Consider the following 57671-nt stretch of genomic DNA (forward strand, 5'->3'; position numbering starts at 1 on the left):
CGGCCTTTCGCGAGAAGGTCAACGTGATTTGCAAGCTATACCGCAAGGCGCCGCGAAACGCGGTGGTGCTGAGCATCGACGAGAAGACCGGCATTCAGGCCATCGAGCGCAAGCACCCGGGACGGGCACCCGCCCCAGGACGGCTGCGCCGCCGAGAATTCGAATACATTCGTCACGGCACCCAGGCGTTGATTGCCGCGCTGGCTGTGCATTCCGGCAAGGTACTGGCAGAGTGCCGCGAGCGGCGTACCCAGAACGATCTGGTAGCCTTCATGGAGCGCGTGGCAACCGCGACCCGGGCAAGCAGGTGCACGTGGTGTGGGACAACCTGAACACGCGCCGCGCCCAAGCCGTCTGGCAGGCGTTCAATGTGCGGCATGGCAAGCGGTTTCACTTCCACTTCACCCCATTGCACGCGAGCTGGGTCAATCAGATCGAACTCTGGTTTGCCCGCGACACCCGCCGCGTGCTGCGCCATGCCAGCCACACCAGCACCGCGCACCTGCGCGAGCGCACCGAGCAGTTCGTCGGCGAGCACAATCAGGTCGCCCGCCCCTTCAAATGGAGTTTCCGGGGCTATCCGCCCCCCGCTGCAAGGCGATGCTTCGTAATCGAGAGACGCAGATGCCAGCTTTACCCGCCAAACACCGCGCCGCTGAACTGCAGCGTCAACTGCGCAGTCTGCTCGGCCATGAGCAGATCGTCACGCAAGCCTACGGGCGCCACTTGCTGATCAAACGTCTGGACGATGACGAGCCAACCGTCGTGGCGCGGCTAACTGAACTCGGCCGCAATCGATATGGCGCGGCCTTTCGCAGCCATAGTGGGCGCTGGGAACCGCTGCCGGGCATGGGTTCACTCGACGAAATGGCTGATGTGGTTGTCACGCTCCTGCAGCCATATTTGCAGCCCGATAATTATTAAGCTTATTTGAGGGATGTTGTACTAGGCTGCGGCGAATACCCATCGCCGCAGCGCGATCGGATGGAAATACCGTCTCATCACCCACTTCGGAGGCTTCTTGGGATGGCGTCGCTTCGCCCATTGCCATATTGCGTACCAGATAGGGCTGTCCACCTTGGAGAAGGTTTCCGGTGCAACAATCTATCCATCAGAAGGTCAGAGTTCGCAAATCGCAAGATTATGTCACAAAGATAAACTTCATAAGGTCACTACAAGACTACTCAGGCCCTAAAATCTGGCATGATCCGCTTCATAAACGCATCAAAAAGAGGCACGGTGAACGCGGTGTCACCATAAGTTGGGCTCCAGATCATGCCCTTACCGATTAAGCTGCTCCGAATCGGACCGAGAGATTCGACACGGCGCCCGATCTTCGCGGCAATGTCGCCCGATCGGTGCGGCCCCGCGCCGAGTTCGGCCATCGCGCGAAGATATTGCTTCTCTGCCGGCGTCAGGCGGTCAAAGCGCACGCGGAAGAAGCTTTCGTCCAGGGCGGCAACAGCCAGCCTAGTGGCATTCGTCACATCCTCCAACGATATCGGCGAATTGTCGGCCACGTCCCACGATGTTTTCCCCCATTCCTGCAGAAAATAGGGGTAACCAGCTGTCTCTGCAACGATTCGGGCAACGGCCGCTGGCTCAACCTCGATGCCTTCCTGCTGCGCCGGCACCGTAATCGCACGTTCTGCGTCAGCCGTGGCAAGTGGTCCGATTTCGGCAAAATCAAAAAGGCGCTCGGCGTAGGACTTTGCTTCCCCCATCTGCGCGCGAAGCTGGGGCAATCCCGCACCAACTACCGTAACCGGCAGTTGTTGCTGAGAGCAACGATGGAGCGCCGAGATCAACGCGGCCAATTGCGATTCCTCGACGTACTGGAGTTCGTCAATGAATATGACGACCGTGGTTTGTGCGGCACGCGCGGAGTGCCCAACCTCCTCGAGTAGTGCCGCGAGGTCTGCCTCCAGATCGCCATTGTCAGCCAGGCCAGGCTCGGGCTCGTAGTCCAGCCCGACCTCGATGTCCTTGTACGTCACCTTCAGCTTGCCCACGAACCCGGCCAACGCACGCAAACCCCGGACAGCGGCGTCCCGAGCAGCCTCGATCCGATTGAGTCGGAGCAGGGCCAGTCGGAGCTGCGGTGCCAGCATGGATGGGAGTGACCTCGATTCCGGGGCCTCGATCCGCACCGTGTGTGCACCGTTATGCTCGGCGTCGAGGCGCATCCGGTCTAGCAAGACCGTCTTTCCGACACCGCGCAGACCGATCAGAAGGACGCTCTTCGCGGAACGGCCGCGTCGAAGGCGCTCGATGCAAACCCGGACTTGCTCACGGATGTCGTCCCGTCCAGCCAGTTCAGGTGGCGGGCTACCAGCGCCAGGCGCGTAAGGGTTGATGATCGGGTCCACTGTACTGAGCTTAAATGGTTTATTGAAAATTAATAAACAAATCATAACTCCGTATACATGAAAGTCAAGGCAATGGGTGTCCTCCGGACAAACGATTGAACCCTATTTTTATCTGATTACAAGCCAGCCGCGCCGAGTGAACGGAAAATAGTTTTGCCCCCAATGTCAAAGCCATTCTCAAATGTCGTAGCGCCAGCTAAATAGACGTGTCGTATCTTTCATCGGTTTGGCCGTCACGCAGCGTAGAAGATCAGGGGTGAAGCAGCAGGGCTGCTGGTGCCCGTTCAGATAGGGCTTGTAGACCGACGACCCGGTTTGCGGGGTGGGGGTTGTGCCTGCCTGTGCTCGGCCAGGTTCACGATCACCTGCTCGACGCCGAAGGACGTCCGCCTGCGTGAACTCGCGTGGCTTCTTCGTACCGGGCGGCGTTCAGATTGGCGAACCTCAATGCCTTGATTCGCGCGCGACGGCGAACCGGACGGCGCCGCGGTTCGCCCCGGTCTGTCAAGATGCGCGTCAGCTCAACTGAAGCGCTTGTGGTGAAAACACACTGCGCCTCCCTTGACATGGAAGACTCAGTTCATACCCGATCTACCGCGACCACCGACAAGGCTCTCCAATGACGGGCGGGCTCCTCGGCGCGGCGTGGCGTCAGCGGTTCCGGGCTACGCCCTTCACCGCTGACGCCACGCCAGTACTCTCATCCTGATTGACGCGCTGCTCTCATCTTGTTTGACGCGCGGCAAATCGCTTCAATTTCTTCAACGGCTTAGCTGGAACACCCCATTGAGTCTGGCGCTGGCATCTGGGGCAGTCGGCTCAGTAATAACGCTTGTGTGGCTCTCAGCAAGGGACACCTGGGTGCGCAAGCGTCAGCGACGCGACACTGCGTTGGAACTTGCAGTATTGCTGGAAAGTTACGCTCGAACCTGTCGGACCATGATGCATAAGGCCGCTTGAGCGGCGGCGGTGCTGGTCGGCCCTAAGAGCTATGAAGCAAGCAAGGGGGTGTCCGTCCCCGCCTTTGCCTATCCGGACAAGCTGCACTGGCATGTTCTGAGCCGCAACGCGATCTCCGAGCTGCGCGAGTACCCGGCCACGGTGCACTCGGCCCGCGAGTACGTGGAGGCATTTCGGGAATTCGGTGAACCAATCGACATTTGCGAGCAAGTTGAATACGAATGTGCTAAGGCTGCGAGTTTCGCATTAGCGCTGGCTCGGGCCACGTGCCGCTGGCACGGAGCCGCGACGTGGAAACTTGGTGCCAAAGATTCAGCCACGGAGCGCGAACTATCCGAGTTCATCAAGGCCGCCGAAGAAAATCGCAAAGCGTCGCTCGAGCCACGATCAGATTCCACGGTTGGTCGCCGAGCTGACATACAGCCGTTCAAACAACCGTTAGGGTTGTTCGATCGTTGCATCACGCTGTGAGTCCTTCGTGCGGTACGGCGAGTGACATCGCGAGCTGACTGATGTCTCAGATTGAGGCTGATGGGCTGACGAGTTCGCGGGCGACCGCGACCACCGCGATGTTCTTCTGCTTGCCGCGCGCGACGAGCTTGCGATAGCGCCGGCACAGGCGCACCTGTGCGTCCCACGCCCGGTCCACAATCGGTTTCGGGATGCCTTCGTGGCGGCGCTGGATCTCGGGACTCACGCGTGCCGGGTGCTGGTAGCTCCAGGCCGCCTCGACGAGCAGCTTCCTGGCGTAGCTGTTGCCGTTCTTCGTGATGCTGCCCTGGCGGCGCTTCTCGCCTGACGAGTGTTCCGAGGGCGTCAGGCCCAACCAGGCCATCAGCTGGCGCGGATGGGCGAAGCGTGACAGAGCGCCCAGTTCGGCGAGTACTCCAACGGGCGTGGTGAACTGCACGCCGCGCATCGTCTGCAGGGCCAGCACGACCGGATAGAAGCGCCAGCCGGCAACCGCCTCGCGCAACGCTGCTTCCAGACGCACGCATTGCGCGAGGCGGTCCTCGATCGCGCGCCGCTGCTCCTCGAACGCCAGTTGCTGCCAGGCGCTGCCGAAGGTGTACGAGCTGAGCCAGCGTCGGTGCGACGGGCCCCAGTCGGCGCGGCCGGTATAGCGCGCCCCATGCGAGAGCAGAAAGGCCTTCACCCGTTGCCGGGCACGCTTCAGGTCGTCTTTGGCGCTCACCCACGTGCGTGCCAGATCCCGGAACGCTTCATCGTCCACAGTGGGCACATATACCGATGAGAGGTCACCGGCGCGCAGCGATCGCACCAGCTTGATCGCATCGCGCCGGTCGGTCTTGACCCGCTCGCCCGGTTTCTTCGGAATCAGCGATGGGGCGCACACCATGCACCCGAATCCCTTCTGCACGAGCTGACGGTAAAGCCCGTAGCCGCATGGACCGGCCTCGTAGACAACGCAGACGTGCCGTGCCTTTGACTGCAGGCGCCTGCACCGGCGATCGACATCCGCCTGCGTCGTGCCAGTCTTGCCCAGCAGCTCGACTTCACCCGAACCACGCGCATACGCGACCGTGATCGATTCCTTGTGGACATCGAGACCGACGTACAGCGTAGTGCTATCGTGTTCCATGCTGGCCTCCGTGCCGGAAATCGCCGGGTGCGGCCCTGTCCGCACCGTGCGGCTCTGGCAGCAATGCTAACCCGCGTCTGATTCCTCACGGCAGGCCAGCCTTTGCCTCACGGGAGTCATAGTGTCTAGCACGCGCACGCCGTATCGCACGCGCTGCCGCTGTCGACGCTCAGGTTTCCACATTGCGCTGCGCGTCTCGGCGGCGAACAGCTTGGTAATGTGCGCGATGATTCGCCTGGCCGGCAGGTCTGGCAAACGTGCCACCTTCGGTACGCTCTCTTCCGCCTTGATGAAGCTTCAGCGCACGTGCGCTCAGCACCGGAACAACGGTCAACGGCGTGAGCCGCAGCGAGGTGATCGAGTTGAAACAATTTCGGTTCACGCATCGGGGCGCGAGGCGATCAGACTTCGTCGGCTTCCGGAACGACACGGTGTCGCGAACGATCCGGACAGATAGGTCACCACGCAGGTTCGAGTGACGTCACCTGTCGGGGCGCACGATTTTATACCTATCGATGGAACCCGCATCGACCAGATCACCCGCACACACTCGGCCGACGCAGGAGTGATGATGCGTGAGTCGTTTTGCTCACTGCGACCGCCAATCGCCGCTCTATCGTGATGTCGCGCGTCAGGCCAGGTGACGACGTGGCGCTAGTCGTGAGATCGAAGCGCCGCGACCATAAGTGGCAACCGTGGACAACTACGTAGATAGTGTGGTGACCGCGGGATTCGACACCGCAGAGCAAGACAGCCGGTGCTCATTCATCCGATCAGATGTCGAAGATGCCCGGTCGCTCGGCGCAGCTCGACGCACGCGCCGCGGAACAAAGGTGAGCTGTTACGGGATCCGCTGCATCTGAATGGTGAGCTTCTCCGGGAACCCGATGCGGGATCGGCTGCGGTGAAGTGCCGAGACCGCGAGACACTCACGTTGGCAGCAGAATCGCGTCGAGTCGGTCGGGCTTCAGACGGAGTGGTCCCAGGTTCGCCCGCGGAAGATTGCGACTCGCGAGCAATCTTGCCGAGACATGCGCGAGATGTCGTCGCGAACCGAGCAGGTGCAGGATATGCGTGTGCAATGCACAGGATCTCGAGTATCTGAAAGGTGGAGATTCTCCGGTCGCCATCGTGACGCAAGCGCACAGACCGGAACTCACCTTTTCGATCGCCATCGGTAATTGTTGCCGCAAGAGGGTGCCGGCGTTCATGTTACCCACAGGTTGAACTGTGCCACGCGGTTCCAATGGGGCAATCGGGTCTCCCGAGCGGCTCCCGGACGGACGACACAGATCCGCAAGTCGACAGCCTCAAAGGCCGTTATTGAGTGGCCAACCATGGGTGGATACCTGACGTTGATGGCGCCCGCTGGACTCCCATAACAGGGTACCTATGAGCCGGAATCAGCGTTCTCTGACGGTTTTGCTCCCATAACCTTCTACTTTTCGGCGCTTGTGAGTGTGTACTCACCTTCTCTGCGAGCCTTTAAATCACTGGAGTGCGGCCTGGATGGTGCGCTGCGACCAGCAAAATAGCGTGCAAATGGGGACTTGGAGCAGGCAGAGCGACTGTGGCCACAGCTTTTGGGTAGTGGTTTATGGGGGTTGGTCTTTCCTGGAAGGACACGTGTGTTTACATCTTTAGAAAGCAACGTTTACTACTTTAACTACTTTTAGAAGGCTCACAGGCTTGACTGGCAAGGGTTTGAGCGATGATCGGTACCCATTTATGGGAGCAGAGGTAGAAGGGTCTGGGGTTTCAGGTCTGTGGATTTGGGGCCTTGGGTAGCAGGCTGTGGGGATTCGGGGATGTGGATATGGGGCGAGCGTACCCGTTTATGGGAAATAGGCCAGGAATCTTCATGGGTAGCAGTCTATGGGGACCCGTTGAGGTAACCATTTATGGGATGTCGGCGCGGGATCGCGCGCAAGCCGCTAAGCTCGCGGTGTCCTTGGGTAGCAAGTTATGGGGCACAGGGAAGGTATCCGGTTATGGGGTGATTTCGGCGTTGCTCCAATCGGATGTCGCACGCAGCTCGCACTAGGACTCCCATAAACAGGAACGGTCCACTGGAAAGGTACCTCTTTATGGGGACGACGCAAGGTTGCCATCTATGGGGGCGCTTTTGTCGCTCCACAGCGAAATGAGCGGAATCGGTCGCGTCCGATGGTAACCATCCATGGGAACCCTTCGAGGTAGCAAGTTATGGGAGAGAAACGGCGGCGTGTTGCATGGCACCACATATCTCACCTCCCAAGTCGATTTCAGTCGGTTGCTTCCCATAAAAAGGTACCTTTGACCGGGCCCTGATGACGGTCGACATGCTCGTCCCGGATCAAAGGTAGCTGCTTTTGGGATGGGATTTGGCAGAAAGGTAGATAGTTATGGGGCAGAGCGCACGGCTACCAAACAAAAAAAATCCTTTGTAGTCGCTAGGTTAGCTGCGATAGTGCAAGTGACATGCGAGCAAGGGCGTTGCTCTCGGAAAGGAAAAGGTATAAAGTCAGCCCTTAATAAGGCAACCTTATCCGGACATCACGATGCCGCGAAAGCCCGCAAGCAAAGGCTCCGACAAGCAGGTCTCGCTGTTCCAGACGCCAGAGCCTCCCGACTTGCTGCGCAAGGCGGTCCAGGCGATTCACATCGCCCCCAAGTCGGGAAAGATCGGCCTGCAGCAGCGCAAGATGTTCAGTTCGCTGATCAAGAATGCACTCCGGCAGGAGGCGTTCGAGCCGGGTCGCACGAGCTTCTCGATTTCGATTGCGTCGCTGTCGCACGAAAGCGGCCTGAACAGCAACAACACGAAATACGTGAAGGACACGGTGAACTCGCTCATCAGCACCGTCGTCAACTGGGACTATCTTGCCGCGGATCGTTCGACGGTCTGGAAGGCGTCGGGTTTGCTGGCCGGTGCGGAACTCGAGCAATCGGTACTAAAGTACAGCTTCTCGGATCAGATTCGCAGCGAACTGCTCAATCCCGAGATCTATGCGCTCATCGATATGCGGATCGCGCGCGAATTCCGGCGCTCGCACTCGCTCGCGTTGTGGGAGAACACGGTGCGCTACGAAGGAATCGGCATCACCGCGAAGATTCCGCTGCCGAAGTTCCGCGACCTGATCCTCGGCCAGGACAAGGCGTCGCAGTCTTACAAGGAATACAAGCTGTTCAAGAGCAAGGTTCTGGTGCCCTGCATTCAGGAGGTAAACGAAGTATCGGACCATACGCTCGAGCTGATCGAACACAAGTCCGGCCGTAGCGTGGAAGCGGTGCAGTTCAAGGTGACGCGCAAGCAGAGCGTGGATACGGTCGAGGAAGGCGACGTCAAGAACGAAGCGCTCGTCGAAGAGGTCGCGAAGTTCGGCATTCCGCGATCGGAGGCGCGCCGTCTGATTACGCAGTATGGCGTACAGCGCATCAAGGCCGCGATCGCGTACACGCTCAATCGGACCACGAAGAAGAATGCGGCGCCGATCGACAATGTGGGCGCATACTTCCGCAAGGCGCTGACGCACGGCTATACGTTGTCCGATGGACAGTCGACGGACACTGCCGCGCCCGTGAAGGAGACTCAGCAGAGCAAGCAGGAGCAGATCCGCGACAAGTATCTCGCGGCCAAGATCGACGAGGCCGGAGCATACTTCCGCGAGCTCGAAATCGATGACCAGACCAAGCTCATCGACCGCTATAACGAAACGGTGGCCGGCTCGAAGGATCTGACGCTGTCGCCGAAGAAGAAAGCGAGCAAGCTCGCGCAGACGAGCTTCTTCAGATGGCTCGCGCTGGACACCTGGGGCGAACCGACTTCGGACGACCTGCTGGAGTTCCTGCTGCGAAGCAGTCTCGCCGGAAACTGAAAAAGGACCTCGCAGATGCGAGGTCTCTTTATTTGGGCACCTTACTGTTGCGTACCGGCGAGCTCGGTGACGTATGCGTCGATTACTGCCTTGAGCTTGTCGGCGAGCGCTTCCTGATGCGCGGCGTCGACGCCCTTGAGCTGCAGATCGAGTCGGCCATCGGGGTAGGTCTTCAACTGGCCGATCGCCCGCGAATCGAGTGCGAAGTCGTGGCGAACGCTGTAGCGTGTCCGTCCTGCCTTCTTGTTCGCGTCGCTCTGCGTACGCAGGAAGTTCTCGAGATCGCGAACGGACTTCTTGCGGTCGATCACGGCTGACAGCAGCCGGTCAGCCGTCGGTTCGCCGAGCCGCTCGAAGATCAGCTTGAGGAAATACGCGGCCTGCAGGCCCACGACGTCGTTCGCGCCGGCCATCCGCTCGAGGAGCGTACCGGGCAGCGCATTGAGCGAGAGCGTCTTGCTGATTGACGCCTTGTCCTTGCCGATCTTCTCTGCAAGCGTGTTCTGATCGGGGAACACCTTTTCGTCGAGGAGACGTTTCCACGCGACCGCATCGTCGAAGATCGTCTGACGCTCGTGATCGTGGTTCGCGCGGTAGGCGATCGTATAGAGCTGCTCCGGCGTGTGATCCGACCGGAACGTCGCGTTGATGTATTCGTCGCCGTTGATGCTCGTGGCGCGCAACCGGCGCTGTCCGTCGATCACGACGAGCTTGCCGGGAAACTCCGGCAGACGCGTCACCTTGATCGGCTCGATCTGCCCTTCCCGTTTCAACGTCAGCGCAAGTTCGTGCAGGCTCGATTCCGAATAGAAAATCCGGGGGTTGAACGGGTTCGGGATGCAATCCTTTACCGCTACCCTTTGAGGTGCACCGAGATCCGTTGCATCTGCCGGTGCTGCCGTGACCAGCTCGAGCGCCGGCACGCCGTTCGCCACGGCTACGACAGGCGGTGGTTCGGGCAACCTGGTTTCCAGCGCTGCGTTTTCCTGCGCGAGGCCGCGCAGCAGACCGGCCGCGAGGTGGAGGTTGCCCGTTGCCTTTTTCTCTTTCGAAGTGTCTTTAGCCATGAGCGGTTCCGGTAGCTCGCGTCGATGCGATGTATTGGGCCATTTCGGTAACCAGCTTTTCGATCTCCGCACGGGCCTCCTTGAGGCCCTTCAGATACCGATTGTGGTGGTGGATGGTGGTGCCGAGCGCGAACGTCTGGCGATACACCTCGCGTTGGGCGATCTGGCTGTCCAGCAGATGCTCCCCTATTTCTTCAGCCTTTAGAATTTTTAGAATTTCTTCACGCATTTTAGTTTTTCCATTGACGCTATTGAGCATCAATGCGGAAGAGAGGCTGGGGTTACGGACCGCGCGCATGGACTCGATCATGCGGATCATCGCGACGGTGCTGTACAGATCCGCGGGCGATGGCGACAGCGGAACGAGGCAAAAGTCGGCGACTTCGAGTACCGACGCAATGCGCGGATCCTCGAGGTTGCCGGGGCAGTCGACGACGATCACGTCGAAATGCGCGTCCTGTTTCTTGATCTCTCCGCCGATGCCGCGACCTGCGGGCGCCAGCGAGAGGACAGTCATTGGAAGGGTGTTCTCTCCACTTGTGACCCAGCGCACCGATGTGCCCTGGGGGTCGGCGTCGATAAGTGCCACCTTGTTCCCGCCGGCCTCGAAGGCGGCGGCAATGTTGACGGAGATGGTTGTCTTTCCAGTCCCACCTTTTTGATTACTGACGGCGATCTTGAAAGCCATTAAATTCCTCCAAGGAGTTTTGCGTAATATATGCAGTTGTTAGAGAAATGTCCAGACAAGATGATCTTTGCCGCGAAATTCTCTAGCACGATGTTGTTGTCACGTGACAATCGGGCGGATGGCTAACGTTCGATGCGCGTCGACCAGCGCGATGGAAGCGATAGCGCAAAGACAATCCCCATCACTGAAAACCGAATGGAAATTGTTGATTGGTGGATTTGGCCTGACGATGCTATTCGCGGAAAGACAATTGAATGCCAAACAATAGGTCGACACGAACAGGGTGACTCTTATTGTGTCGGAGGGTGGCTGGAGACTGGATGACGCAGAAGCGGTTGTCACGTGACAAAGCGCAAGGCATACGCAAGTTGAAGCCGGCACTGGAGTACTCACACGGCACAAGCAAGTTGCTCAGTTGGGATTGCATTCGCTTCCCGTGAGGTATTGATAGCGCGGCGAACATTCAGTTGTCACGTAACAACCTCGCTCCAGGGTCGCGATGTTCGAAACGGCCAGTGCAGTGTATTGGGCGGAAATTTGATTGCAGTGCTGGCGGCGGAATGGATTTGCAATGATGCGGCGAAAACGGCGTTACTCGGAATCTTTCAGCGTGCGCTGAGTTGTCACGTGACAACCCAGCGCTTGTTCGAAGCTAGACGATTCGACAACATTCCGAATGGCAACAGCCGAGACCAATATGATCTCGCGCGCCGAATATGTCGCCAACTCGCTAACGTCGTCGAGTTCGAATTGCCGGCGTATCGATCGCCTCAATGCTAGCGTCTTCAGGCAACCCTCCGATTGCTGCACGCCTGATAGCTGACCGAGCGTGCTTAACACGCTTTGCGCTGCATACCAAAGACATCTCGACGACAGAATCGCACATTGATATGACCCCATTTATTCGACTACCGGCAACGCTTGGATGCATGTCACTTTCCCAGGCGTAGGCACACTTGTGTTTGTGTTGTCACGGAGAAGCGAATGCAATCTCGCGAAATATGCGTCCAGATTGGCGAGCTTCGCCACGGCCTGCGTCTGGCCAAAGCGCTGTTGAATCGGCCTCCTGAGACGCGGACATGAAGGGGCAGAGGGCCACATCGTGAAACAATCGCGAAAAATGGGGTGTGTGAGTAAACGCTTGTCTGATAAGGGTTTACGGGAAATTCTTCGCGTTGTTTCACGCATTCGCCGCGCTTTTGGCTGGTTGAGGCGGGGGCGAATGCCGGTGAGTCGCTGTTTAGCCCCGCGAGCGAGATTTGGCGTATTGAATGTATCGTTTGATATGTGTTTTGTAGTTAATGATACGCATTTGTCGCGCGATCACCAGTAGTGCCGGTTTGTATGTGCTGAGCCGACGGGAGTTGTCACGTAACAACCGCGTATCGTGCCCGTGTCGTTCGGCGAATATGTGACGTTTCTCGAATGCGCAACCGGTCACAAGACGCCAATGGCGTGTTGTCCGAGCAGCTAGCGATACGTGATGCTTGTTGAAGGCCGACGACAGGCCGACGACAGGCCGACGACAGGCCGACGACAGGCCGACGACAGGCCGTCCAGTTTCGGCACGGCGGCCCGAGCACAATCATCTTTCACCGATTCAGCAATTTGCAGCAATCGATGTGGATGGCAGTTCGACGTTCGAGCGACTGCGAAAATCGTCGATGTCGCGGTGCGGAGAGTTGCCGAACAGGCGACTGCACTTCCGGTCAAACTCGGTCGGACTCCCGTATCCGACACGAAACGACGCTAATGCGGCAGGGAGTCGCTTTGGAAGCATCAGCCGGCGCGCCTCATTCAGACGCATCCGCTTCTGGTGCTGCAACGGGCTCATGCCGGCGAGTTGGCGAAAATGAAGATGGAGCGTCGAACTGCTCGTCGGGACTTGCGCGGCGAGGTTTTCGACACGCAACGGTTTGTCGTAGTGAGCCAACAGCCATTCGATCTGGCGCAGCGGGAGATCGCTCAGTATGTCCTTGCCGCAAGCGGCGGTCTCACAGGGGAAATATCCAGGATCTTGAACACGGCGGCCGGGTTGGCAATTCGCAGGGGCCACGAATCAATCAATCTGGAGCATTTGAGAGATGCCGCTTCCACAAGGATGCGATAACGTGCGTCCCCGGTCTTACGCGCCGGGCCCATTTGAAAATGAGGCATTCGGGAGCTGGTGCGGACGAGTCGCGGGCCGCTGTCGGATGACAGTCTCGGAGTCGAGGGAGGCCGATGGACTCGATTCGCTGCCGGCCTTGATCAATGCAGTATGGATCTGTTCCCGCCGTTGAGCGATACCACGATACACAAAATTGCCGCGTTGGCGTGCCTCGACATTGCCACACTCGACCGAATTCAGACGCCAGAGACCTTGATGACGACGAGACGGCACTTTCCATACTGCTACCGATCCCTCGTGATCAACTCGATGGACGTCAGTGCGCCCTATTGGCGGCGGGCGTGACTTGACCCGGTCATTCGGAACTGCAGCGAGCACGGTATCCCTCTTGAGGCGATTCCACCTTTTGTGTTTCGCAGCACAGGCAGCATGCAAAGTCCGCTCAAAAGGGTGTCACGTTACCGTCGAAACGCGGAGGAACGGCGCCGTCGGCGCCTCTGTTAGCAAAATTAATCGTCCCACTAGCAGAATTAAGCGTCCTCAACAGCCACGCCACGCGGTTGATCATCGAAGCCAAGTTGGTCGACGACGAGAGTGACCCGGCGTCTTGCTCGAGCAGATAAAAGACTTCGTTAGGTGTAGCGATGGGGCGCGCGGTAGATCGTTCAAAGCCCGAAGCACGGTAGAGCGGTCACGCAATCTGACTAGCGAGATTTCAGGATCCGGACACTGTCGTGGAGCAGAAGGTCGACCATAATTGGCTCTGAATGATCGATTTGATTGACCCACACAGACGTGTCGACGAGGATTATTCAACCTCCTGCCTGCGGCGCGGCGCAGCAGTGATACCCGGTTGACTGCCGCCCAAGGCGGCGAGCCTGCGCGCGGCTTCGCGCTCGATAAGCGCTTTCAACGCTTCGCGCACAAGAGCAGACTTCTCGCTCAATCCGGTATAGTCCTGGGCCCGAGCAACCAAGTCATCGTCCAAAGCGATTGTGGTTCGCATAATTCCCCCATGATTCGAGGCACGGTTATAGCATCATTTGATGCGAAATCGTGTGCCTGGCAACCGAGGACACGTTGCAAAGGTTTTTCCAGAATGTCGTCACGGGCGCAACAGATCGTCGAGTGCCGCGAGCAACCTGTTCAATGCTGCGTACGAAGGTACGGTCACGTCGCCGATGAAAAGGTTGCGGCCGGCTGGTTGATCCTTGTGATTCGGCTCGACCTGACCTAACCATCAGATCGGCCATGACCCGCAAGTCGAGTTTCAGTGCGGAACCACGATGGGGCTTTTCGTGGCTCGCGTCGAGCACTTGGGTCGACACGCCATAGCCCGTCGACGAAGCGTCGTTGTTGGCGTCCGTGGTCCCGGCGGCCGCACGCAGCCGGTGCCACAGGCCGCCAGACCCAAGCCGAAACACCTATTTGGCAGCACGCGACGCACAAACCACCGGCCAAAGCGACTTCGACGTACTCGCCTTCTCGGCGACATGGCGCCACCAGCGCTCGCCGCGATGCGGCGCGGTCAGATCCACCCTTTCGCCCATACGCGGCGTCGAGAGCTCGACACCGCGTGCGACGGTCAGCGCCGTCACGCGCTCGAACGGCTCGTGCCAGCGGTGCATGGCCAGGTCGAACGTGCCGTTGTGAATCGGCACGAGCCAGCGCCCGCGCAGATCGATATGGGCCTGTACGGTTTCTTCAGGCTGCATATGAACGTATGGCCACTGCGGATCGTAGGCACCTGTTTCGATCAGCGTCACGTCGAATGGACCGAGGCGTTCGCCGATCGCCCTGAATCCGTCGAAGTAGCCCGTATCCCCACTGAAGAACACGCGCAGATCGTCATCGACAATCACCCACGACGCCCACAGCGTGCTGTTGCCGTCGAACAGGCTGCGGCCCGAGAAATGCTGCGCGGGTGTCGCGGTCAGCGTCAGTCCGTCGATCTCCGCGTTTTGCCACCAGTCGAGCTGGCGCACTTTCGTTGCGTCGATGCCCCAGTCGATCAGCCGGTCGCCGACACCGAGCGGTGTCACGAACACGCCGGTCGTTGCCGCGAGCGCCAGCACGGTGTCGCGGTCCAGGTGGTCGTAGTGATCGTGCGACAGGATCACGCCACGCAGCGGCGGCAGATCGGCGAGAGCGATCGGCGGCGCATGGAAGCGCTTGGGGCCGAGGCGGCGGAACGGCGACGCGCGCTCCGCGAATACGGGATCGGTCAGCCAGAATTCGCCGCGCAGCTTGACGAGCAGCGTCGAGTGCCCGAGCCGGTACAGGCTTCGATCAGGTGCTGTCTCGAGTTGTTCGCGGGTCAGGGAATCGACCGGCAGGGTGCCCGACGGCACGGCTTCTCGCGGCTTGTTGAACAACATGTTCCACATGATGCGCATCATTTTGCCGACACCTTCAACGGGCCGCGGCGCGACATTACGGAAACGTTCGCCGTCGTGTTGTGGCGAAGTTGTGGACAGCGCACGGCTGCGCTCCGCAGCGGTATAGCCCAGCGTACGATGAACGAAATCGGGGAGCGATGCCATGGGAATCCATCCGGAGTGAAAGTACACCGATCAGTGTAGTTTGTTTTCGAGAAAAGTAAACTGCCGGGTGTAAAATTTGACGATGGATACGAATGCCACTCATCAACGTCTGACCGATCGAAAGCGCGCGGCCATTGTCAGCGCTGCGATCGAGGAGTTTCTCGCGGCAGGCTACGACGCGACCAGCATGGACCGGATCGCCGCCCGCGCGGATGTGTCGAAGCGCACCGTCTACAACCATTTCCCGAGCAAGGAAGCGCTGTTCGCCGCGATCCTGCACAAGCTGTGGGATGCGAGCCACACGGGCATCGCGCCGGTCTTTCGCGGCGACGCGCCGCTGCGCGAGCAACTGCTCGAATTGCTGGAGCGCAAACTGCGCCTGCTCAACGACGACGCGTTTCTTGCGCTCGCGCGGGTCGCGATCGCGGCGGGCATCCATTCGCCGGAGCGTGCGCGGGACATGGTGGAGCGCATGGGCGAGCGCGAAGAGGACGTGACGGTCTGGATCCGCGCGGCGGCGGCGGCCGGCCGGCTCGCGGTTCCGGATCCGGCATTCGCTTCACAGCAATTGCAGGGCTTGGTGAAGGCTTTCGCGTTCTGGCCTCAAGTGACGATGGGGCAGCCGCCGCTTGGTGAAAACGCACAGAGGCAAGTTGCCGAATCGGCTGCCGACATGTTCCTCGCATACTACGAGCGGAACCCGAGCGAAGGCGGGTAGCACAGGTAGCGCGCATTGGGCGGAAAAGGCAGACGCTGAAGGAGCGCTATCCCGCGCGAACCGTAACGCGTCGCCCACATCACTTGCGCGACTTCGGCATCCGGGCGTTTGGCCTACATTGGAAGTAACGCGCGGTCATCACGATGAGCGTCGCGCGATTACGCCACGCTTTGGCGCAGCGTGGCGCATCGCGAATATATCGACAACACGCCGATGCCGGCACGACTCGAAAGGGCTGACAGTGAGTCACCACGAATGAAGACGCTGTTGATCATCTATCACACGATGACCGGAGGCACGCAGCAGATGGCCGAAGCGGCCGCCGACGCGGCGCGCGAGCAGTCTGGCGTGTCGGTTCGGCTGCAACGCGCGGACGAGACGAGCCCGGGCGACGTACTCGCGGCCGATGCCTATCTGTTCGCGACGCCGGAAAATCTTGCCGCGATGTCGGGGTTGATGAAGGACTTTTTCGATCGCTGTTATTACGCGGCGCTCGATCGCGTCAACGGCCGCCCGTATGCGGCGATGATCTGCGCAGGCAGCGACGGGCAGAACGCATTGCGCCAGATCGATCGCATCGCGACCGGATGGCGGCTCAAGAGTGTCGCGCCAGGCCTGATCGTCTGCACCCACGCGCAGACACCCGAACGCATCCTCGCGCCCAAGACGATCGACGCCGAGGATCTCGCGCGCTGCGCGGAACTCGGCGCCGGTCTGGCAGCGGGCCTCGCGCTGGGCGTTTTTTGACTGCGGGATCGTGCGACAGCGTCTGTCGCACGGCGTCCAGAGGCCGCCGCCACTTCCCATAAACGGCTACCAAGGGACAACGCTGGCGTGAGCGCGCCTTGAAGTTGCGATTCATACCTTGAAGTGCCACTGCGATCGGCGTCTCGTCGCTACATGGCTACGCGAGCCGGCTGCTACGCGCGCTGCCGTGTCGTCGCAGGTCTCTCGTTCAACCTCCCCAATCCTGCGCGCGGCACCGTCGGTGGTCGAGCGTGCATCAGTCGGCGAGTCATCGCGACCCGATGACGGGAAATTTCCGATCGACCGCGCGCGCTGCACATCCTCTATATTTCGAACTACGGAACTACGGAACTACGGAACTACGGAACTACGGAACTACGGAACTACGGAACTACGGAACTACGGAACAACGGAACAACGGAACAACGGAACAACGGAGTGCGAACGCTTGCGCGAAATCTGCGCCGGACCGCGTAATGCGGGTGCCACGCGCGACCGACTGATGAACCGCTTATCGATGATCGCATTGACCGTCCGGCCGGTCGGATGATCGGTGCAGAAGTGCAAACCTGTTTCCAGTTTTGAAACGCGCTGCAATCAAGCGCACTGTCATTCGCTCGTCAAATCAAGCACATACGCGCAGAGCTCAAGGCTGGCCTGCCGCTTGCTTCAGACGATCCCGTAGCACTTCAGACCGTGACACATCGCGTGGACCGGTTTTGTTCGACGACCGTTGACCATTGCTTACAATGACTCATACCCCCATCCAGTCCATCCTGATTGCGAACCGTTCGGAAATCTCGATTCGCGTGATGCGTGCCGCCGCTGAGCTGAACATCCGCACCGTGGCGATCTACTCCAAGGAAGACCGTCTCGCGCTGCATCGCTTCAAGGCGGACGAGAGCTACCTGATCGGCGAAGGCAGGAAGCCGCTCGCCGCCTATCTCGACATCGACGACATTCTGCGCGTCGCGCGGCTGGCGAAAGTCGACGCGATCCATCCCGGGTATGGCTTCCTGTCCGAGAACCCCGATTTCGCGCAGGCCGTCATCGACGCCGGCATCCGCTGGATCGGCCCCGCACCGGACGTGATGCGCACGCTCGGCAACAAGGTGGCCGCGCGCAATGCGGCGATCGCGGCGGGCGTGCCCGTGATGCCTGCGACGGCGCCGCTGCCGGACGATCTCGACGAATGCAAGCGACTCGCTGCGACGGTCGGCTATCCGCTGATGCTCAAGGCGAGCTGGGGCGGCGGCGGACGCGGGATGCGCGTGCTCGAAAGCGAACGCGATCTCGAGACCTCGCTCGCGGCCGCGCGGCGCGAGGCGCTCGCCGCGTTCGGCAACGACGAGGTCTACGTCGAGAAGCTCGTGCGTAACGCACGCCACGTCGAGGTGCAGGTGCTCGGCGACACGTATGGCACGGTCGTGCATCTGTACGAGCGCGATTGCACGGTGCAGCGGCGCAACCAGAAGGTTGTCGAACGTGCGCCGGCGCCATACCTCGATCACGACGGCCGGCAGGCACTGTGCGAAGCGGCGCTGCGACTGATGCGCGCGGTCGGCTATACGCATGCAGGCACCGTCGAATTCCTGATGGACGCCGATACGGGGCAGTTCTATTTCATCGAAGTGAATCCGCGCATCCAAGTCGAGCATACGGTGACCGAAATGATCACCGGGATCGACATCGTCAAGGCGCAGATCCGCATCACGGAGGGCGGCCGGATCGGCCTCGCCGACGACGAGGCGGACGGCAGCGGCGCAATCGTCAAGCGTGCGGCCGGCGTGCCGGCGCAGCAGGCGATTCCGCTGAACGGCCACGCGCTGCAATGCCGGATCACGACCGAAGATCCGGAGAACGACTTCCTGCCCGACTATGGGCGCCTGACCGCGTACCGCAGCGCGGCAGGCTTCGGTGTGCGGCTCGATGCGGGCACGGCCTACGGCGGCGCGGTCATCACGCCGTACTACGACTCGCTGCTCGTGAAGGTCACGACGTGGGCGCCGACGGCGGCCGAATCGATCCACAGGATGGACCGCGCGCTGCGCGAATTCCGGATTCGCGGCGTGACGTCGAACCTGCAATTCCTTGAAAACGTGATCAACCATCCGGCATTCATTGCGGGCGAGGTGACGACGCGCTTCATCGACCGCACACCGGAACTGCTCGAATTCGCGAAGCGCGGTGATCGCGCGACCAAGCTGTTGCGTTATCTCGGCGAGCTGAACGTGAACGGCAGCAGCGAGATGGACGGTCGCACGCTGCCGGCATTGCCGCTGCCGAAACCGGTGCTCCCAAAGATCGACACCGCAGCAGCGATCCCGGCCGGCACACGCGACCGCTTGCGCGAACTCGGGCCGGCGAAGTTCGCGAACTGGATGCTGGACCAGAAGCAGGTGCTGCTGACCGACACGACGATGCGCGATGCCCATCAGTCGCTGTTCGCGACGCGCATGCGCACGGCCGACATGCTGCCGATCGCGCCGTTCTATGCACGCGAGCTGTCGCAGCTGTTCTCGCTCGAATGCTGGGGCGGTGCGACGTTCGACGTCGCGCTGCGCTTCCTGAAGGAAGATCCGTGGGAGCGTCTAGCGCTGCTGCGCGAGCGCGTGCCGAACATCCTGTTTCAGATGCTGTTGCGCGGCTCGAACGCAGTCGGCTACACGAACTACGCGGACAACGTCGTGCGCTTTTTCGTGAAGCAGGCCGCGAGTGCCGGCGTCGACGTGTTCCGCGTGTTCGACTCGCTGAACTGGGTCCGCAACATGCGGGTTGCAATCGATGCGGTGGGCGAGAGCGGAATGCTATGCGAAGGCGCGATCTGCTACACGGGCGACCTGTTCGATGCATCGCGCTCGAAGTACGACATCAAGTACTACGTAGGGATCGCGCGCGAGCTGCAGCGCGCCGGCGTGCACGTGCTCGGCATCAAGGACATGGCCGGCATTTGCCGGCCGCAGGCGGCCGCGACGCTCGTGAAGGCGCTCAAGGAGGAAACCGGGCTGCCCGTGCATTTCCATACGCACGACACGAGCGGCATCGCCGCGGCGTCGGTGCTCGCGGTGATTGATGCGGGCTGCGACGCGGTCGACGGCGCGCTCGATGCAATGAGCGGCCTCACGTCGCAGCCGAATCTGTCGAGTGTCGCGGCGGCGCTCGCCGGTAGCGAGCGCGATCCGGGGCTCGATCCGGATCGCCTGCACGAGGCGTCGATGTACTGGGAGGGCGTGCGCCGCTTCTATGCGCCGTTCGAATCGGAGATCCGCGCGGGCACGGCCGACGTGTACCGTCACGAGATGCCCGGTGGCCAGTACACGAACCTGCGCGAGCAGGCCCGCTCGCTCGGCATCGATCATCGCTGGACCGAAGTGTCGCGCGCGTATGCGGACGTGAACCGGCTGTTCGGCGATATCGTCAAGGTGACGCCGACGTCGAAGGTGGTCGGCGACATGGCGCTGATGATGGTCGCGAACGATCTCGGCGTCGACGATGTGCGCAATCCGGCCAAGGACATCGCATTCCCCGAGTCCGTGGTATCCCTGTTCAAGGGCGAACTGGGTTTCCCGCCGGACGGCTTTCCGGCAGAGCTGTCGCGCAAGGTGCTCAAGGGCGAGCCGCCGGCGCCGTATCGCCCCGGCGACCAGATGCCCGCGGTCGATCTCGACGCGGCGCGGGCGCAGGCCGAAGCCGCATGCGAGCAAGCGCTCGACGACCGGCAGCTCGCTTCGTACCTGATGTACCCGAAGCAGACCGTCGACTATTACGCGCATGTGCGCGCGTACAGCGACACGTCGGTCGTGCCGACGCCCGCTTTCCTGTACGGCCTGCAGCCGCAGGAAGAGGTGGCGATCGACATCTCGCCGGGCAAGACGCTGCTGATATCGCTGCAGGGGCAGCATGCCGACGCGCAGGACGGCATGGTGAAGGTGCAGTTCGAACTGAACGGTCAATCGCGCACGGCGCTGATCGAACAGCGGACGACCGTGCATGCGGGCAAGGAGCGTCATGGGCTGCAGCGGGCCGATCCGGCCAACCCGCTGCACGTGGCCGCGCCGATGCCGGGCTCGGTGGTGACGGTTGCGGTGCAGCCGGGCCAGCGCGTGACGGCCGGCACGACGCTGATCGCGCTCGAGGCGATGAAGATGGAAACCCACATCGCGGCCGAACGCGATTGCGAGATCGCCGCCGTGCATGTGAAGGTCGGTGAGCGGGTCGCGGCGAAGGATCTGCTGATCGAACTGAAAGGAGCAGGCTGACAGGTGGGATCGTGGCGGCGGTGGGGACGTGTCCGGGAACTCTGCCGCGCTACGTATCCATCGCCGATGATGCGGTGTTTCGCGAGCTGTCGCCAGCGCTCGGGCTGGCGGCGACGAACCGGTTCGGCGGATGCGCGCCTGCCCGGCGCAAATCGAGGCAGATCGGGGCAAATTGGCGCAAATCGGTGCTCGCGAACGGCGCCGCCGGGCGTCGCTCCGCTTTCGCTGCCGATACTGGCTGATGGTGTTCGGGCCATAGTGTCTTCACGAGATCGCGCGACGCACCCTATGCATAACAACTGTCGATCTTGACTGGCTTGCCACTGCTGTCCCGCTGGTCGAGCGACGACGGGCGCACGTCAACCATCGTCTGGAATGCCGCGCTCGCGAACAGTGAATGGCGTTGAAACGGCGACGTGCGGTCGTTTCCTGTATACGTACGGCGCGGAATGCCGGAGACGAGTATGGGGTGCGATCCAGATATGGGACCCTGTGCCCGAAAAGGGTAGCAGGCACGTCGTTCGGCCCTGTTGCATGGCGTGCCTGCGCGGCGCGATGGCCAAGCGAATTGCCCCGCGGACGCGCGAGCAGACGGCGCAATCGGCGCGAACCGGAGCGATCGTTCGCGATTGCGCCATCGTCCCGACATTACGGGTGCGTAAGCACCAGTCAGCCGGCACGCCCGCGTACCGGTATACTTCACTTCTGCGTTGTATCCGGCATCCCGGCCGGGTGCCTGAAACACGGGGTGTGTGCCAGCCGCTCATGCTGTATCTTCCGCGTCGACGGCGCACGCGCAGAATGCGTCCGTGACGTGCTGCTGCTCGATGCCGAGTATTGCGCGGCACGGTTTCGCGCCACGTCGAGACGTGCGCGGGAGCGGAGTCGCCGCGGAAGCCACGCCTTACCTATTCCTGGTGGATTGAATTTATGGGTTTTGAACAACTTGCCGAATTGCGGAACCAGCTCGCGGCCAAGGCCAAGCAGGAACGCAACGCCAAGCGATCGCAGTCTGAAGCGAAGCCGTCTTCCGGTGGCAACGCATCGTCCGGCGCCAGACCGTCTGCCGGCGCAAAGGGGCCGTCTGTCGCCAAGGCGTCTGCCGGCGCAAAGGGATCTTCTGGCGCCAAGGCGTCTGCCGGCGTGAAGGGCTCTTCCGCCGCCAAGGCATCTGCCGGTGCAAAGGGTGCTTCCGGCGCCCGCGCGTCGACGCCGGTCGATCCGGTCGTCGTTGCGATCGGCAAACTGCAAAGGCGCTTCCCGCTCGCGTTTCCGAAGAACCCGGCGCCGAAGGTGCCGCTGAAGGTCGGCATCTGGGCGGATCTCGCCAACGAAGCGCAGGCGGCCGGGCTGAGCGAAGCCGAGCTGCGTGACGCGATGGCGACCTGGTGCCGGGGCAACCGCTACTGGTCGTGCCTGGTCGAGGACGCGGTGCGCGTCGATCTGCAGGGCAACGAAGCCGGACGGGTGTCGAAGGACGACGCCGCGCGCGCCCGACGACTGAAGGCGCGCCGTCCTGGAAAGGGCGCTGCGCAATCGGCGAAGGCCGACGCGAAGCCGGTGCAGGACGAATCGCAGCAGGCGACGGCCGAGCCGCAAGCGGATCACGCCGACGTGCAAGCGGCGCCGGCCGAACCTCAAGCAGCAAAAGCCGAGTAACGCGGCGCCACGACCGCCGGCGATGCCCACGATCGCCGGCGGCGAAAGTGCGCCGGACCTCCCGCCGCACCGAACCCGTCACGTCGTCGCAAGCGGCGCGCACGTCACGCGGCCGGTCCGACCGCCGCAAGGGCCGGCGTTTTGGGCCGGTGTTTCGCCGGCCCGCACCTGACGCACCAGGAAGTCGATCGCCGCACGGTCGAACACGTCGCCGCCGTCACCGGCCAACCTATGGCCGCCTTCCTTCACATTCACGCCGCAATTGCCATCAGCGCAGGTAGTTTCGACACGTCGGGCTGTTCGTCGAGATGCCACAGCCAGTCGACGACGCGACGCGTTTGCTCCGGGTTCCAGTAACCACGCACGCTTTTGCCGAACTTGGTTTCGAAATCGGTGCGCGTCATCGGGTGATGCGGAAAGCCCGGCAGGTCGTCGACTTCCTTCGAGAATCGGCGTCCGTCGTCCGTCACGGCGGTTACGCGATTCGGCGCGTACTGCGGATAGCGTGCCGTTAGTTCAGGGGCTTCGACTACCGTGATCCGCTCGATCAGCGCGCGCAGCTTCGGGTCGCGCAAGGCCGCCGGGGTATAGCTCGCCGTCGTGATGTCGCCATCGAGCATCGCGCGCGCGACGATATACGGCAGGCTGTGGTCGGCGGTCTCGCTCGTTTCGGGCGCCCACTTCTGGCGGTCCTTGCCGGCGGTGACGTAGCCGACGCGCGTCGTCGCAATCTCGATGCTACGGATGCGCGAGACGTCGCCGATGTGTGACGCGACGTCGATTGCCGCGGGAATGGCCGTCTGCGTGAGCCCTTGGGCCGGGTAGTACTTCACGATGCAGTCGTTGATGCGAAAGCGTCCGCCGCGCCCGCCGAACCGGCCGGGGTCGAGTTCGAATGCGCCGGAGATCTGCCGGAAAAATCCTGCGTTGCCTTCGAAGATTGGCGACGGGCCTGTCAAGCCATCGCGCGCGAGGCTCGTCGCGAAGATCGCGTTGCGTGCGGCATCCGCGTCGGCGAGCGCCTTCCAGTTCGACAGTTCCTGGATACGGGTCTGGTTGAGCGCCATGTGTCCGTTGATCGCGAGATTCACGGCCTGCACGAGCTGCGGCTGCGTCAGCCCCATCAGCCTGCCGGTGGCGAGCGCGACTGCCGGCAGGCTGTAGCAGGTGTGATCCCAGCCGCGCGGGCTGATGGCGGCCGCATCCATCAGCCGGCAGTTGATCTCATAGGCGAGCGCGATCGCGAGGATCAGGTCGCGGCCGCTGCTGCGCTGTGCCTCGGCAACCGCGAGACACGGCGCGACGTTGTCGCTCGGATGTCCGGTCTCCTTGCCGGCGTACGCATCGTTCAGGTCGAAATAGCGCAGCGCGGCGCCGTTCGCGAATGCCGCTAGGTCGGGCGTCGTGCGGCGTGTGGTGCCGACGATCGTCGACGTGCCGCCGCCGGCCGCGAGCGCGACCTGTCTTGCGATGCGGACCGGCGCCTCGTCGTGGGCGGCGATCGCACAGCCGAGCGCATCGAGGCAATGCGACTTGACCGTCTCGATGGTCGCTGCGTCGAGATCCGCATAGCGAAGCGAAGCGGCGTAGTCGGCGAGCTGGTGCGCGAGATTGTCGGGCGAGCCGGCGGGCATCGAGGCGGCCGGCGTCGCGGGTGTCGTCTGCGTTTGCGCTTGCGCGAGGCAAGGCACGGCGGCCGCGGCGGCGGCGCCTGCGAACGTCGACAGGAAGTGGCGTCGGTTCATGCTGAAATACTCCGGGAATTGAACGGGAAGACGAGACGAAGGTCGGGCTGCGCTAGAACAGCTTGCGCATGCCGATCGCGACGCCGAGCGAGCCGCCGCGATTGGCGGCGAGCGAATAGTTGAGGAAGTGGTAGTTGTAGTTGTCGAAATCGAGGGCGGCGCGCCATGCATAGCCGCCGGTCACATAGAGTGTGGTCGCCTTCGACATCGCATAGTTGAACTGCAACGTGATCTGCTTCGGATTGTCGGGGTCCGGGTGTGCCTGGTCCTTCGCGGGATTCTGCTTGCCGATGTCCTCGTAATAGAACGCGCCGATGACCTGCAGCGCCGGCGTGATCTGGTAGCGCGTGCCGAGCCAGTAGAAATTGAAGCGCGTGACGACGCCCGGCGTGGTGACATTGCCGTTCGCATGGACGAGCCCTGCGATGAACTGCGCGGTACCCAGCGTGTAGATCGCCGAGGCCGCATAGCGGCGGAAGTGCGTGTAGTCCGCCGGCTGCGTGCCGTTGACGTTGTCGTACGCGGCGGCGATCGACAGGGCCGCGCCGGTGTACTCGAAGCCGAAGCCGGACGCCGCGCCGCTGCGGAACGCCCCCGGCGTGCCGCCGAACGCGTAGTGCGCCTGGAACGCGACCGGCCCGAAGGCGACGCGGTACTTCGCCACGTTGTTTTCGCGGAAGTTCACGCCGACGATCGCGCCGGCAGGCTCGTAGATCGTCGAGTATGCGATGGTCGGCGAGTAGTGCTCCATCACGTCGAACAGTGTCGTGTACTGGCGGCCGAGACGCAGCGTGCCCCAGGTGTCGTGTTGCAGCCCGACCCACGCGGAACGGTCGAAGCCGCCTCCTCCCGAGCCGGTCCCGTTGTTGATGTTGATCGAGCTTTCCAGCCGGAATACGGCCTGCCAGCCGCCGCCGAGATTCTCCGCGCCCTTCAGGCCCCACCGCGAGCCGCTCTTGCCGCCCGAACCCATCCGCACCAGCGGCGCGGAGCCGCCGGGGACGGTGGATTGCTGGTGGGTCAGGTATTCGACGTAGACGTCCGCGACGCCATAGAGCGTCAGGCTGTTCTGTGCGTTCGCGGCGGCGGATGCCATGCCGAGCCCGCACATCGCGAGCAGTTTTCTGTTCATTGCTTGTCTCCTGGCTGCTGATGTTGTTGTGTTAGTTATGCGAATCGATATCCTTGATCGGCACCGCTTCGATGCCGCACCGCACAGCGTGTGCCGTTGCGCCTGTCCGGTCAGTCGCGCGGCAGCAGGCTACGATGCCGGGCCAGCACGCGTCGGGCGCGCTCGACAACGGGCGCGTCGATCATTTTTCCGCCGACCCGCAGCGCGCCGCGTCCGTCGGCGCGCGCGGACTCGTACGCGTCGATCAGCGCCTGCGCCGCCTGCACGTCGTCGGCGGACGGCGCGAATGCGCGGTTCAGGCGTGGCACCTGCGCGGGATGGATGCAGGTCGCGCCCGCGAAACCCATCGCCTTCGAGCGACGGGCCATCTGTTCGAACGCGTCGAGATCGTCGAGCGAATCCGGGGTGCCGGCGAGGCCGAGCGGCAGCACGCCGGCCGCGCGCGCGGCGATAACCAGCAGCTGCTTGGGGAGGTTGAGGACTTCCGGGCTCGCGTCGCTTTCACAGTGCAGCGCGAAATCGCCGCCGCCGAGCATCAGCGCCGCGATGCGCGCCGACGCGCGGGCAATGCGCGTGCGTGCCTCGAACGCGGCCGGGGTCTCGATCATCGCGATCACGCGGGTCGTGCCATGCGCGACGCCGTATTCGCTTTCCAGTTCGCCGAGCAACGCATCGACGGCTTCGAGGTGCGACGCGCCGAGCACCTTCGGTATCGCGACGCCGTCGGCACGGGCGGCGACGGCAGCCCGCAGATCGGGCACCAGCAATTGCAACGGGCCGTTGATGCGCACGAGCACGTCGTTTCCGGCGACCTTCAAATGCGGAACGGTCGTGGCCAGCGCGCTGCGGGCGAGATCCTTCCGGTCGGCCGGCACGCTGTCCTCGAGATCCAGCAGCAGTGCGTCGGCGCCGGATGTGGCGGCCTTTTCGACGAAGCGCGGAACATGGGCCGGCACATACAGCAGCGAGCGCCACGCCGGTTCGTCCTGGAGTAGATGTCTCATCGTTTTCTGTAAAATGAAAGTCACTTTCATTTTTATGTGGGATGGGCCAACTCGTCAAGATCGATGTTTACCCTTGAAATAAAAGGGGGTATTCGCGATCAGGACGTGCGCATCCGTCGACAGTGCCTGTTGACACGAAGCGGGCGATCGACAAAAATGAAAGTGACTTTTGTTTTTACGGGGTGTCCTGCCGTGCCGGACGACCCCGTTTCTCTTTGCGAGGTAGGTATGAATGCTCAGGCAGATGGCGGCGTTTCCGCGGTCAACCGCGCGCTGACGGCGCTGCTGGCGTTCGGCAATGCGCCGAACGGATTGATGCTCGCGCAGGTCAGCGAGGCGACGGGGCTCAACATGAGCACGTTGCTGCGCCTGTTCGAATCGCTCGAAATGTTCCAGTTCGTCAAGCGGATGCCCGACGGCCGCTATGTGCTCGGGCCCGCGACGTTCCACCTCGGCATGATGTATCGCGAATCGTTCCAGTTGCGCGAGCACGCCGTTCCGCTGCTGACGCGGCTGTCCGTGGAAACCGGCGAAACCGCGGCGTTCTACGTGCGCGACGGCGACGAGCGCGTGTGCCTGTACCGCGCGTATGCGCAGCGTGCGGTGCATACCAATGTGCGCGAAGGCGACCGCTTCCCGCTCGACGCGGGTGCGGCGGGGCGAGTCCTGCTTGCGTTCTCGGGCACGCGCGGCGGCGATTACGACAAGGTGGCCGAGCAGGGCTACGCGGTGTCGATCGCGGAACGCGACCCGGAGAGCGCGGCGATCGCGTGCCCGGTGTTCGGCGTGGGCCGCTCGGTCGCCGGCTCGATCTCGCTGGGCGTGCCGCGCTACCGCTTCAACAAGAAGGTGCTCGCCGACTACCTGCCGCGCGTGCAGGCCGCGGCGAGCGAGCTCACCCATACGCTGGGCGGCGATCTGCCGGCGGCGGGCAGCGTGCCCGCGACGATCAGCCCGCAAGGCGAGTTGCACGAATAATCGACAAGGAGAATGGAATGTTCGAACCCGCAGCACAATCCGGGACCGAAGCCGCGCGCCATGCGGCGCGCATCGGCCCGCTTCACGACCGTCAGTTCGACGCCGGCGCGCAGGGGCCGCTGGCAGGCGTACGCGTGATCGACCTGTCGCGCCTGATGGCCGGCAACATGCTGAGCGTGCAGCTCGCGGATTTCGGCGCGGACGTGGTCAAGGTCGAGCCGGAGCAGGGCGACACGCTGCGCGCGGTCGGCGCCGGCGGCGTCAGCACGAACTGGAAGGTGTATGGCCGCAACAAGCGCAGCGTGTGCGTCGACCTGCGCACCCCGGAAGGCATCGAGATCGTCCTCGCACTGGTGCGCGATGCGGACGTCTTCATCGAGAGCTTCAAGCCCGGCGTGCTCGAACAGATGGGACTCGGCCCGCACGTGCTGCTGGCGATCCGGCCGAAGCTCGTGATCGCACGCATCTCCGGATGGGGGCAGACGGGCCCGTACCGTCACAAGCCGGGCTTTGGCACGCTAGCGGAAGGCTACTCGGGCTTTGCGGCCATCAACGGCTTTGCCGATCGCGAACCGGTGCTGCCGCCGATGTTCCTCGGCGACATGACGGCAGGCCTGTCCGGCGCGATCGCGGTGATGGTCGCGCTGTGGGCGCGCGACGCGAACGACGCGCCGGGCCAGGTCATCGACGTGTCGTTGTTCGAGCCGCTGCTGTCGATTCTCGGGCCGTCCGCGGCCAACTACGCACTGACCGGCGCGATCAAGCCGCGTACCGGCAGCCGTTCGACCAACACGGCGCCGCGCAATGCGTATCGCACGCGTGACGACAAGTGGCTGTGCCTGTCGAGCTCGACGCAGACGATGGCGGAGCGCCTGTTCCGCGCGATCGGCCGGCCCGATCTCGTGGACGACCCGCACTACCGCACCAATGTGCTGCGCGTGCAGCATGCGCAGGAACTCGACGAGATCGTCGGCGGATTCATCGCGGCGCGCGATCTCGCGGAGAATCTCGCGTTCTTCGAGGACGCGGGTGTCACGGCCGGCCCGATCCATGATGTTAGCCAGATCGTTAAGGACGACTACGTGATAGAGCGGGAAGCGCTCGTGAATCTGCCCGACGAAGACGTCGGCACGATTCCGATGCACAACATCGCGCCGCGTTTCTCGCATACGCCCGGCACGTTCCGGCGGGCTGCGCCGCGGCTCGGCGAACACAACCGCGAGATTCTCGCGCCGTTGCTGGGCGAGCAAGCGTTCGCCCGTCTGGCCGAGTGCGGGGTGATCTGCCACGGATGACGGCGAACGCCGCGCCCGCACGGTCCGCGACAACCACAATCAAGGAGACTTTCGACATGAAACCGCGCTGGATACACCGGCCGCCCGGCTCGAACTGGGGAGATTTCGGCGCCGACGACCAGAAGGGCCGCCTCAACTGGCTGACGCCGCAGAAAACGCTGGAGGGCGTGCGTGAGGTGCGCGAAGGGCGCGTGTTTTCGCTGAGCCTGCCGCTCGACGTGCCGCGCGGCGGCGGCCTCAACGCCCGACGGCGGCCGCCCGCGATCATGCCCGCGCTGCTGCACGACAGGCCGTACTTCGGCTACCGCGCGGACGAACAGGTCGCGCGTGCGACGGACGTCGTGTGCGACGACGCATTCTGCATGCACTCGCAGTTCTCGACGCAATGGGATGCGCTGTCGCACGTCGGCGGCCTGTTCGACGCGGACGGCGACGGCGAGGCCGAGGCGGTGTTCTACAACGGCTACCGGATGGGCGAGCACGTGCGGGTGCCGGAGGCCGGCGCGCCAGTGGGCGGCGCGCACGCGCTCGGAATCGAGCACATGGCGTCGTGCGGGGTGCAGGGGCGCGGCGTGATGATCGACCTGCGCCATCATTTCGGCGATGCGCGCCGCAAGATCGGCTACGCGGACCTGATGTCGGTGATGGCGGCCGACGGCGTCGTGGTCGAGCGCGGCGACATCGTCTGCCTGCATACCGGCTTCGCGGACTTGCTGCTTGCGGCCGCTGCTGCGGAGCCGGCCGACGGAACCGACGTGCATCGCGCCTGCTGCGTGCTCGACGGAGACGATCCGCAACTGCTCGAGTGGATCGACGTATCGGGGCTCGCGGCGCTGGTCGCGGACAACCATGCGGTCGAAGAGCGCCCGCAGCAGCCGGGGCCGCGCGCGGCACACGGGCCGCTGATGCCGCTGCACGCGCTGTGCCTGTTCAAGCTCGGCATCCATCTCGGCGAGCTGTGGCATCTGACGCCGCTCGCCAACTGGCTGCGCGCGCATGGGCGCAACCGCTTCCTGCTGACGGCGCCGCCGCTGCATCTGCGCGGCCTCGTCGGCTCACCGGTCAATCCGGTCGCCACGGTCTGAGCCTGGCGCGACAACTCATTCTTTCCGGAGACAGCAGCATGTCCAATCCATACGCGCTTGCCGTGACGGAGCGCATCGACCGTTTGCCGCCGACAGCCAGCATCTGGGGCCTCGTGCTGATGCTGAGCGTCGGCGGGTTCTTCGAGGTCTACGACCTGTTCCAGATGACCTACCTGCCGGCCGGTCTTGTACGCGACGGCATCTTTCACGTCGGCGCGAAGGGCCTGTTCGGCCTGTCCGATCAGGCGACGCTCGGCGCGGCCACGTTCATCGGCCTGTTCATCGGCGAGATCGGCGTCGCCCCGCTGGCCGACCGCTTCGGCCGGCGCGCGGTCTTCACCGGTTCGCTGCTGCTCTATACGGTCGCGAGCCTCGCGATGTGCGCGCAGCACACCGCGGCGGGCATCCATCTGTGCCGGCTGGTCGCGGGCATCGGGGTCGGCGCCGAGCTGATCACGATCGGCGCGTTCCTGACGGAGCTCGTGCCGAAGGGCATGCGCGGCCGCGCGTTCGCGGTGTGCTTCGCGATCGGCTATCTCGCGATGCCCGTGCTCGCACTCGCGTCCTGGCTGCTGATGCCGCGCGCGCCGCTCGGCATGTCCGGCTGGCGCTGGATCATCCTCGCGGGCGGCAGCGGCGCGGTGATCGTCTGGTGGCTGCAGTCGCGGCTTCCGGAGTCGCCACGCTGGCTCGCGATGCGCGGCCGCACGGACGAGGCCGAAGCCGTGCTGCAGGCGATCGAGGCACGGGTCGCGCGTGAATCCGGCCAGCCGTTGCCCGCGGTGCCGCCTGTCGCGGCGGTCGACGCCGTCGATGCGGGGCACACGCGGGGGCACGCGCGCGCGGCATCGATGTGGGATGCACGCTATCGCGGCAGGACGCTGATGCTGATTGCGTTCAACGCATGCCTGAGCATCGGCTTCTTCGGCTTCAGCCAGTGGCTGCCGAGCCTGCTGGCCGCGCAGGGCACGCCCGTGACGAAGAGCCTGCTGTATGCGTTCGTGATTGCGTTTGCGTATCCGCTGTCGCCGTTCATCGCGAGCGCGGTTTCCGATCGGATCGAGCGCAAGTGGCTGATCGTCGCGACCGCGTTCGGCGTCGCGCTGTTCGGCACGGCATTCGCGCTGTCGTCGTCCGCCGCCGCGGTGATCGGATTCGGCATTCTGATCACGTTCTGCAATACGACGCTCGCGAGCAATGCCACCGCGTATCAGGCAGAAGTCTTTCCGACGGCCATCCGCAGCCGCGCGCTCGGCTTCGTGCACTCGTTCGGACGGCTGACCGGCGTCGCGAGCAGCTATGTCGTCGCGCTGATCCTCGAGCATCTGGGCGCGCCGGGTGTGTTCGTGCTGATCGGCGCCAGCATGGTGGTCGTGGTGTTGTCGATTGGCGTGTTCGGTCCGCGCACCAATCACCGCTCGCTCGACGAGATCGCGGCGGCTGATGGCCCGCAGCCGGGCGCGGGCGATGTGACTGGCGCGCCGGACGCAACGGCCGCGTATCGCGCACCGGCGGTGCGCGCGCGGCAGCGGTAAGCGGGAGGGGCGGCGGCGGCGCGGGCACGGCAGGCACGGGCAGGCGCCGCGGGCGCGGGTTTCGCCGCAACGCCTGCCGCCGGCACGCGCCTATCGCGTGTGGGATAATGCCGCGTTTGCCCGGAGCGCAGCTCAAGAGGTTGTACGCAAGGGCGTGCGAGGGCCTTTATTCCCGTGGCCCGCTTCCTTTCTGCGAAATTTCTTCAGCAACCACCATGCCCGCATACCGTTCCAAAACCTCCACCGCCGGCCGCAACATGGCGGGCGCGCGCTCGCTGTGGCGCGCCACCGGCATGAAAGACGACGATTTTTCCAAGCCGATCATCGCGGTCGTCAATTCGTTCACCCAGTTCGTGCCCGGCCACGTACACCTGAAGGACCTCGGCCAGCTCGTCGCGCGCGAGATCGAGGCCGCGGGCGGCGTCGCCAAGGAATTCAACACGATCGCGGTCGATGACGGCATCGCGATGGGCCACGACGGCATGCTCTATTCGCTGCCGAGCCGCGACATCATCGCGGATTCCGTCGAGTACATGGTCAACGCGCACTGTGCCGACGCAATGGTGTGCATCTCCAACTGCGACAAGATCACGCCCGGCATGCTGATGGCCGCGATGCGGCTCAACATTCCGGTGATCTTCGTGTCCGGCGGCCCGATGGAAGCCGGCAAGACGCGCCTCGCGAATCCGGTCACCAAGACCGTCGAGCTGAAGAAGCTCGACCTCGTCGACGCGATGGTGATCGCCGCGGACACCGCCTATTCCGACGCCGACGTGGCCGAGGTGGAGCGCTCCGCGTGCCCGACCTGCGGGTCGTGCTCGGGCATGTTCACGGCCAACTCGATGAACTGCCTCACCGAGGCGCTCGGCCTGTCGCTGCCCGGCAACGGCACGGTGGTGGCCACGCACGCGGACCGCGAGCAGCTGTTCAAGCGCGCCGGCCGCCGTATCGTCGAGCTGACCCGCCAGCACTACGAGCAGGACGACGAGCGCGTGCTGCCGCGCTCGGTGGGCTTCAAGGCGTTCGAGAACGCGATGACGCTGGACATCGCGATGGGCGGCTCGACCAACACGATCCTGCACCTGCTGGCGATCGCGCGCGAAGCGGGCATCGAATTCACGATGACCGATATCGACCGCCTGTCGCGCATCGTGCCGCAGCTGTGCAAGGTCGCGCCGAACACCAACAAGTACCACATCGAGGACGTGCACCGCGCGGGCGGGATCATGGCGATCCTCGGCGAGCTGGACCGCGCGGGCAAGCTGCACACCGACGTGCCGACGGTGCACGCGCCGACGCTCAAGGACGCGCTGGACCAGTGGGACATCGTCCGCACGCAGGACGATGCCGTTCGCACGTTCTACCTGGCCGGCCCGGCCGGCATTCCGACGCAGGTTGCGTTCAGCCAGGACACGCGCTGGCCGAGCCTGGATCTCGACCGCGCCGACGGCTGCATCCGCTCGTACGAGCACGCGTTCTCGAAGGAAGGCGGCCTGGCCGTACTGACCGGCAACATCGCGCTCGACGGCTGCGTCGTGAAGACCGCCGGGGTGGACGAGAGCATCCTCGTGTTCGAGGGCACGGCTCACGTGACCGAATCGCAGGACGAGGCGGTCGAGAACATCCTTAGCGACAAGGTCAAGGCCGGTGACGTGGTGATCGTGCGCTACGAAGGCCCGAAGGGCGGCCCCGGCATGCAGGAAATGCTCTACCCGACGAGCTATATCAAGTCGAAGGGGCTCGGCAAGGCCTGCGCGCTGCTGACGGACGGCCGCTTCTCGGGCGGCACGTCGGGCCTGTCGATCGGCCACTGCTCGCCCGAGGCGGCAGCCGGCGGCGCGATCGGCCTCGTGCGCGACGGCGACAAGATCCGCATCGACATCCCGAACCGCACGATCGACGTGCTGGTGTCCGACGAGGAACTGGCACGCCGCCGCGAAGAGCAGAACGCGCTCGGATGGAAGCCTGCGAAGGTGCGTCCGCGCAAGGTGTCCGCGGCGCTCAAGGCGTACGCGAAGCTGGTCATGTCGGCCGACAAGGGCGCTGTGCGCGACCTGTCGCTGCTGGACGACTGATCGACTGGGCAACTGACCGACCGCACCCGCGACGGGCCGCGTGCCCGTCTGCCGCGAAGCCGCTCTTCGGAGCGGTTTTTTTTCGCGTGCCGTTCAGCGCGTGGGTTCCGCTTCCAATGCGCCGGCTTCGTGATCGCGCCGCCGGTTCTTCACGCCGAACCACAGGATCGCGAGCGCGGCCGTCGCGAGCCACGGCAGCAGCAGGCCGTTGAGCGTCTGCCACCCGAATGCCTTGAGCAAGCCGCCGGCACCGAACGAGCAGGTCAGGCCGACCACGAAGATCGTCATGTCGTTCGTGGCCTGCGCGCGGCTTTTCTCGGCCGGGCTGTAGGTGGCGGTCAGCAGCGTCGTGCTGCCGATGAACAGGAAATTCCAGCCGATGCCAAGCAGCACGAGCGCGCCCGCGAACGAACCGAAGCTCACGCCGCTGAACGTTGCCAGCACGTGGCCGGCCAGCAGCGCGACGCCCGCGAGCATGATGCGCAGCGCGCCGAAGCGCGCGATGAGCGAACCCGTGAAGAAGGACGGCAGGTACATCCCGAGCACGTGGATCTGGATGACCGTCGCGGCCACCGACAGCGCATGGTGATGGTGAACCATCGCGATCGGCGTCGCCGTCATCGCGAGGATCATCACGCCGAAGCCGGTCGCGGCGCCGAACAGCGCGACGAGATACGCCGGCTGCGTGACGATGCGCGCCCAGGGCCGCGCGCTGCGCGTATCGACGTGATCCGCCGTTGCGTCGGGCATGCGCAGGCCGCACAACACGCCGGCGGCGAGCAGCGACACGGCAGACAGGATCAGGAACGAGCCGACGTAAAGCGGCTGAAGCAGCGGCTGCAGCAGCGGCCCGCCGAAGCGGCCGAGGGTCGGGCCGAGCAGCGCGGCGACGATGCCGCCGCCGAGCACGAGCGCGATTGCGCGGGCGCGAAAGCCGTCGTCGGCGATTTCGCTGGCCGCGAAACGATAGAACTGCGCGAACGACTGATAGGCGCCGACGAGAAACATGCCGAGCGCAAGAACGGCCAGCGAGCCCATCCACGTGCCGAGCGCTGCGACGAGACCGCCGAGTACGCCCAGCAACGCGCCGAGCACGAAGCCGGCGCGGCGGCCGACCCGTGCCATCCATGCGGACGCGGGAAACATCGCCGCCGCGGTGCCGAGGAACATGGCCGCGATCGGTGCGGTCGCCAGTTCGGCGCGGCTCGTCATCTGGCTGCCGGCCAGGCCGCCGACCGTCATCACGAGTACCGACGCGGTCTGGACCAGCGCCTGCGCGGTGGCAAGAACGAACACCTGACGGTGCATCTGTTGGCCGAACATGGGGGAATCCTTTCGTGGAGGGCCGTACCGTGGGATGCACGATCGTGCCGGGACCGGGTCGAACAGCAGCGCTGACGTGCCGTCGCATTCGACCGGAGAACGCTGTCTAGTATGAGGAATAACCTTACGTTCTTCAAACGAATTGGCTTGGGACGATCCGCAGTTCTTTCAGTGATCGATATGAGGCGAACGGTTCGCGTGCGATGCGCGCGGTGGGTGCGTCCGGTGTCCGGTGGAATTCGCCGGCTCGACCTGCCGGCTGCCATCGAACGAAATCGAAAGGCGGCTGGTGGATAATGGTCGATTCCCGTCGGGTTCGGCAATCCGCTGTGTGCGTTCCGATCCGCCCGGCGTCGTGATGCGCGATTGACCGTCACACGACAGCAGATCCTCAGCCAATCCTGCAGCCCCAGAAAACATGCACCCGAGATTCAACGCGATTGCCATCGCCCTGACCGCCGCCGCCCTGTTCGGTGCCGCGACGCCCGTTGCCAAGGCGCTGCTCGGCGCGATGTCACCGTTCATGGTGGCCGGCCTGTTCTACCTCGGGAGCGGGATCGGCCTCGGCGTCGGCATCGTCGTACGCCGGCTGCGCCGGCCGGCCACGCGAGCGGCGGACGAGCATGCGCTGAAGCGATCGGAAATTCCTTGGCTGGCGGGCGCGATCGCCGCGGGCGGCGTCGCCGGGCCCGCGCTGCTGATGCTCGGCCTGGCGAGCACGCCGGCCGCCACGAGCGCGCTGCTGCTCAATCTCGAGGGCGTGCTGACGGCCGTGATCGCGTGGATGGTGTTCCGCGAGAACGTCGACGTGCAGATCTTCCTCGGCATGGTGGCGATCGTCGCGGGCGGCGTGCTGCTGTCGTGGACGCCTGGCGAAGCGCGCGTGCCGACCGGCGCGCTGCTGATCGCCGGCGCGTGCCTGTGCTGGGCGATCGACAACAACCTCACGCGCAAGGTGTCGGCCAACGACGCGATGGTGATCGCGTGCCTGAAAGGCCTGATTGCCGGGCCCGTCAATATCGCGATCGCGTTGCTCGCCGGCGCGGCGCTGCCGCCGGTCGCGGCAAGCGCTGCCGCGATGCTGACGGGACTCTGCGGCTACGGCATCAGCCTCGTGCTGTTCGTCGTCGCGCTGCGTCACCTCGGCACGGCGCGCACGGGCGCGTATTTTTCCGTCGCGCCGCTGTTTGGCGTTGCGCTGTCGCTGCTGATCTGGCCGGAGCTGCCGGCCGTCACGTTCTGGATCGCCGCGGCGTTGATGGCGCTCGGGATCTGGCTGCACGTGCGCGAGCGGCATGAGCACGAGCACACGCACGACGCGATCGAGCATGCGCATCGTCATCGTCACGACGAGCATCATCAGCACGAGCATGATTTCCCGTACGACGGTGTCGAACCGCATACGCATCCGCACGTGCATCTGCCGATCACGCATTCCCACGCGCATTTCCCGGATATCCATCACCGCCATCGGCATTGAGCGGTCGCGGCTGCACGGGATGCGGCCGTTCGGACATCCAATGGTTACGCTCGCGGCGTTTCGGCGGCTGGCCTAGCGGCTGCCGCGTCGATAGATCGCAATGCCGTTGGCGCTGATGTCGAACGCCATGAGATCCTCGCCGATGACCAACGGGCCGTCGTACGATTCGCGTGTTTGCGCGACGATCTCATCGGTCGTTACGCTCGGCACCGTTGACGAGCCGATCAACGAAAGGTGCGTATAGACAGCGAGCCTGGGGTGCGCACGGGTGAACACCGCGCCGGCCTGCTGAGGCGTGACGTGGTGTGCGGCGATGCGCTGAATCGCGGGGCTCTTCATCAATTCGGGCTCGACGGCGAATACCTCGTGCACCAGCAGATCGGTGCCGGTGCCGTATTTCACGACGTTCTCGTTCATCTTCGTGTCGCCCGACACGAGAACGGCATGGCCTGCGTAGTCGATTCGGTATCCGTATGCAGGCTTGACCGCTTCACCCTGATTGACTTCGAATGCGGTGACGCGAAGCCCGCCCCGTTCGTACACGACGCCGTCCTTCGAGAACTCGTCGACCTTGACCTCGACGCCTGCTCGCGAGAGCTTCTGGTCGGCCATCCGGATTCTGATGTCTGCCGCATACGCGCGCTCGAGATTCGCCATCAGCTCCGCGGCGCCGGTCGGCCCGATCACGTGGAACGGCGCGTTGCGCTGCCCGAACGGGGGCGGCAGCCACCCGGTAAGCCACAGGTCGGGAACGCCGACGGTATGGTCGGAATGGTATTGGGTCAGAAAGAGCGCGTCGATCCTGCCGAGCGGGATGTTCAACTGACCGAGCCGCATCGTGACGCCACGCCCGGCGTCGATGAGTATTTTCTGGTTGCCGGCCTCGATCAGCGTGCTAACACTGAAACGATCGATCGTCGGATCGGGCGCGCCCGTCCCGAGCAACGTGACGCGCAATACATCGGCACTCGCCGGATCCTGTGCCGTTGCGGCGCTCGGGTATGCGGCAACGAGACACAGAATTGCGCAGGCCTTCACCGCGATTAGCCAAAGTCGCTTCATGCCGGTCTCCTCCGTCGAGCCTGGCGACAGCTCGCGTCTAGATTTCACGCGGTTGCCGTTCAGTATAGTGCGGCCATGCATCACTGCGAGCGTCTTAAACAGCAAAACGATACCGGCCGTTGAGTCTGCAATGCCGTCTGCCCTGACTCCATCGCTGACCGGCGCGTCACCTTCACGACAAAAACTTCACAACCGCTTGCGTAGTATTCGGGCCGGGAGAGGAGGTGCCATTGGACGAGCCGCATGCGGTGACCACACGCCCGGACGGCCCCGTTGCGTCCGAGGTGGCCGAGCGCAAGCAACGCGGCCACCTCAGCCGTGCCGCGCAGCTGCTGCGGACAAATGGCTGCTGACGGATTCATCATCTGACTACAAATCGCTCTATGGATAGCATCGAGGCATTTAACCAAGCGCTTTTCCTGATGATCAACGGCACGCCGATGACGCCATCCTGGGTGGTCGGTGTGGCGCTCGTCGTCGCGGACTACATGATCTGGCTGATTCCGCTGCTGATGACCGCCATGTGGCTCTCAGGCAGCAATCGACAACGCGAACTGGCAATCCGTGCGTGCGTTCTCGCGCTGCTGGCGCTCGGCGCCAACCAACTGATCGGTCTTGGCTGGTCTCATCCGCGACCGTTTGCGATCGGCCTTGGACATACGTTTCTTCCGCACGCGCCCGATTCCTCTTTTCCGAGCGATCACGCCACTGTGTTCGCCAGCATTGCGCTGACGCTGCTCATCGAGCGAATGCGATGGCTGGGAGGCATGACGCTTGTCGTGGGGATCGCAGTTGCATGGGCGCGGGTATTTCTCGGCGTGCACTTTCCGCTCGACATGATTGGTGCAGTGGCCGTCACATGCGTTGCGTATGCAGTGATGGCGCCGTTCTGGAGAATGAGTGGCCCGACCGTGACGCGTCTCGCCATCATGCTTTACCGTACGCTGCTCGCGTGGCCAATCAACCGTGGCTGGCTGCGAGCCTGACCTTCAATGAAGACCTCGAACCGACCTTCAGCTCGGTAAGGCGACCGCCGCTCGAGCGGGGAGCCACACGCAACACGGACGTCGGGCGAAGTCCCCTTATCGGGGTTCCATAACGCGCAGCACTGCCCGGCCGCCAACATCTTTCAGAGGGAAGTACGACCGGTGTGTGGCCGGGTCGACTGCGACGACATGCGCATTCGGTCCGAGGCGGCCCTCGCCAATCCTGGTGACAGTCGAGCCTCTGACGCTGAACATCGAACCGATGCCGGCTTCGCCCGCAACATAAAGGGTGCCCGCAGACGAATCGAACGCAAGCACATCGGGGTCGCTGCCGATGTCGAACGCCTGGACGACGCGCTGTGCGCGCAAATCAAAGACGAGAAGCTTGTCGTTGCCCTCGCACGCGATGAAGGCGAGACGATCCCACGAATCGATCAACAGGCCGTGATTGCCTTTGGTGCCCGGCAGATCGAAGCGGCCGACGACTCGGTCCGTCGCCGGATCGATTTCGACGAGCTGACGGCGCGTCTGGACGTTCACGAAGATGTGACGGGAAACCGGGTCGTATTGCGTGTTGCCGGCCTCGCCGTCGAGCGGGATCGTCGCGATGCGCTGGTTACGCTGAACATCGACGACCGTTTCCGTTTTCCCGTATTCATCGGAGACGTACAGCTTGCGCACGTCGGGCGCGTAGGCCATCCCGTCCGGGTAATGCCCTCCCGGCATTCGCGCGACGATTTTCAGCGTCGCCGCGTCGATCGCGACGATCTCGTCGGTACCGGTTGCGGATGCGTATACGCGCGACAGCTCCGGAACGACGAGGACGCCGTGCACCGAAGACACGTCCGCAATCCGCGCGGTCACGCGCGACGCACGCGTATCGAAAACGATCACTTCCCCGTCGCCGAGGTGCGCGATGAAGAGCCGGTTGCGGTTGGTATCCAGGCTCGCGTAATCGAGTCGGGTCGTGCGCCCGGGGAGCGGAATGTCCGCGACGTGCTTCAATGGCAGGCTGCCGAGCGCGAGATCGTCCCCGATGGCGTCAGTCCGATAGGCGACAAGGCTCGCTACCACAATCACGATCGAAAGCGCGACAAGCACAAGAAGGCGGTAGCGCCCGTTTCGGAGGTGTCCCATGATTCCATCCTCGGTGGACCGTTGCTGCCGCACTGGCTGCGAGCCGAGTGCGGAGCCCTCTATGGCTTGGCCTCTTCGTCCGGTTTGATGTGGCGGAAAGCGACCAGCAGCGAAAGGTCATACGCGATCTTAAACGCACCGCATGCGACCAGCGGCGCGCCGAGCCAGCCAAGACTGAACAAGCCGCCGGCCAATGTCGGTGCAATCGCTGCTGCCAGGCTGCGCGGCACGGACGTGAAGCTGGCCGCGGCCGGGCGCTCCGCTGGCGTGACGACGGCCATGACGTAGGCAGTTCGGGTCGGCACATCCATCTGCGACATGGCGCTGCGCATGAGCAGGAGCGTCAACGTCACCGGCAGCGATGGCGCCAAGGCCGCACCGATCAGGCAGACGCTCGACGGGATGTGCGTGAAGACCATGGTGTTGAGCAGACCGATCTTGCGTGAGAGCGGCGCCGCCGCGAGTTGGGAGCCTGCGGCAAGCAGTCCGGTGCAGAAAAAGAACTGGCCCGCCGCGCTGACGGAGAACCCGAAACGCTGCATCAGCCAGAGCGCCAGCAGCGAGTTCACGACGAGGCCACCCGCGAACGCGTCGACGCTGAACAGCAGCGCAAGCCGCGTGACGATGCGCCGCGATGGCCCGAGCGGAGGCGCGACTGTCGCCGCGTGCGATCGCGAACGCGGCAATCGGGTGTACAGCATGCAGACCGCGAGGCCGGTCGCCGCATAAACAAGAAACATCACGCGCATTGCGGCCAGCTGCGAAATCCCGGTGCGCGATGCAAGCCAGAGTGGCAGGCCCGCGGCGAGCGAGCCCAATGCGGCCGACACGGCGCCGACCAGGCTGTAACGGGCAAACAGCGCGGTTCGCGCGTCGCCGGTCGCCGCTTCGGCAAGACGCGCCTGCTCGAGCGGCAGGAACAGGCTGACGTCGCCGGAACTCGGATTGAGCGTGCCGACGAAGGCCACGACAAGCAGTGGCCACATCGTCGACAGGCTGGCGAAGCCGATGCCGGTGGCGGCCATCAGGACGGCTGCGAGCGTCAACATCCGGCGGTGCGGGAAGCGACTGGCCACCACGCCGACCGCGATCGTCGCGACAGCCGAGCCCATCAGCGTCGCGGTGCTGATCAGTCCCACATCGATTTGCACGAAGCCGAGCGAGAGCAAATACGCGGGGAGCAGCACTGCGATGAAGCCGTCACAGAATCCACGCAGACCCCGGCTCACGAGGATGATCCACGCAGCAGGCTCGACGCCGGCCGGAAGGAGCCGACGCGAAAGACGAATTGCGAACGAGATGGCCACGCGGCCGCTAGGTACGTGCATCGCGCTGACACCACGCGTAGAGCGCGTCGTACATCACCGTCCCGTGCCGAAGTTGCTCGTGATCGTCGGCGAAGTTTTTGGAAAGGCCAATCGAGATGGCATACAGGCCGGCGGCTTCCGGCACGAGATCGAGTCGCCCGGTATCCGCGCCGCGCACGATCTCGGCGAGTTTGAGCAAGGCCGGGTCATGCAATTGGTACTTTTCGAGAAACGCATCGAAGCTGCAACGGTTGCCGTGGTGTCCCAGTTCGACGTCAGGCACGTCGTAAGGAATCGCACCCGTTTCCTCCGCCAATCGCAACACGTCCGCGCCCGGAACGTAGAAGAACTCGGGGGTGTCGTCAATAAACCGGGCGATCAGCCACGGGCACGCGATGCGATCGATCTTCGGCCGTTCACGCGTAATCCATTTCATGGCGCTTCTCCTGTCTGAATGTACGGAAGATCCGGGCGAATCTGAAGCGTTTCCACATGACTTACTCCTTGTCCAGTTGGCGCATCTGGCGAACGCCTACTCGTCGAATCATCCGACCATGTGAATGGCGATCCCCGCGATACAGCATCCCGCGAGCGTGGTCATCATGCCGAGCCTGAATCGAAACAAGGCGACCATGGCTGCAGCCGACAGCAGCAACGACCATGGATCGAGACTGGACAGCACGGGAATTTGCAGCGTAATACCAAACAGATGTTTGACGTTGACCTGCGCAAACAGCGTATGAATCGCGAACCAGACAGCCAGATTCAGAATCACGCCGACGACCGCGGCCAAGATTGTCGAGAGCACGGCGTTAAGCGCGCGATTGTTGCGCAACGCCTCGATGTACGGCGCGCCGATGAAGATGAACAGGAACGACGGTGCGAAAGTCGCCCACTTGGCGAGGAAGCCGCCCAGCGTGCCCGCAAGCGCGGGATCGAGCGCACCGGGCTGGCGGAATGCTGCCATGAAGCCGACGAACTGCACGACGCTGATGAGCGGTCCAGGCGTCGTTTCGGCCATCCCCAGACCTGCGAGCATTTCGCCGGGTGCGAGCCAGTGATAGTGATCGACAGCCTGCTGCGCGACATAGGTCAGGATCGCGTAGGCGCCACCGAAGGTCAGCACCGCCATCTTGCTGAAGAACGTGGCGATATGCGTGAACACGTTGTCCGCACCGATCGTCGCCAGGAAGGCGAACAGCGGTCCGAGCCAAAGTAGCAGGCCGATTGCCGTTACCTTGAGCGCGCGGACATGCGACGGCCGCACGTGCTCGGGGATTTCCACTGCGAACGCGGCGTCGATCGCGGGTAGCGGGCCGTCGTCGTGGCCTGCCTCGCCGTGTCCCGCCGCGGTGCGCGGCGACATTGTTCCTGTTGCGCGGCCGATGATGCCGATCGCGGCCGCTGCGACGATGATGGCCGGGAACGGCACCGCGAAAAAGAAGATGCCGGCGAACGAAAGCGCGGCTACCGCAACCATCGCGCGCGTCTTCAACGCACGTCGGCCAACACGAATCACGGCTTCCAGCACGACCGCAAGGACAGCCGCCTTCAGGCCGAAGAACAGCGCCTGGACATAACCAACGTTGCCATAGGTCGCATAGATCCAGCTCAAAACGCCGAGCGCCATGAGGCCGGGCAGGATGAACAGGATGCCGGCCACGAGGCCGCCGCGCGTCCGATGCAACAGCCAGCCGATATAAACGGCAAGCTTGTGCGCTTCCGGTCCGGGTACGAGCGTGCAATAGTTCAACGCATGCAGAAAGCGCGTCTCGCTGATCCAGCGCTTCTCCTCGACGAGAATCCGGTGCATCACGGCGATTTGTCCCGCGGGGCCGCCAAAGCTGAGCGCGGCCACGCGAACCCAAACCCGGAATGCGTCATGGAACGAGACGCCATGGCGCTCATGGGCCGGGGTGCTCGGCGTCATCGCGGCTACTCGCTGCGTCTCGACAGTATTCGTTTCCATCAATTTGGCTGATTGGTTATGCCATTCTCAAGCGCGATGTCTTCATCGTGCTGCGTGTGCTGTTCAGGGGGCCACGGCGGCGAATCGCGACGCGACGTGGGTCCAGTTGATGTTCTGCATGAACGCATCGACATAGGCGGCGGCCTTGGCTCCGAAATCGATGTGATACGCATGCTCGTACATGTCGAGTGCCAACAGCGGCGTGCCGTCGGCCAGGGTGTGCGCATGGTCCGACGCCCACTGGTTGGTCAGTTTTCCGAGTCGCGGCGACCAGCTCAACAGCACCCAGCCAGAACCGCCACCGAGCGCCTTGCCCATAGACACGAATTCAGCACGCCAGCGGTCGACGCTGCCGAAATCGTGCTCGATCGCAGTCCCGAGTGCACCAGCGATCGACCCGCTTGCGCCGAGACCGTCGAAGTAAATCTCGTGCAGGACCATCGAATTCGCGGCGATCAGCTCTTCGCGCTTCAGTCCGTTCAGCACGAACACGGGTGCGCTCGCCGGGTCGATCGCGGCCAACTGGTCGGTGATGGCGTTCAGACGTTTGACGGCGCCGCCATAGTTGTTTTCGTAATGGCTGGCAATAAGCTTTTCCGACAAACCTGCCAGCTGGGCAGGATTGCAAGCGAGGGCTTTCATTTCAAATGTCATGTGCGTCTCCTGGAGGAAAGGAACAGACATGTTGGCGCTTTCTTAACGCGTCTTCTGCGCGCGACAGCCGTTCACGTCGCTTTCCGCGCTGGCATGGCCGCCTGGAGTCTCAGAGCGGCGTTGTCCCAGTTGATGATGCCGAAAAGCTGGTTGACGTATTCGCTGCGCCGATTCTGGTACTTCAGGTAATAGGCGTGCTCGAACACGTCGAGGACGAGGATCGGCTGGATGCCCCAGGCGGTCAGCTTCTGGTGGTTCTCGCACTGCAGGATCATCAGCCGGCCCGTGACGGGGTGGTAGCCGACGATCCCCCAGCCGGACGCCTCGATGGCGACCGTTGCCGCGACCAGTTGCGCCTTGAACTTCGCGTAGGAGCCAAAATTCCGGTCGATCGCCTTCGCCAGTTCGCCCTTTGGTTCGCCACCTTTGCCTGACACGCTTGTCCAGTAGACGGTATGCAGAATGTGGCTGGAAAGCTGGAAGGCGAGCTCTTTCTCGTAGTGCTTCACCAGCGCGAAGTCGTTCGAGTCCCGCGCCTTCGCCAGTGCCTCTTCCGCCTTGTTTGCGGCGGCCGCTGCGGGCTTGTGGTGAAAGTTGTAGTGCAGCTCGACCGTGCGGGCATCGATGACCGGTTCCAGCGCATCGTATGCAAACGGCAAGGGCGCCGCCGAATATTTGCCATCCGCGTCGGTCAGCTTGTCGACGTAGCCGGGGTTCTCGGCAGCATGCGCGGATCGCACCTGGGCAAGTAGAACGCCTGCGCCAACCGCAGCGCTGTTGTGCAGGAAGGTACGACGTGTTTTCATGGATCTTGTCCTCGCAAGTGTGCGATGTCAGATGCCGTGCGAATGGACGAGCGGATAAACAACGAGACCTATGAGGGCTGCTGCAATGACGATGATCGGCTCTTGCAGCTTTTTGAAACGCCACAGCAGCAGGACCGTAGCGAGCGCGAGCAGAACCGTCGGCCAGTCGACGATCGAACGCCGCGCGATGACGATCACCGAGCCGGTAATCGCGCCGACGGCCGCGGCCGTGATGCCGTCGACGAACGCCTTGACGGCGGGCAACTTGCCATACTTCTTGAAGTACGGCGCGGGCAGCACCGTGAAGAGATAGCAGGGCAGGAACGTGCCGAGCGCGGCCACGCAAGCGCCGGCGAATCCCGCAACGAGATAGCCGATGAAGCCGACGGTGATCACGACGGGGCCCGGCGTGATCATCGCGACCGCGACTGCGTCGACGAACTGCTTGTCGTTGAGCCAGTGGTGCTCGGTGACGACACCGCCATAGAGGAACGGCACGATTGCAAGGCCCGAGCCGAACACGAAGACACCCGCCTTGGTGAAGAACAGGCCGATCTGGCCGAGTAGCGGCCAGTCGAAACCGCTGAGTACGCCGCTCGCCACCGGGATCGGCGCCGCGGCAAGCGCATTCAGTCCGGTTTTGTTGAGCCATTTCGGCGGAGCGCGCCAGAACCAGTTGATGAGTCCGCCCGCAATGAAGAGCCATGCGATTTCGGATTCGGTCACCACGGTGACCGCTGCGACCGTCAGGTAGATCGCCCACAGCAACCGGTTTTTGCCGATGGTCTTCGTGGTGAGCTTGTACGCGCTCATCGCGATGATGCCGACCACGGCGGCGCCCACGCCATAGAAGGCCGCCTGCATCCAGGACAGTCCGCCGAAGTGCGCGTAGGCCCAGCCGAGGGCCGCCACCATCAGGAACGACGGCAATACGAACGCATTGCCGGCCAGCGTCGCACCCACGATGTGATAGTGCACATAGCCCATGTAGATGCCGAGCTGCGCGGCGAGCGGACCGGGCATCATCTGGGCCAGCGCGAGCCCTTCGCGGTAATCCGACTCGCTGATCCACCCACGCCGTTCAACCAGATCACGATGCATGTAACCGACCAGCGCCACAGGGCCGCCAAATCCGAACGTGCCAAGCCGCAGCATGTACAGGACCAATTGTCCAAGGGTGTAGCCCGGCGCGGTTGCTGTCGTGGTGTTCATGAACGCCCCTCGGCATTGCCATTCTTTGCGGTCGACGCGAAGTGCGCGTAGATCGAATCCAGCACGCGCCCCATCTCATCGAGAAGTTGGTCGTCATTCAGCGCGCGTTCGCGCGCGCCTGCCATCACTGCCTCGAAACCGATGGCTTCGGGCACGGGCGCGCCCCCGACATCGAGTACGTGCACCATCTCGCCGAGCCGTAGCAGCGCGGGGTCGCGGTCGAAGCCAAAGCTCGCAAGCAGGACCTCGAACGTCACGCGCTCGCCGACATGGGTGAACGCGGCGCCGTCGAAATCGAAGCCGAGCGCGTCAGGCGGGCACTCCGCCGGCGACGAGAGCCAGACGAAGCGTGCGCGCGCGTCGATGAAGCGGCGAATCAGCCAGGCGCTGGCGACGCGATCGACCCACATGCGCTGACGCGTCGCCCAGGTGCGACCTTGATATTCGTCGATCGCAAGCAGGCGGATCGCGCGCTCCGCGGCGTGCGGCTCGCCCGGCGACAGCACGGTGTCGACGAGGGCGATGAAGTCCTGCAATGCGACTTCTGCGCGAGTTGCCGCGTCGCCCGGGAAGTAATCGATCGCCCGAATGGTGTCGAAGTCCTTGCGCAGGCGGCGCAGCAGACGCGCAAGTTCGGTGGAGGACTGGCCAGCCAGCGTCTTGCGGGCGTCCGCGAGCGCCCGGGTGAAGGCGGCGTATTCCTCGTCGCGATCGAACAGCGCGCGGAATTCCCCTTCCTGCGACGCGTCGAGGCTTGGCGCACGTAGCAGGTGGGCGGTGCCGCCGCTTTCGGCGATCGCGCCGGCGAGCTCGCGCAGCATGCTCTCGCGCTCATCCGTGTAGGGCAGCAGGTAAATGCCGTCGCGCAGCACCGCGCAGCCCTTCGCCTTGAGCGCGCGCCAGAACCGCATGCGGGCGGTTGCGTTCTCCGTTGGCAGGGTCAGAACAAGGAGTGACCAGGTCGAGATAGTATCCATGTAGCGAATACTACTCACACGTTATTACATCTACAAGTTTACTTTTGGCAGCTTGTCGCGAGGTGACGTGCCGGCACACGCTTGCGTGCCGGATCTACCGATGTCACCGGGACGACATCCTATCAGCGCGATAGCGCGTTATAATCGGCCCCGTCTTAGGGGAGTAGTCTGCTTTGCCATCGTCGGCAAAGCGCCGCCGTCAACATAATTGGCATTCCATGCCATGGCGTCGGCAGCCGTTCCACGGCCTGGCGAGACCTTTGACGTTTCCCTTCCACCCGAGCCGGGCGAAGGGCGACGTCATTGGTTTATTGGCCCGGCTCGTGGAGAACTACAAGTGCTGCTCGCACCCCGCATCCTCATTCAGGGGCGACCGTCATGATCGTGACCTTCGCTCTGCTCGTCGCCGCTGCCGGCATCATCTATTTCTCGTGCGAAACGTTCGTCAACGGCGTCGAATGGCTCGGCCAGAAGCTCAATCTGACGCAGACAGCGACCGGCACCATTCTGGCCGCGTTCGGCACGGCACTTCCTGAAAGCGTCGTCACGCTGGTGGCCGTTGCATTCGGCAGTTCGCCCGCCCAGAAGGAAATCGGCGTCGGTGCGGCAATCGGCGGACCGCTCGCGCTGAGCACGGTCGCTTATGCGGTCGTCGGCGTCGCGTTGCTGGCCACCGCACATCGCGTCGGCAAAGTGCGGGCCGGCGCGATCGATGCCGACACGAAACGTCTTCGTCGCGACCAGCTCTGGTTTCTTTCAATCTTCGTCGTCAAGATCGGGCTCGGCCTCGTCCTGTTCAGCTTCAAGCCCGTGCTCGGTCTGGCGTTTCTCGCGGCCTACGCGGTGTATTGCTGGAAGGAGTTGACCGCCTCCGGCGACGGCGACGACCACGGAGAACTCGAACCCCTGAAACTGCGCCCGCGCGATGCGAATCCGGCCATGTTCTGGGTCGCCTTGCAGGTGATCGGCGCGCTCGTCGTGATCTTCGCGGCCTCCCATCTGTTCGTCCGCCAGATCGAAGCCGTCGGCCCGTGGCTCGGCCTGAGCCCGCAGCTCACGGCATTGCTGTTCAGCCCGATTGCGACTGAGTTGCCCGAAATCATGAACGCGGTGATCTGGGTGCGGCAAGGCAAGGAGCGGCTGGCCCTGGCCAACATCAGCGGCGCGATGATGATCCAGGCAACGATCCCCACGGCGTTCGGCCTGTTCTTCACGCCGTGGCACCTGGCGACGCCGTCCATTCTTGCCGCGTGCATCACGGCACTGGCCATCGTCGTCCTGCAGTGGTCGTTCCGTGCAACGCAGGTACGCAGCCGGCAACTCACGCATGTCGGTTGGCTCTATGCAGTCTTTGCCGCGCTGCTCTTCGTAGTTTGACGAAATCGGCGGCGACATCGAATCCTGACGATCGATGCCGCCGCGCTATCGTTGCCGCGCGATCGCGCTCAGCCGTCAGAGCGAGCGGGCGCGTCCCTCGACTCGACGCGCCGCCACTCGCCTTCGATACCGGCCATTTCCGCTCGAAGCATTCACCTTGCATTGACCTGACATATACCCCTCCTCCCTATATGGAATCGAGTATTGGAATATACTCCCCCCCGCTATATGAAGGAGCCACCATGAGTCATACCTTCAAGGAAAAGCAGAAGCTGCTGAATCGCGTCCGCCGCATCAAGGGGCAGGTCGAAGCGATCGAGCGGGCGCTGGAAGAAGAGCGCGGCTGCAACGAAATCCTCCAGCTCATCACGAGCGGCCGCGGCGCGATGAACGGCCTGCTGGCCGTCGTGCTCGAGGATCACATCCGGTCCCACCTGGTCGACGCCGACGGTCACGACGCGCACGAAGGCAGCGCGACCGAGCAGCTGATCGAAGTCGTCCACAGCTATTTCAAGTAATCGGGTATCGGAATGAGCGAATTCAAGGATGCCGCCTTCGGCGCGGGACACGACCACATCTTTCTCGGTGCGGCACACGAGCAGAACGAACGCAAGACGTGGATAGTCATCGGGCTTTGCGCGGCGATGATGGTGGCCGAGATTGTCGGCGGGACGATTTTCGGTTCGCTGGCGCTTGTCGCGGACGGGCTGCACATGTCGACGCACGCGGGCGCGATGCTGATTGCCGCGCTCGCGTACACCTATGCGCGCAAGCACGCGAGCGACCCGCGATTCGTGTTCGGCACGGGGAAGCTCGGTGACCTGGCTGGTTTCACCAGCGCCATCGTGCTCGCGATGATTGCACTGCTGATCGGATACGAAGCAGTCGCGCGTTTGCTTGCCCCCGTTCCGATCCATTTCGGCGAGGCGATTCCGATTGCGGTTGCCGGCTTGCTCGTCAACATCGCGAGCGTCTGGCTGCTGAGCGGCGATCACCATGGCCATAGTCACGGTCATAGCCACGGTCATCATCACGGCCATGCCCATGACGATCACGGCCACGAAGAGGAAGTGCACAAGATCTTCGATCAGCAGGGCGTATTCCTCGTGTCGGTGTTCGAAGAGGGTGTCCCGCCGGTGTTCCGCGTAGCGCCTGCCACGCACGACACGAAGCTCGGCAGCGCGAACGCCGTGTCGGTGACGACGATCCGCCCGGACGGTACCCGGCAGGAATTCGCGATGGAAAGTCGCGGCGGCTATCTGGAGTCGATTGAAAATATCCCCGAGCCGCACCAATTCAAGGCCATCGTCCGCCTGAACGGCCACGAGCACGAACTCATGTTCGAGGAGCACGATCACGGCGTGTCGTCGTCGGCCGCACGGGATCACAACATCCGCTCTGCCTACATTCATGTGATTGCGGATGCGGCGGTTTCGGTTCTGACGATCATCGGCCTGCTGCTCGCGCGCGCGTTCGGCTGGATCTGGATGGACCCGCTGGCCGGTATCGTGGGCGCACTGGTGATTGCGAACTGGTCGTACGGCTTGATGCGCGATACGGGTGGCATTCTGCTCGACATGAATTCGGACCGTCGACTGGCGGACAACGTGCGTACCGCCATCGAAGGCGGCGGCGACAGCGTCAACGATCTGCACGTGTGGCGTCTCGGCCCAGGGCACATGAGCGCAGTTGTGTCGGTGGCAACTGACGACACGACTCGGGATTCGCGCTTCTATCATGACCTGCTTCAGCGCTTCAAGGATCTCTCGCACGTGACCGTCGAGGTCGTGCCGGTTGCGAGGGGGCACTGAGCATGGCAGTGAAATCGCCTTGCGTCGAAGTGTGCTCGTTCGACGGCAAGACAGGCTACTGCGTGGCCTGTTTTCGCACGCGGGATGAAGCGCGTGCATGGAAGAAGATGACGGACCATCGGCGTCACCAGGTCGTCAATGACCGTGCTCGCCGGCAGGCAAAGCTGGCCCGCGAAACGGCCGATTGAACGCCGGCGCTGGCGAAGCGTTCGGGCACCCGGACACCGCAGATATCCGATCACGCAAATTCGTGGAAAGAGCCGGATTCATCGCGGCTCTCCAGTCAGCGGGTCATGCCGATGCCGACGAGGCCGTGCGCGCTGCTTTCGCGATTCGCTTGCCGCGCTGCCTCAGGTAGAGGTTGTTGAGGATGAGCGCCGCACCTGTCAGTGCGGCTCCGGCGATCTGCGCATGATTCGGCACGACCCCCGTCATCGCGGAGACGATGAACGCGGTAATCGGCACGATGTCCATGAACAGCACCCCGTTCATCGGACCGAGGATCCGATTGCCCGTGATCCAGCAGAGAATCGCTCCGAAGCCGGCCACGGGCCCCATGTACGCGAGATGCGGCAGGATTGAACGCAGCGACGCGAGCGACGGCGCCGCGATCGCGTGCGAAGCAATCAGGAGCAGATTGACCGTGACGATCGTGGTCAACGCCAGCCATGTCGTGATGGTCGTGTATTTCAGTGCAGACCAGCGCGTGAAATGCGCGGCGCCGAACGTGTAGATGACCCAGCACAACGCACCCAGTACGATCAGCGCGTTCGCCGCATAGTGTTGCGGTTCATGCAGCGCGGTTATCAGGTCTCCGCGCGTGATGACGAGCGACACGCCGGCAAACGACAGGATCACGAACAAGATGGAAAACGGTGCGGGCGCGGTACGCTTGACCAGCGCGTTGAGCAGCAATCCCATCATCGGCTGCGTTGCCATCATGATGGACGCCGTGAGCGCGCCTTGATCGCCGGCCAGCTGCTGGCCAAGAAAGACGAACGAGCCGAAGCCGCAGAACCCGACCGACCCGAGAAACCACGCGAGCAGAAACGATTCGCCGGCGGGCAGAAAGCCGCTGCTGCCTTCCGTCAGCCACAACAGGACCAGGAAGCCGACGCCGGCGATCAGATAGCGCAGCGACGTGAAGGTAAACGGATCGACGTGGAGCAACGCATCCGTCATGATCGGAAACATCCCGCCCATCAGTATCGTCGCGCCGACACAGTAAGCGATGCCTTTCCAGTACCGAGCAACCGACAGCGTCTGATTATGCGCGTTATTCATGACTGATCGTTCTCAAATTTGGTGAAGAAATCCGGCGTTCAGCCAACTCGCGTCTGCCACACGACTTGCGTTATGCCGACGCTCTGAAACCGTCCGACCGGAGCCAGGTTCAAACTATTTGGTACTGAATGTTCTCAAAATATCCAAAAAAATTTCAGGTCAGTGCGCGCATGGCCATATCGACGATCGACGCGAGGTCCGGCTCATTCAGATTGGTCTTGCCCAGTACCCGCATCCCCTGAATCAGGCACAGCAGAAACCGGCCGACCTCTTCCGCGTCGAGGCTGCGGTCGAATTCGCCTGCCTGCTGGCCGCGCGCGACGGCAAGGCTGTACTGCGTCGCGATGCGTTGCAAGGTGGATTCGATATGCGGACGCAGTTCGTCGTCCGTCGGCAAAAGCTCGATTGCCGCATTCGTGATGAAACAACCGCGTCGGGCCGAGAGATTTGCGGCGATCTTCGTGTAATGCAGGAGCGCTTCGCGGAGCGCCTGACCAGGCGGCAGATCCGCCGCGAGACGCTCCTTGAGGCGCGCCACTGCACCTTCCGCATATTGGTTGAACGCTGCGACAAGCAATCCATGTTTGTCCCCGAACGTCCTGTACAGGCTGCCGCGAAATACGCCCGTCGCCTCGCACAGCACGTCGATCGACGTTGCATGGTAGCCCTGTTCCCAGAACACGCGCGCTGCCGCGTCGATCACATCGTCGACTTCGAATTCGCGCGGGCGCCCCCGGTCACGGGACGGATTGGAAGAACTCGGATTCATGGAGACGAATATTGGAACCGAGCGTTCTCAAAATCAAGCACTCGATTTTGCCGCCAGAGGCGGCAATCAGCGACGCATGCGCGGCGCCTGCCAGTTCGACCGCCGCGCGAAATCGACGAACGAGACCAGATATTCGAGCTCGCCGTCGGCTTCGCGGGTGCCGAGAAAGATCTGCTTTGCAATGCCGTGCTTGCCGAGCTTCACCGCCGTGATGGCCATCCTGTCTGCGTATTCTTCCGCGAGCCACCGCGGCAGCGCGGCGACGCCCCGGTTGTTCGCGACCATCTGCAGCATGATGTCGGTCGTCTCGATCGTCTTGTGCCGGCGCGGGACGACGTCCGCGGGCCTGAGGAAATGGTTGTAGATGTCGAGGCGGTCGGTCTCGACCGGATAGGTGATCAGCGTCTCGTCGATCAGCTGTTCGGGTGTGACGTGGCGCGCGCCGGCGAGCGGATGGTCGTCCGCGACGACGAGCACCTGCTCGTAGTCGAACACCGGCTCGAAGCGCAGCCCGGGCCTGACGATCGGATCGGGCGTGACGAGTACGTCGATGTCGTAGCCGAACAGCGCGCCGATCCCGCCGAACTGGAAACGCTGCTTCACGTCGACGTCGACATCGGGCCAGCGCGTCAGGTACGGCGAGACCACCTTCAGCAGCCACTGATAGCACGGATGGCATTCCATGCCGATTCGCAGCGTGCCGCGCTCGCCGTTCGCGTATTGCTTCATGCGCGCCTCGGCATGCTCGAATTGCGGCAGCAGCCGCTCCGCGAGCGTGAGCAGGTAGTGGCCCGCCTGCGTGAGCCGCAGGCTGCGGCCCTCGCGATCCCAGATCGGCGTGCCGAGCTGTTGCTCGAGCTTTTTCACCGTATGGCTCAGTGCCGACTGGGTCAGGAACAGCTCGCTCGCGGCGGCCGTCAGCGAGCCCTGCCGCTGGACTTCGCGAATGATCAGAAGATGGAAGCGTTCAAGCATCGGGATGATCGGGAATGGCCTACATGAAGAAAACTAATCGATAGATGAAATAATGCCATTTTTCATCATGTATCGGAAATCCTATCATCTGTGCCAGACAGTTTTCGACTCATCACTGGATGGCAGCGCCCATGGTTACGACACACAATCTCGGTTTCCCGCGCATCGGCGCAAAACGTGAACTCAAGTTCGGTCTCGAACGCTACTGGAAAGGCGAATCGTCGCGCGACGAACTGCAGGCGCTCGGCGTGCAGTTGCGCGCGCGCCACTGGGACCACCAGAAGGATCTGGATCTCGCCCCGGTCGGCGATTTCGCGTTCTACGACCAGGTGCTCGACATGAGCTTCACGCTCGGCAACCTGCCGAAGCGTGTGCAGGACTTCCACGGCGACCCGCTCGACAACTACTTCCGCGTCGCGCGCGGCCGCTCGGCGCAATCGGCCGAAGAACACGCGGCATGCTGCGGCGGCGTCGCGGCAGGCGAAATGACGAAGTGGTATGACACGAACTATCACTACATCGTGCCGGAATTCCACGCCGACACGAACTTCTCGCTCAACCCGTCACGGCTGCTGCAGCAGCTCGCGGAAGCCCAGGCCCGCGGCGTGAACGCGAAGCCGGTGATCATCGGCCCGGTCACGTACCTGTGGCTCGGCAAGGCGAAGGACGATTCCGACCGCCTCGCGCTGCTGCCGAAGCTGTTGCCCGTATATGGCGCGCTGCTGGACACGCTGACCGCGCAGGGCGTCGAATGGGTGCAGATCGACGAGCCGGCGCTCGTGACGGAACTCGACGCCGCATGGCAGGACGCGTTCCGGACTGCCTACGAGGCACTCGAAACGCGGCGGATCAAGCTGCTGCTCGCGACTTATTTCGGCCAGCTGCAGGATAACCTCGCGCTCGTGCGCTCGCTACGCGTCGACGGCCTGCACATCGACGCGATCAACGCACGCGGCGAAGTCGACGCGCTCGCTCGCGAACTGGGTGGCGATCAGGTGCTGTCGGTTGGCGCGATCAACGGCCGCAATATCTGGAAGACCGATCTGGGCGCCGCGCTCGACTGGCTCGAGCCGCTCGCGAAACAGCTCGGCGAGCGACTGTGGCTCGCGCCGTCGTGCTCGCTGCTGCACGTGCCGGTCGATCTCGCGAGCGAGGAGAGGCTCGATGCGGAAATCCGTTCCTGGCTCGCGTTCGCACTGCAGAAGCTCGACGAGCTGAAGGTGCTCGCCACCGCGCTGAACCAGGGCCGCGATGCCGTCGCCGATGCGCTCGCGGCGAATGCCGCCGCGATCCGCAGCCGCCGCGCATCGCCGCGCGTGAACAACCCGGCCGTCAAGGCCGCGGTAGGACGCATCACGGCCGCGCTCGGCCAGCGGCAGAGCCCGTACGGCATGCGTGCGCCGAAACAGTCGGCCCGGCTGAACCTGCCGGCCTTCCCGACGACGACGATCGGTTCGTTCCCGCAAACGGCCGATATCCGTCAGGCGCGCAGCCAGTTCAAGGCCGGCGCGCTCGACGAAGCCGGCTACCACGGCGCGATGCGCGCGGAGATCGAGCGCAGCGTGCGCGAGCAGGAAGCGCTGGGCCTCGACGTGCTCGTGCATGGCGAAGCGGAACGCAACGACATGGTCGAGTACTTCGGCGAGCAACTCGACGGCTACGCGTTCAGCCAGTTCGGCTGGGTGCAGTCATATGGTTCGCGCTGCGTGAAGCCGCCGATCCTGTTCGGCGACATCAGCCGCCCGAACGCGATGACGGTCGAATGGATCACGTATGCGCAGTCGCTCACGAACAAGCCGATGAAGGGGATGCTGACCGGCCCCGTGACGATCCTGAACTGGTCGTTCGTTCGCGACGACCAGCCGCGCTCGGTGTCGTGCTACCAGCTCGCGCTCGCGATCCGCGCAGAAGTGCTCGACCTCGAGAAGGCCGGCGTGCGCGTGATCCAGATCGACGAGGCCGCGCTGCGCGAAGGGCTGCCGCTGCGCCGTGCGCAATGGGGCGAGTATCTGAAGTGGGCGGTCGAATCGTTCCGCATCACCGCGAACGGCGTGCAGGACGACACGCAGATCCACACGCACATGTGCTATTCGGAGTTCAACGACATCATCGCGTCGATCGCGGACATGGACGCCGACGTGATCACCATCGAGACGTCGCGCTCGGACATGGAATTGCTCGACGCATTCGATAACTTCAAGTACCCGAACGAAATCGGGCCGGGCGTCTATGACATCCACTCGCCGAACATCCCGACGCAGGAGCACATCGTCGGCCTCATGAAGAAGGCGTCCGGGCGGATCCCGGCGGAACGCCTGTGGGTGAACCCGGACTGCGGCCTGAAGACCCGCCAGTGGGCGGAAGTGATTCCGGCGCTGACGAACATGGTGAGCGCGGCGAAGGCACTGCGCAGCCAGCTCGGCTGAGCGTTTGCGCTGCCCGGCGGGCACTGCAAGGTGCCGCTGCATTCGTGCTGCTGCATTCGTGCTGTGTGCGGTGCCCGGGTGAAATGATGATCTACGTGAAGCGCTCCCGCGTTGCATGTCCGCGCTGGAGCAACGGTGCGTACTCGCGCAAGTCCCGTGGCGCGATGTCGAACGCGCGACGGAATGCCCGCGTAAAGCTCGACGCATCATTGAAACCCAAGCCCGAGGCAATGTCCTGTACCTCCATGTGCGGAAAGCGCACGAGTTCATCGGCCGCCATTCGCAGCCTGCGGCTGCGGATATAAGCGGCAAGGCCACCTTCGTGCTCAAAGATGCGATACACGCTGGCGCGCGACAGATGCAGCGATGCCACCACGCTGTCAGGCGACAATTCCGGATCATGCAGATGCGTTTCGACATGCCGCCGCACTTGCCCATAGACAGCGGCACGGACCGCCGCGCGACCGTTGCCGGAAAGACCCGCCTGACGGCTGAAAGCTGCGACGACCAGTTCTACCGCCGTGAGAAAGGACTGGTGCGCTTCCTCCTTGCTCAGCCCGGCGATTTGTCGATTCAGCGCCACCAGATGCTCGATCAGCAAGCGTGTCAAAGGGGTGGTCGCATGAACCCAGCGGCCATGCAGTGAGGCGGCATCGGGGAGCGATCTTTCCACCAGCGCGCGCGGCACGAAAAGGAGCAGTATCCGGCCATGAAAACTCCGGACCGTGCACGGCTGATCCATGTCCAGCGCGAGGATACTTGGCGCTTGCGGTACAGGCGGCGCGTCGGGACGCGGCTTGCCGCCCACGAACAGCCCCGGTTGCCCTTCAAGGAACACGCTGAAGCTGATGTCGCGAATGCTCTCGGTCGAAACCCGGCCCAGCGACCGCACGGCCAGGTTCGGCGCGGTGCGGAAGTCGAAAAGGCTCAGATTGTCGATCGTGTATCGGGACAGCGAGGCGTCGAACGTATCCTCGGCGCGCTTCGACGGAGGCTGTATGTCGTAGACAGGACTCATACGCTCCTGCCAGGCCAGGAAGCTTTGACGGGCGTCGCCCTGGACGCTGAAATTGCTGTGCGCGATGCCGGGCGCAAGCGTCGGCGGCTCGGGCGGCAACAGCAAGCGACCAGGCGGTACAGTCGTGTGTAGCGGGTAGTCGTTCATGGGAGTGCCTGTCGCTGATTTTGGTCCAGTCTGAATCCGTCCCGTGCGGTGGAACGAAATCAACCGCGAGGATGCCGACATCGAGTGGGGCGTCCGCGCGCCTCCCCGGGCCGGTAACGAGCGTCGCGGCGTCGCCGTCCGTCACGATATGGACGGCAATGGATCGTGCGTTGTCCTGCGAGATCCGGCCGATCGTGCGCTCGAGGGTCAACTCATCGGTGTACGCGACAGCAAACAGAAATTCCCCGAGCCAATACGTGTCGATCGCCTCGCGAAAAGGCCGCTCGATTTGCGCACGCGTCGGCACGACATCCATGACCTGGCCGATACGCTCGCGCCATTCCAGCAGTTGTCGGTGCACAGGTTCCGTCTGCACATCGAAAGGAATGTGAATGATCCTGCTCCGGGACTCCGGGCTTGCGCCGAGACGGCTTCGGCCATGCCGCATGCGGGCCACCTTGGAAAGGTCGGGGAGAAACGATTTTACCGGGAAATGTGGCAAGAAAATTAACGCGAGCTCGGGACCGAGCTGGTCGGTCAGCAACGCAAGCGTCAGAGGCGGAGGTGGCAAGGCGATGCCGGGTTTCTCGCTCCGAGCATTGATACGACAACCAGGCTCTCCGCAAAAACGACTGAGTGGCGCTTTTTGAGGGTTATACGACCTTTGAGCCATTCGCTTCACGTTCCATACTTCGTGTGGAAGATCAAGCCGGGAAGAGCGCACAAACGCGATTGCGTTTTGAACTTTTGGCCTGATCAATCACCACGTAGAGAGGAACAAGCGATGAGGCTTAAGAACAAGTCAGCTTTGATCACGGGTGGTACCAGTGGCATCGGTCTTGCAACCGCGAAGCTGTTCATTGCAGAAGGCGCCCGAGTAGCGGTTACGGGGCGCGATGATGCCGTGTTCGAGCGGGTGAAGGCCGAGCTTGGCGAGAATGCGGTCGTTCTCAAGGGCGACGTACGTTCGATCAAGGACATGCGAGCGATTGCCGCTGAGGTAAAGGAGACGTTCGACGGCCTGGATGTCGTGTTCGCCAACGCTGGCTGGGCTTTCCCGTCCCCAGTCAACGACATCGACGACGAACTCTATGGCGAGATCATGGACATCAACGTCAAGGGCGTGGTGTTCACGCTTCAAGCGGTGCTGCCGGACTTGCGAGAGGGCGCCTCAGTCATTCTCAATACATCATTCGTCGCGCAGACCGGCAAGCATGGCATTTCGTTGACTGCGACGGCGACGGCCGCCGTGCGATCGCTTGCCCGCAGTTGGTCCTACGAGTTTCTCGACCGGAAAATCCGCTTGTCGCCCTCGACCCTGGTGCGAGGGAAGCGCGACTGCAATAGAGCAGCGTATCGCCAATGCGTCGTTGCTCTCAAGCCATCCAGCAAGCCGGTTTCCGCAAGCAGAAACGCCTCCGTACACACGCTTGCCACCCGCGAGGCCGTGGCGCCCAATTTCCTGGCAGCGGCGATGTTCTCCGATGTCTGCATCGGATCGATGTCACCGCCCACGAAAACG

General features: G+C 63.3%; 46 protein-coding genes, 3 pseudogenes and 1 riboswitch (1 of these 50 running past the window's edge). Of the genes and pseudogenes, 22 read left to right on the plus strand and 27 right to left on the minus strand.

Going from position 1 to position 57671, the window contains the following annotated elements; all coding sequences use genetic code 11:
• A pseudogene (locus DID96_RS25865) lies at nucleotides 1-580 on the plus strand (IS630 family transposase); the annotation flags it as partial.
• Between the two features lie 146 nt (nucleotides 581-726).
• Entirely contained in the window at nucleotides 727-924 is a 198-nt protein-coding gene (locus tag DID96_RS25870; protein WP_260464009.1) for a hypothetical protein, read from the plus strand.
• A 21-nt stretch (nucleotides 925-945) separates the two neighbouring features.
• Here the strand turns inward: DID96_RS25870 and DID96_RS39605 are convergent, their stop codons facing one another.
• Both DID96_RS39605 and DID96_RS25880 read right to left on the minus strand, forming a co-directional pair.
• On the minus strand, nucleotides 946-1104 hold the full coding sequence (locus DID96_RS39605; protein WP_124602150.1) for a group II intron maturase-specific domain-containing protein: 159 nt from the start codon (nucleotides 1102-1104) through the stop codon (nucleotides 946-948).
• A gap of 80 nt (nucleotides 1105-1184) precedes the next feature.
• A complete protein-coding gene (locus tag DID96_RS25880) occupies nucleotides 1185-2369 on the minus strand; it encodes an ATP-binding protein (RefSeq protein WP_124602098.1) in 1185 nt (394 codons plus the stop codon).
• Nucleotides 2370-3338: 969 nt separating this feature from the next.
• Here DID96_RS25880 and DID96_RS25885 point away from each other — a divergent pair.
• Nucleotides 3339-3800: a hypothetical protein gene (locus DID96_RS25885; RefSeq protein ID WP_260464010.1), complete on the plus strand. Its 462-nt coding sequence runs from the start codon at nucleotides 3339-3341 to the stop codon at nucleotides 3798-3800.
• A 46-nt stretch (nucleotides 3801-3846) separates the two neighbouring features.
• Here DID96_RS25885 and DID96_RS25890 read toward each other — a convergent pair whose 3' ends face one another.
• Nucleotides 3847-4932 (minus strand): IS110 family transposase, encoded by a 1086-nt coding sequence (locus DID96_RS25890; protein WP_124602099.1) that lies wholly within the window; start codon nucleotides 4930-4932, stop codon nucleotides 3847-3849.
• Nucleotides 4933-7472: 2540 nt separating this feature from the next.
• On the opposite strand from DID96_RS25890, the gene DID96_RS25900 reads away from it, so the two are divergent.
• Nucleotides 7473-8789 carry a replication initiation protein gene (locus DID96_RS25900; RefSeq protein WP_124602100.1) on the plus strand — a complete coding sequence of 439 codons (1317 nt, stop codon included), beginning with the start codon at nucleotides 7473-7475 and terminating at the stop codon, nucleotides 8787-8789.
• A 41-nt stretch (nucleotides 8790-8830) separates the two neighbouring features.
• On the opposite strand, the gene DID96_RS25905 is transcribed toward DID96_RS25900, so the two are convergent.
• From DID96_RS25905 to DID96_RS25935, 5 genes are all read right to left on the minus strand, one after another.
• Entirely contained in the window at nucleotides 8831-9856 is a 1026-nt protein-coding gene (locus DID96_RS25905) for a ParB/RepB/Spo0J family partition protein (RefSeq protein ID WP_124602101.1), read from the minus strand.
• Nucleotides 9849-10544 carry a ParA family protein gene (locus DID96_RS25910; protein WP_059616760.1) on the minus strand — a complete coding sequence of 232 codons (696 nt, stop codon included), beginning with the start codon at nucleotides 10542-10544 and terminating at the stop codon, nucleotides 9849-9851. Before DID96_RS25910 ends, DID96_RS25905 begins: the two co-directional genes overlap by 8 nt.
• Before the next feature lie 1600 nt (nucleotides 10545-12144).
• On the minus strand, nucleotides 12145-12600 hold the full coding sequence (locus DID96_RS25915) for a helix-turn-helix domain-containing protein (RefSeq protein WP_124602102.1): 456 nt from the start codon (nucleotides 12598-12600) through the stop codon (nucleotides 12145-12147).
• An 862-nt stretch (nucleotides 12601-13462) separates the two neighbouring features.
• The gene (locus DID96_RS25930; RefSeq protein WP_124602103.1) at nucleotides 13463-13660 is read right to left on the minus strand and encodes a type II toxin-antitoxin system VapB family antitoxin; all 198 of its coding nucleotides are present in this window, start codon (nucleotides 13658-13660) and stop codon (nucleotides 13463-13465) included.
• Nucleotides 13661-14078: 418 nt separating this feature from the next.
• Nucleotides 14079-15197 carry an MBL fold metallo-hydrolase gene (locus DID96_RS25935; protein WP_124602104.1) on the minus strand — a complete coding sequence of 373 codons (1119 nt, stop codon included), beginning with the start codon at nucleotides 15195-15197 and terminating at the stop codon, nucleotides 14079-14081.
• An 82-nt stretch (nucleotides 15198-15279) separates the two neighbouring features.
• Here DID96_RS25935 and DID96_RS25940 point away from each other — a divergent pair, with 82 nt between their 5' ends.
• The 4 genes from DID96_RS25940 (at nucleotide 15280) to DID96_RS25965 (ending at nucleotide 22580) form a co-directional block, all read left to right on the plus strand.
• Entirely contained in the window at nucleotides 15280-15915 is a 636-nt protein-coding gene (locus tag DID96_RS25940) for a TetR/AcrR family transcriptional regulator (protein ID WP_124602105.1), read from the plus strand.
• Between the two features lie 255 nt (nucleotides 15916-16170).
• Complete coding sequence (locus DID96_RS25945) at nucleotides 16171-16662, plus strand: flavodoxin family protein (protein WP_124602106.1); 492 nt, start codon at nucleotides 16171-16173, stop codon at nucleotides 16660-16662.
• A 749-nt stretch (nucleotides 16663-17411) separates the two neighbouring features.
• Nucleotides 17412-20921 (plus strand): pyruvate carboxylase, encoded by a 3510-nt coding sequence (locus tag DID96_RS25955; RefSeq protein ID WP_124602108.1) that lies wholly within the window; start codon nucleotides 17412-17414, stop codon nucleotides 20919-20921.
• A gap of 930 nt (nucleotides 20922-21851) precedes the next feature.
• Complete coding sequence (locus DID96_RS25965; RefSeq protein ID WP_124602151.1) at nucleotides 21852-22580, plus strand: ProQ/FinO family protein; 729 nt, start codon at nucleotides 21852-21854, stop codon at nucleotides 22578-22580.
• 78 nt (nucleotides 22581-22658) lie between these two features.
• Here the strand turns inward: DID96_RS25965 and DID96_RS38435 are convergent, their stop codons facing one another.
• The 4 genes from DID96_RS38435 to DID96_RS25980 form a co-directional block, all read right to left on the minus strand.
• Nucleotides 22659-22835 (minus strand): hypothetical protein, encoded by a 177-nt coding sequence (locus tag DID96_RS38435; RefSeq protein ID WP_185732358.1) that lies wholly within the window; start codon nucleotides 22833-22835, stop codon nucleotides 22659-22661.
• Nucleotides 22832-24325: an MmgE/PrpD family protein gene (locus tag DID96_RS25970; RefSeq protein WP_124602110.1), complete on the minus strand. Its 1494-nt coding sequence runs from the start codon at nucleotides 24323-24325 to the stop codon at nucleotides 22832-22834. Before DID96_RS25970 ends, DID96_RS38435 begins: the two co-directional genes overlap by 4 nt.
• A gap of 52 nt (nucleotides 24326-24377) precedes the next feature.
• Complete coding sequence (locus DID96_RS25975; protein ID WP_124602111.1) at nucleotides 24378-25457, minus strand: porin; 1080 nt, start codon at nucleotides 25455-25457, stop codon at nucleotides 24378-24380.
• 110 nt (nucleotides 25458-25567) lie between these two features.
• Nucleotides 25568-26461, minus strand: coding sequence for a CoA ester lyase (locus DID96_RS25980; RefSeq protein WP_124602112.1), 894 nt, complete (start codon nucleotides 26459-26461; stop codon nucleotides 25568-25570).
• Between the two features lie 228 nt (nucleotides 26462-26689).
• Between DID96_RS25980 and DID96_RS25985 the strand changes: the two genes are divergently transcribed.
• From DID96_RS25985 to ilvD, 5 genes are all read left to right on the plus strand, one after another.
• On the plus strand, nucleotides 26690-27439 hold the full coding sequence (locus DID96_RS25985; RefSeq protein ID WP_124602113.1) for an IclR family transcriptional regulator: 750 nt from the start codon (nucleotides 26690-26692) through the stop codon (nucleotides 27437-27439).
• Between the two features lie 17 nt (nucleotides 27440-27456).
• The gene (locus DID96_RS25990) at nucleotides 27457-28734 is read left to right on the plus strand and encodes a CaiB/BaiF CoA-transferase family protein (protein WP_124602114.1); all 1278 of its coding nucleotides are present in this window, start codon (nucleotides 27457-27459) and stop codon (nucleotides 28732-28734) included.
• A 56-nt stretch (nucleotides 28735-28790) separates the two neighbouring features.
• On the plus strand, nucleotides 28791-29819 hold the full coding sequence (locus DID96_RS25995) for a cyclase family protein (RefSeq protein WP_124602115.1): 1029 nt from the start codon (nucleotides 28791-28793) through the stop codon (nucleotides 29817-29819).
• A gap of 38 nt (nucleotides 29820-29857) precedes the next feature.
• Nucleotides 29858-31354 carry an MFS transporter gene (locus DID96_RS26000; protein ID WP_124602116.1) on the plus strand — a complete coding sequence of 499 codons (1497 nt, stop codon included), beginning with the start codon at nucleotides 29858-29860 and terminating at the stop codon, nucleotides 31352-31354.
• A gap of 215 nt (nucleotides 31355-31569) precedes the next feature.
• The gene (gene ilvD, locus DID96_RS26005) at nucleotides 31570-33429 is read left to right on the plus strand and encodes a dihydroxy-acid dehydratase (protein ID WP_124602117.1); all 1860 of its coding nucleotides are present in this window, start codon (nucleotides 31570-31572) and stop codon (nucleotides 33427-33429) included.
• 93 nt (nucleotides 33430-33522) lie between these two features.
• On the opposite strand, the gene DID96_RS26010 is transcribed toward ilvD, so the two are convergent.
• Nucleotides 33523-34752: an MFS transporter gene (locus DID96_RS26010; RefSeq protein WP_221624614.1), complete on the minus strand. Its 1230-nt coding sequence runs from the start codon at nucleotides 34750-34752 to the stop codon at nucleotides 33523-33525.
• 418 nt (nucleotides 34753-35170) lie between these two features.
• Here DID96_RS26010 and DID96_RS26015 point away from each other — a divergent pair, with 418 nt between their 5' ends.
• Complete coding sequence (locus tag DID96_RS26015; protein WP_124602118.1) at nucleotides 35171-36232, plus strand: DMT family transporter; 1062 nt, start codon at nucleotides 35171-35173, stop codon at nucleotides 36230-36232.
• 72 nt (nucleotides 36233-36304) lie between these two features.
• On the opposite strand, the gene DID96_RS26020 is transcribed toward DID96_RS26015, so the two are convergent.
• Nucleotides 36305-37375 carry an MBL fold metallo-hydrolase gene (locus DID96_RS26020; protein WP_260464011.1) on the minus strand — a complete coding sequence of 357 codons (1071 nt, stop codon included), beginning with the start codon at nucleotides 37373-37375 and terminating at the stop codon, nucleotides 36305-36307.
• 302 nt (nucleotides 37376-37677) lie between these two features.
• Between DID96_RS26020 and DID96_RS26025 the strand changes: the two genes are divergently transcribed.
• Nucleotides 37678-38280 (plus strand): phosphatase PAP2 family protein, encoded by a 603-nt coding sequence (locus DID96_RS26025; RefSeq protein WP_124602119.1) that lies wholly within the window; start codon nucleotides 37678-37680, stop codon nucleotides 38278-38280.
• 96 nt (nucleotides 38281-38376) lie between these two features.
• Here the strand turns inward: DID96_RS26025 and DID96_RS26030 are convergent, their stop codons facing one another.
• The 8 genes from DID96_RS26030 to DID96_RS26065 all read right to left on the minus strand — a co-directional run bounded on the left by DID96_RS26030 (nucleotide 38377) and on the right by DID96_RS26065 (nucleotide 46342).
• The gene (locus DID96_RS26030; protein WP_124602154.1) at nucleotides 38377-39417 is read right to left on the minus strand and encodes a YncE family protein; all 1041 of its coding nucleotides are present in this window, start codon (nucleotides 39415-39417) and stop codon (nucleotides 38377-38379) included.
• Between the two features lie 59 nt (nucleotides 39418-39476).
• Entirely contained in the window at nucleotides 39477-40745 is a 1269-nt protein-coding gene (locus tag DID96_RS26035; RefSeq protein WP_124602120.1) for an MFS transporter, read from the minus strand.
• Nucleotides 40732-41160: a chromate resistance protein ChrB domain-containing protein gene (locus DID96_RS26040; protein WP_124602121.1), complete on the minus strand. Its 429-nt coding sequence runs from the start codon at nucleotides 41158-41160 to the stop codon at nucleotides 40732-40734. Before DID96_RS26040 ends, DID96_RS26035 begins: the two co-directional genes overlap by 14 nt.
• Before the next feature lie 108 nt (nucleotides 41161-41268).
• Nucleotides 41269-42693 carry a chromate efflux transporter gene (gene chrA, locus DID96_RS26045; RefSeq protein WP_260464012.1) on the minus strand — a complete coding sequence of 475 codons (1425 nt, stop codon included), beginning with the start codon at nucleotides 42691-42693 and terminating at the stop codon, nucleotides 41269-41271.
• Between the two features lie 63 nt (nucleotides 42694-42756).
• Nucleotides 42757-43347: a superoxide dismutase gene (locus DID96_RS26050; RefSeq protein ID WP_124602122.1), complete on the minus strand. Its 591-nt coding sequence runs from the start codon at nucleotides 43345-43347 to the stop codon at nucleotides 42757-42759.
• 71 nt (nucleotides 43348-43418) lie between these two features.
• The gene (locus DID96_RS26055) at nucleotides 43419-44153 is read right to left on the minus strand and encodes a superoxide dismutase (RefSeq protein ID WP_124602123.1); all 735 of its coding nucleotides are present in this window, start codon (nucleotides 44151-44153) and stop codon (nucleotides 43419-43421) included.
• 27 nt (nucleotides 44154-44180) lie between these two features.
• Complete coding sequence (locus tag DID96_RS26060) at nucleotides 44181-45365, minus strand: chromate transporter (RefSeq protein ID WP_124602124.1); 1185 nt, start codon at nucleotides 45363-45365, stop codon at nucleotides 44181-44183.
• Complete coding sequence (locus DID96_RS26065) at nucleotides 45362-46342, minus strand: chromate resistance protein ChrB domain-containing protein (RefSeq protein ID WP_185732359.1); 981 nt, start codon at nucleotides 46340-46342, stop codon at nucleotides 45362-45364. Before DID96_RS26065 ends, DID96_RS26060 begins: the two co-directional genes overlap by 4 nt.
• A 144-nt stretch (nucleotides 46343-46486) precedes the next feature.
• Nucleotides 46487-46670, plus strand: a riboswitch (yybP-ykoY riboswitch).
• A 50-nt stretch (nucleotides 46671-46720) separates the two neighbouring features.
• Between DID96_RS26065 and DID96_RS26070 the strand changes: the two genes are divergently transcribed.
• From DID96_RS26070 to DID96_RS26085, 4 genes are all read left to right on the plus strand, one after another.
• Nucleotides 46721-47719: a sodium:calcium antiporter gene (locus DID96_RS26070; protein ID WP_124602156.1), complete on the plus strand. Its 999-nt coding sequence runs from the start codon at nucleotides 46721-46723 to the stop codon at nucleotides 47717-47719.
• Between the two features lie 242 nt (nucleotides 47720-47961).
• The gene (locus tag DID96_RS26075; protein ID WP_124602126.1) at nucleotides 47962-48237 is read left to right on the plus strand and encodes a metal/formaldehyde-sensitive transcriptional repressor; all 276 of its coding nucleotides are present in this window, start codon (nucleotides 47962-47964) and stop codon (nucleotides 48235-48237) included.
• Nucleotides 48238-48249: 12 nt separating this feature from the next.
• Complete coding sequence (gene dmeF, locus DID96_RS26080; protein ID WP_124602127.1) at nucleotides 48250-49530, plus strand: CDF family Co(II)/Ni(II) efflux transporter DmeF; 1281 nt, start codon at nucleotides 48250-48252, stop codon at nucleotides 49528-49530.
• Nucleotides 49531-49532: 2 nt separating this feature from the next.
• Nucleotides 49533-49718, plus strand: a complete 186-nt coding sequence (locus DID96_RS26085) for a DUF1289 domain-containing protein (RefSeq protein WP_185732360.1) — start codon at nucleotides 49533-49535, stop codon at nucleotides 49716-49718.
• A 103-nt stretch (nucleotides 49719-49821) separates the two neighbouring features.
• On the opposite strand, the gene DID96_RS26090 is transcribed toward DID96_RS26085, so the two are convergent.
• The 3 genes from DID96_RS26090 to DID96_RS26100 form a co-directional block, all read right to left on the minus strand.
• Nucleotides 49822-50814, minus strand: coding sequence for a DMT family transporter (locus DID96_RS26090; RefSeq protein ID WP_124602128.1), 993 nt, complete (start codon nucleotides 50812-50814; stop codon nucleotides 49822-49824).
• Nucleotides 50815-50968: 154 nt separating this feature from the next.
• Nucleotides 50969-51583: a TetR/AcrR family transcriptional regulator gene (locus DID96_RS26095; RefSeq protein ID WP_124602129.1), complete on the minus strand. Its 615-nt coding sequence runs from the start codon at nucleotides 51581-51583 to the stop codon at nucleotides 50969-50971.
• A 66-nt stretch (nucleotides 51584-51649) separates the two neighbouring features.
• Nucleotides 51650-52558, minus strand: a complete 909-nt coding sequence (locus DID96_RS26100; protein ID WP_124602130.1) for a LysR family transcriptional regulator — start codon at nucleotides 52556-52558, stop codon at nucleotides 51650-51652.
• A gap of 131 nt (nucleotides 52559-52689) precedes the next feature.
• Between DID96_RS26100 and metE the strand changes: the two genes are divergently transcribed.
• Nucleotides 52690-54984: a 5-methyltetrahydropteroyltriglutamate--homocysteine S-methyltransferase gene (gene metE, locus DID96_RS26105; protein WP_124602131.1), complete on the plus strand. Its 2295-nt coding sequence runs from the start codon at nucleotides 52690-52692 to the stop codon at nucleotides 54982-54984.
• Between the two features lie 91 nt (nucleotides 54985-55075).
• Here metE and DID96_RS26110 read toward each other — a convergent pair whose 3' ends face one another.
• A complete protein-coding gene (locus tag DID96_RS26110; protein ID WP_124602132.1) occupies nucleotides 55076-56149 on the minus strand; it encodes a helix-turn-helix domain-containing protein in 1074 nt (357 codons plus the stop codon).
• 43 nt (nucleotides 56150-56192) lie between these two features.
• Here DID96_RS26110 and DID96_RS26115 point away from each other — a divergent pair, with 43 nt between their 5' ends.
• On the plus strand, nucleotides 56193-56660 hold the full coding sequence (locus DID96_RS26115) for a hypothetical protein (protein ID WP_124602133.1): 468 nt from the start codon (nucleotides 56193-56195) through the stop codon (nucleotides 56658-56660).
• A gap of 273 nt (nucleotides 56661-56933) precedes the next feature.
• A pseudogene (locus DID96_RS26120) lies at nucleotides 56934-57458 on the plus strand (SDR family NAD(P)-dependent oxidoreductase); the annotation flags it as partial.
• Here DID96_RS26120 and DID96_RS26125 read toward each other — a convergent pair.
• A pseudogene (locus DID96_RS26125) lies at nucleotides 57455-57671 on the minus strand (DJ-1/PfpI family protein); its annotated part runs 89 nt beyond the window's last position; the annotation flags it as partial. The pseudogenes DID96_RS26120 and DID96_RS26125 sit on opposite strands and share 4 nt — an antisense overlap.

The organism is Burkholderia sp. Bp8963, from assembly GCF_003854275.1.
In the GTDB taxonomy this organism is placed as follows: domain Bacteria; phylum Pseudomonadota; class Gammaproteobacteria; order Burkholderiales; family Burkholderiaceae; genus Burkholderia.

What these genes read in the sequence shown, in the direction of transcription:
- DID96_RS25890 (WP_124602099.1), bottom strand. Translation starts at nt 4,932, where the DNA reads ATGGAACACGATAGCACTACGCTGTACGTCGGTCTCGATGTCCACAAG.
- DID96_RS25900 (WP_124602100.1), top strand. Translation starts at nt 7,473, where the DNA reads ATGCCGCGAAAGCCCGCAAGCAAAGGCTCCGACAAGCAGGTCTCGCTG.
- DID96_RS25905 (WP_124602101.1), bottom strand. Translation starts at nt 9,856, where the DNA reads ATGGCTAAAGACACTTCGAAAGAGAAAAAGGCAACGGGCAACCTCCAC.
- DID96_RS25910 (WP_059616760.1), bottom strand. Translation starts at nt 10,544, where the DNA reads ATGGCTTTCAAGATCGCCGTCAGTAATCAAAAAGGTGGGACTGGAAAG.
- DID96_RS25930 (WP_124602103.1), bottom strand. Translation starts at nt 13,660, where the DNA reads ATGCGAACCACAATCGCTTTGGACGATGACTTGGTTGCTCGGGCCCAG.
- DID96_RS25935 (WP_124602104.1), bottom strand. Translation starts at nt 15,197, where the DNA reads ATGGCATCGCTCCCCGATTTCGTTCATCGTACGCTGGGCTATACCGCT.
- DID96_RS25940 (WP_124602105.1), top strand. Translation starts at nt 15,280, where the DNA reads ATGGATACGAATGCCACTCATCAACGTCTGACCGATCGAAAGCGCGCG.
- DID96_RS25945 (WP_124602106.1), top strand. Translation starts at nt 16,171, where the DNA reads ATGAAGACGCTGTTGATCATCTATCACACGATGACCGGAGGCACGCAG.
- DID96_RS25955 (WP_124602108.1), top strand. Translation starts at nt 17,412, where the DNA reads ATGACTCATACCCCCATCCAGTCCATCCTGATTGCGAACCGTTCGGAA.
- DID96_RS25965 (WP_124602151.1), top strand. Translation starts at nt 21,852, where the DNA reads ATGGGTTTTGAACAACTTGCCGAATTGCGGAACCAGCTCGCGGCCAAG.
- DID96_RS25970 (WP_124602110.1), bottom strand. Translation starts at nt 24,325, where the DNA reads ATGAACCGACGCCACTTCCTGTCGACGTTCGCAGGCGCCGCCGCCGCG.
- DID96_RS25975 (WP_124602111.1), bottom strand. Translation starts at nt 25,457, where the DNA reads ATGAACAGAAAACTGCTCGCGATGTGCGGGCTCGGCATGGCATCCGCC.
- DID96_RS25980 (WP_124602112.1), bottom strand. Translation starts at nt 26,461, where the DNA reads ATGAGACATCTACTCCAGGACGAACCGGCGTGGCGCTCGCTGCTGTAT.
- DID96_RS25985 (WP_124602113.1), top strand. Translation starts at nt 26,690, where the DNA reads ATGAATGCTCAGGCAGATGGCGGCGTTTCCGCGGTCAACCGCGCGCTG.
- DID96_RS25990 (WP_124602114.1), top strand. Translation starts at nt 27,457, where the DNA reads ATGTTCGAACCCGCAGCACAATCCGGGACCGAAGCCGCGCGCCATGCG.
- DID96_RS25995 (WP_124602115.1), top strand. Translation starts at nt 28,791, where the DNA reads ATGAAACCGCGCTGGATACACCGGCCGCCCGGCTCGAACTGGGGAGAT.
- DID96_RS26000 (WP_124602116.1), top strand. Translation starts at nt 29,858, where the DNA reads ATGTCCAATCCATACGCGCTTGCCGTGACGGAGCGCATCGACCGTTTG.
- ilvD (WP_124602117.1), top strand. Translation starts at nt 31,570, where the DNA reads ATGCCCGCATACCGTTCCAAAACCTCCACCGCCGGCCGCAACATGGCG.
- DID96_RS26010 (WP_221624614.1), bottom strand. Translation starts at nt 34,752, where the DNA reads ATGTTCGGCCAACAGATGCACCGTCAGGTGTTCGTTCTTGCCACCGCG.
- DID96_RS26015 (WP_124602118.1), top strand. Translation starts at nt 35,171, where the DNA reads ATGCACCCGAGATTCAACGCGATTGCCATCGCCCTGACCGCCGCCGCC.
- DID96_RS26020 (WP_260464011.1), bottom strand. Translation starts at nt 37,375, where the DNA reads ATGCATGGCCGCACTATACTGAACGGCAACCGCGTGAAATCTAGACGC.
- DID96_RS26025 (WP_124602119.1), top strand. Translation starts at nt 37,678, where the DNA reads ATGGATAGCATCGAGGCATTTAACCAAGCGCTTTTCCTGATGATCAAC.
- DID96_RS26030 (WP_124602154.1), bottom strand. Translation starts at nt 39,417, where the DNA reads ATGGGACACCTCCGAAACGGGCGCTACCGCCTTCTTGTGCTTGTCGCG.
- DID96_RS26035 (WP_124602120.1), bottom strand. Translation starts at nt 40,745, where the DNA reads ATGCACGTACCTAGCGGCCGCGTGGCCATCTCGTTCGCAATTCGTCTT.
- DID96_RS26040 (WP_124602121.1), bottom strand. Translation starts at nt 41,160, where the DNA reads ATGAAATGGATTACGCGTGAACGGCCGAAGATCGATCGCATCGCGTGC.
- chrA (WP_260464012.1), bottom strand. Translation starts at nt 42,693, where the DNA reads ATGGAAACGAATACTGTCGAGACGCAGCGAGTAGCCGCGATGACGCCG.
- DID96_RS26050 (WP_124602122.1), bottom strand. Translation starts at nt 43,347, where the DNA reads ATGACATTTGAAATGAAAGCCCTCGCTTGCAATCCTGCCCAGCTGGCA.
- DID96_RS26055 (WP_124602123.1), bottom strand. Translation starts at nt 44,153, where the DNA reads ATGAAAACACGTCGTACCTTCCTGCACAACAGCGCTGCGGTTGGCGCA.
- DID96_RS26060 (WP_124602124.1), bottom strand. Translation starts at nt 45,365, where the DNA reads ATGAACACCACGACAGCAACCGCGCCGGGCTACACCCTTGGACAATTG.
- DID96_RS26065 (WP_185732359.1), bottom strand. Translation starts at nt 46,342, where the DNA reads ATGGATACTATCTCGACCTGGTCACTCCTTGTTCTGACCCTGCCAACG.
- DID96_RS26070 (WP_124602156.1), top strand. Translation starts at nt 46,721, where the DNA reads ATGATCGTGACCTTCGCTCTGCTCGTCGCCGCTGCCGGCATCATCTAT.
- DID96_RS26075 (WP_124602126.1), top strand. Translation starts at nt 47,962, where the DNA reads ATGAGTCATACCTTCAAGGAAAAGCAGAAGCTGCTGAATCGCGTCCGC.
- dmeF (WP_124602127.1), top strand. Translation starts at nt 48,250, where the DNA reads ATGAGCGAATTCAAGGATGCCGCCTTCGGCGCGGGACACGACCACATC.
- DID96_RS26085 (WP_185732360.1), top strand. Translation starts at nt 49,533, where the DNA reads ATGGCAGTGAAATCGCCTTGCGTCGAAGTGTGCTCGTTCGACGGCAAG.
- DID96_RS26090 (WP_124602128.1), bottom strand. Translation starts at nt 50,814, where the DNA reads ATGAATAACGCGCATAATCAGACGCTGTCGGTTGCTCGGTACTGGAAA.
- DID96_RS26095 (WP_124602129.1), bottom strand. Translation starts at nt 51,583, where the DNA reads ATGAATCCGAGTTCTTCCAATCCGTCCCGTGACCGGGGGCGCCCGCGC.
- DID96_RS26100 (WP_124602130.1), bottom strand. Translation starts at nt 52,558, where the DNA reads ATGCTTGAACGCTTCCATCTTCTGATCATTCGCGAAGTCCAGCGGCAG.
- metE (WP_124602131.1), top strand. Translation starts at nt 52,690, where the DNA reads ATGGTTACGACACACAATCTCGGTTTCCCGCGCATCGGCGCAAAACGT.
- DID96_RS26110 (WP_124602132.1), bottom strand. Translation starts at nt 56,149, where the DNA reads ATGAACGACTACCCGCTACACACGACTGTACCGCCTGGTCGCTTGCTG.